This window comes from Nocardioides cavernae, assembly GCF_013410035.1.
In the GTDB taxonomy this organism is placed as follows: Bacteria; Actinomycetota; Actinomycetes; order Propionibacteriales; family Nocardioidaceae; genus Nocardioides; species Nocardioides cavernae_A.
The window spans coordinates 55,643-111,835 of the sequence record NZ_JACCBW010000003.1 but is presented as its reverse complement, the minus strand read 5'-3'; the positions used below and the strand labels follow the sequence as shown (position 1 = coordinate 111,835).

The following is a 56,193-nucleotide window of genomic DNA, read 5'->3' as shown; positions in this document are numbered from 1 at the left end:
GCAGGCAGCACCTCGTCCCCGACGACGAGGTCGTAGTAGGCGGCCTGTCCCTTCCACTCGCACCAGGACGCACCCTGGCCCGGGCGCAGCACGCCGGCGGCGAACGACGACGCGGGCAGGTAGTAGGTCGGCGGGTGACTGGTCTCCAGCACCCGGAGGCTCGCGGTGGTGTCGGCGAGGACCACACCGGCGTGGGTGACCACGACGTGCTCGGTGCTCGGGTCGACGCGCGGAGGGCGGGGGTAGTCCCACACGGACTCGGTCATGCCGCCAATCTACGGACCGGTCCCTACGACGGCGGATCCTGCAGACGGCGCTGCGACTTCTCGTGGCCCGGCGGGTACGGACGCCACTCTCCGGGCGTGCCCGGGTGCTCGCGGAGGCTCTCCCGCGCCGCACGCAGGTCGGTCTCCTCCAGCAGGCGCGAGGGGCTCTGGGGTGTCTGGCTCGGCTCGAGGTCGTACAGGTGGTGGACGAGGTACGGCGCCTGGTCCGCCTGGGCGAGGGCGAGGGCGCGCAGCAGGTGCTGGGCGGCGCCGTCGAAGGAGCCGTACGGGACCCTCACCAGGTCCTCCCACTCCCGCTCCGTCATCACGACCTCGACCCGCTGTCGGCCGATGCGCACGCGGATGCGTCCCGGCGTCGACGCGTCGACCTCCCCCACGGTCCCGAGCAGGGTGAGCAGGCGCTCCCACGGCCGGGCGTGGCGCGGCATCAGCCCAGCGCCGCCTCGGCCCGCGCCCTGAGCTCGCGCACCATCGCGTCCGGGTCGTCGGCGGAGTAGACGGCGCTCCCGGCGACGAAGACGTCCGCGCCCGCCTCGGCGCAGCGCTCGATGGTCTCGAGGGACACTCCCCCGTCGACCTGGATCCAGGTCTGGACGTCGTGCCTGCGCACCAGCTCGCGGGCCGTGCGGATCTTGGGCAGGCACAGGTCGAGGAACTTCTGCCCCCCGAAGCCCGGCTCGACCGTCATGATCAGCACCATGTCGAGCTCGGGCAGCAGCGCCTCGTAGGGCTCGATGGGGGTCGCCGGCTTGAGCGCCATGGACGCCCGGGCGCCCTGGGCGCGGATCTCCCGCGCGAGGCGTACGGGGGCCTTCGCCGCCTCGGCGTGGAACGTGACCGACCCGCAGCCCGCCTCGGCGTACGCCGGTGCCCACCTGTCGGCGTCCTCGATCATCAGGTGGGCGTCGATCGGCTGCGACACGTGTCCGCGGAGCGCCTCGATCATCGGCAGTCCGAGCGTGAGGTTGGGGACGAAGTGGTTGTCCATCACGTCGACGTGCACCCAGTCGGCGCTGGGGATGCGCGCGATCTCGTCGGCGAGGTGCGAGAGGTCGGCGTTGAGGATGCTCGGCGTGATCTGGATGCCCACGGCACGATCCTAGGGAGTCGGGGTGCCGTCCATCCGCGCGGCACGGCTCGTCGTCGGCACGACGACGTGCAGGGCGTTGCGGTCCACCTCGAACTTAGCGGTCGTCGTGGCCGCGATCTCGCCGTCCAGGTTGACCGGCAGGGGCTCGTCGGTGACGAGGCGCAGCCGGCGGGTGGTGACGTGGTGGACGCGCTCGTGCTCGACCAGGTGCCCGGTGCGCAGCAGGCGGGCGACCGACACGTGGTCGCGCAGGCGGCCCTGCTCGACGGCGTACACGTCGAGCAGGTGGTCGTCGATGGAGGCGTCCGGCGCGACGGTGAGCCCGCCGCCGTAGTGCCGGCCGTTGCCCACCGCGACCTGCATGAGGTCGCGCAGCTCGAGGACCCGGCCGTCGTCGAGCTCGAGCCGTGCTGCGAACGGCCGGTGCGAGCGGTACGCCGCGATCGTCGCGGCGGGGTAGGCGAAGCGCCCCAGCCGCCGCTTGAGGCCGGGGGTGAGGCGCTGCGTCACCGCCACCGAAAGCCCGACCGAGGCCACGTTGAGGTACGCCCGTCCGTCGACGCGGCCGAGGTCGACGTCCACGACCCTGCCGGTCGCGAGGGTGTCGACCGCAGCGACCAGGTTCGACGGGATCTCCAACGTCCGGGCGAAGTCGTTGGCGGTGCCGAGCGGCAGGACGCCCAGGGTCGTACGCGTGTGGGCCACCGTCGCGGCCGCGTACCCGATCGTGCCGTCGCCGCCACCGACGACGAGCAGGTCGGGCGCGTGGGCCATCACGTCGTCGAGCGCCCGCCGGAGCTCCGGTCCCCCGCTGACCGCGTGCACGCGCACCTCGTCCGCGACGCCCCGCAGCGCCTGCCCGACGAGCGGCAGGGCGTGGGCCCCGCGACGCGCGGCGGTGTTGACGACGACGGCCACGCGATCGGTGCGGGGGCGGCTGGCGATGTCCTCGGGCATGCCGTCGAGGCTACGAGCCCCACGTGAGAGGACGGTGAGGACGACCTGTGCGGGGGCTGTGCACCCGCGCCGGGCTCAGGCGGTCGCGCCGTCCTGCACCGCGCTGTTGCGGCGCGAGTAGCCCCAGAGGAGCCCCAGCGCCGCCGCCAAGGGTCCGAGGAGCGGCACGAAGTTCAGGATCAGGACCGCGATCGCTCCGAAGGTGCGCATCACGCCCCTCGAGACGAGGCGGAACGCCACCAGGGTGCACACCACTCCGAGCACCACGGTGAGGAGCAGCAGCCACTCGGCGGCGACCGGTAGGACGGGGCTTGCGGAGACGGCGGCAGGGTTCACCCGTCGATCCTAGGCGGACCCGGGCGGTGCGCGCAGCGTCGCGATGGTCCGCATCAGAATTCATGCTGAGGGCCGGGTCCAACCTGATTTTCGATGCGGACCACACCGGAAGCGGCGCCGGGCCGGGCGTGCGCCGCGGCAGTCAGTCCTCGTCCGGCTCGGGCGGGGTGTCGGCGCCTTCGGCCTCGTCGCGCGCGGCCCACTCGAGGAGGGGGGCGATGTCGAAGGGGTGGTCGTCGATGGCGGCGTGCAGGTCGCCGATCTCGGCGAAGCGGGCGGGCATCGTGGCGATCGTGAAGTCGTCCGGCTCGCAGTGGTCGACCTCGTCCCAGCGGATCGGGGCGGAGACGCGGGCGCGGGGGACGCCGCGGACGGAGTAGGCCGCCGCGATCGTGTGGTCGCGGGCGTTCTGGTTGTAGTCCACGAACAGCTGGTCCGGGTCGCGGTCCTTGCGCCACCACGCGGTGGTGACGTCTCCCCCGCTGCGACGCTCGACCTCGCGCGCGAACGCGAGCGCGCCGCGGCGTACGTCCTGGAACCCGTGGTCGGGCGGGATCCGGACGTAGACGTGCAGCCCGGAGCCACCGCTGGTCTTGGGGAAGCCGACGGCGCCCAGCTCGTCGAGGACCTCGTGCGCGACGTGCGCCACGCGCTGGACGGTGTCCCACCCGCAGTCCGGGCCGGGGTCGAGGTCGATGCGCCACTCGTCGGGCTTCTCGGTGTCGGCGCGGCGGCTGTTCCACGGGTGGAACTCCACCGTCGACATCTGGACGGCCCAGATCACGCTGGCGAGCTCGGTGACGCACAGCTCGTCGGCGGTGCGCTTCCAGCGCGGGAAGAACAGCTGGACCGTCTCGACCCACTCGGGAGCGCCGGCGGGGAGGCGCTTCTGGTGGACCTTGTCGCCGGCCAGGCCCTTGGGGAAGCGGTGCAGCATGCAGGGCCGCTCGCGGAGTGCGTTGACGATGCCGTCGCCGACGGCGAGGTAGTACTCGACCAGGTCGAGCTTGGTCGCCCCGGTCTCGGGGAAGTAGACCCGGTCGGGGTTGGTGACCTTGACGACGCGGTCGTCGACCTCGATCTCGATGAACGGCGACGCCATGCGCCGAGCCTAGCCGCGCGGGCTACTGCTGCGCCGGAGCCTCGGACTGGTCGGGCTGGCCGGACTGGCCGGACTGGTTGGACTGGTCGGGCTGGGCAGGCTGCGTGGCCGTCACGGTGACCGTCTGGGACCAGCCCTCGTCGGCGTACTGGCCCTCCGGGCGGTGCCAGCGGAACTCGGTGGTCTCCGCGACCGGCACGGACACCCGCGCGACACCGTCGCGACCGGCCAGGACGGGCCTGCCGACCGGGGACCACCCGGCGCCGGGCACCCGCTGCTCGAGGACGAGGGAGTCGCCGGTGAGGCGGCCGGCGCCGTCGGTGACCCGGCCGGTGATCTCGACCTCGTCGCCCACCGCGACCTGCTGCCTGCCGGCGGCGATCGTGCTGGTCAGGGTGACCCCCTCGAAGTCGAGCGTCGTCCCGGACGACCGCACCGCGTCGAGGTTGAAGGCCTTCCCGTCGCAGCCGAGGCCCGTGACCACGAAGCCGGCGCCGTCGCCGTGCTCGGCGGCGAACGCAGCCGGGGTGGCGGTGCCGGCGGCGTCGAGGGCGGCGCCGGTCGCGAGGTCGACCAGCGTCCAGGTGTAGGTCAGTTCGGACGCGGAGACCTGCTGCCACGACCCGGCCGGGACGGAGACGGTCGCACGGCCGCGCCAGGCCGTGCCGACGGGACTGGCCTGCGTGACCGCCAGGATCCAGGACACGCCCCGGCCGCCGCCGGTCGCGGCCACGGACACCGAGGCGTCGACGTCGGCCAGCGACTCGATGGTGGCGTACGGACCCGCGGCGCTGCCGCCCGCGGCCGGCACCAGGCCGAGCGAGCGGCGCCCGAGCGGGGCGGCGTACGGGCCGAGGTTGATCCGGGACTGCGGCGCCACGGCGCTGCCGAACAGGTCGTCGCAGCGGACGTAGGTGAGGTAGACGTCGTCGTCACCGGTGGCGGGCCCCGACACGGTCCGCGAGCCGGCAGCGCCGGCCGGGCCCGCCAGCAGGCCGAGCGACATCGTCGTGGCGGCCACGACCCCAAGAAGACTTCGCACGTGCATGTGTTCCCAGCTCCCCGTGACGCCGAGCACCCCTCCGGTGCGCGGCGCTGGACCCCATCATGCTCGGCCGTGCACGCGTTGGGAACAGCCGACGCGCACCGGACGCGGGGAGGTCGCCGGAGATTCACCTGTCTGGGTGACGGACCGACCCACCGGCGGCCCGTCGGTGCCGCTGGCTACGGTGTCGCCATGCCGTGGCGGGGTGAGGACATCACGCGACACCCCGTGCGTCGCGTCGAGGCGCGTCGTGGCCACGAGCTGGCTCCTCGGGGCTATCCCGCGTCCATCCCCGCGGTCGCCCAGGTCCTCGCCGAGGGCCTCGACCTCGGTCCCGGGGTGACCTTCCTGGTCGGGGAGAACGGCTCGGGCAAGTCGACCCTCGTCGAGGCGGTGGCGACCGCGTACGGCCTGTCCCCGGAGGGCGGGAGCACCCACAGCCGGCACTCCACCCGGGCCACCGAGTCGCCCCTCGGTGACGCGCTCCAGCTGGTGCGCGGTGCGGGGGCGAGCAGGTGGGGCTTCTTCCTGCGTGCCGAGACGATGCACGGGTGGTACTCCTACCTGGAGGACCACCCCGCCGGCCGCGACCCGGACCCGGCCTTCCACGAGATGAGCCACGGCGAGTCGTTCCTCGCGGTGCTGGAGTCGAGGTTCACCGGGCCGGGGTTCTTCTGCCTCGACGAGCCGGAGGCGGCGCTCTCGTTCTCCTCCACCCTGGGGCTCGTCGCCGCGCTGCAGCGCGTGGTCGCCCGCAGGGGGCAGGTGCTCTGCGCCACCCACTCCCCCGTCCTCGCCGCGATGCCCGGCGCCCGCATCCTCGAGGTCGGACCGTGGGGGCTGCGCGAGTCGGCGTGGGAGGACCTCGAGGTCGTCGACCACTGGCGCCGCTACCTCGCGGAGCCGTGGGCCTACCTGCGGCACCTCGAGGACGACTGAGCCCGGTCTCAGCCCTCGCGGCGGAGCGTCGCGGCGAACATCGCGTCGGTGCCGTCGCGGTGCGGCCACAGCTGCAGGCGGTCGACCTCGACGGTGTCTGCGCGCCTGGCGAGCACCGCCTGCACCACCTCGGTCGTCTCGGCGAGGAGCGGCGAGCACGTGGCGTAGACCACGACGCCGCCCGGACGTACGGACTCCAGGGCCACGTCGAGCAGCACCTGCTGGAGGGCGACGAGCTGGCCGAGGTCACCGGGAGCGCGGCGCCAGCGTGCCTCCGGACGGCGTCGCAGGGCGCCGAGACCGGTGCAGGCCGCGTCGACCAGGACGCGGTCGAAGACGCCGGGCACCCACGCCGGTCGCATCCCGTCACCGGCGAGGACGTGCGCGACGCCGGCGGGGACGGCCCGCAGCGCGGACGCGACGAGCGCGGCACGGTGGGGCTGGCGCTCGTTGGCCACGAGGGTGGCTCCTCGCTGGGCGGCGATCGCCGCGAGGAGGGCCGCCTTGCCGCCGGGGCCGGCGCAGAGGTCGAGCCACGTCTCGTCGCGTCCCTCGAGCACCGCATCGGCCAGGGCGAGCGCGACGAGCTGGGACCCCTCGTCCTGGACGCCGGCCCGTCCCTCGGCGACGGCGGGGACGCTCCCGGGGTCGCCACCGGTCAGCACGACGCCGTGGGGCGAGCGTGGCGTACGGCTGCCGCCGGCCGCCTCGAGCTCCGCGACGCTCGCGAGGCCGGGGCGGGCGACGAGGGTGACCCGGGGGGCGGCGTTGTCGGCCGCGAGGAGGTCCTCGAGCTCGTCGTCGGCCCCGAGTGCGTCGGCGAGAGCGTCGACGACCCACCGCGGGTGTGACTGTGCGACGGCGAGGTGCCCGTGGAGGTCGGACGCGCGACCAGGCGCGACGTCGTCGATCCAGTCCTGCACGCCACGTCGGCTGATGGCGCGGAGGACGGCGTTGACGAGCCCCGCCGGCCCCTGACCGACGCTGGCCCGGACGAGGTCGACGCTCGTCGAGATCGCCGCGTGGTCGGGCACCCGCATGGACAGCAGCTGGTGGGCGCCGAGGCGCAGGACGTCGCGCACCTCCGGCTGGAGCCGCGGCTTGGTGAGGCAGGCGTCGATCACGGGGTCGTAGAGGCCCTGCATCCTGATCGCGCCCGAGGCGAGCTCCGTGGCCAGGCCTGCGTCGCGGCCCTCGAGCCGGTGCTTGCGGAGGACCTGCGGGAGGACGAGGTTGGCGTACGCGCCGTCGGCGCGGACGGCGGTGAGGACGTCGAGCGCCGCACGCCGCGGCCGGTCGACCGGTCGGCGGCGCTCACTCACCGAGGTGCTCCCGGACCAGCTTCCTCGGTGCCTTGGTGGCCCACGCGTCGGTGATGACCTCGACGAGCTCCTGCCGGCTGATCTCGCCGAGCCGGGAGAGCCGCACCAGGACGGCGGCGTGGCCGTCGAAGTGGTCGATGGTGAAGAACGGGGTCGACCCGTCCTCGACCAGCGCGTGCTTCTCCACCTCGGTCGGGGTGGTGATGACCACCAGGTCGTCGTACATCTCCCCGGTGTCGGGATCGACCGCCGTCTTGTGCGGAGCGCGGTAGAGGACGAAGCCCTTGCCCTTGTCCCCGCGCGGCACCTTCCACGTGGGCCGGTCGCCCCACGACGTGCCGAGCTCGGTCTCCGGCAGGGAGCCGCAGATCTCGTCGACGTCCTCGGGGCGCGCGGGACGGGTGCCGGACCGGGAGGTGCTCACCGGACGAGACTAGTCGCCGACGCGGGCACCGGACTCGAGGCGTACGCCGCGGGCCCAGTCGGCGGCGGACATCTGCCTCTTGCCGAAGGCCTTGACGTCGCCGAGCCGGACGGGAGCCGTCGCGGTGCCGACGAGGACGGCGTTCTTGGTGACCTCGAGGACGCCGGGCGTGAGCGGCTCGCGGTCCACGACCTGCAGCGGGCCGAGCTTGACCCGCTCTCCACCGAAGGTCGTCCACGCACCGGGCGCCGGGTGGCAGGCCCGGACCTGGCGGTCGATGCCCACGGCCGGGCGGGTCCAGTCGACCCGGGCGTCGTCGACCAGGATCTTGGGGGCGAAGGACACGCCGTCCTCAGGCTGCTCGCGCGCCTGCAGGCTGCCGTCCTCGATGCCGTCGAGGGTCTGCACGAGGAGCCCGGCGCCGCCCTCGGCGAGACGCCCGAGCAGCGCGCCGGCGGTGTCGTCGGGTCGGACCCGTTCGGTCATCACGCCGAACACGGGTCCCGCGTCGAGCGCCTTGACGATGCGGAAGGTCGAGGCGCCGGTGAGCTCGTCGCCCGCCCACAGCGCGTGCTGGACCGGCGCGGCACCGCGCCAGGCGGGGAGGAGGGAGAAGTGCAGGTTGATCCACCCGTGGGGCACGAGGTCGAGCGCGGACTGCGGCAGCAGGGCCCCGTAGGCGACCACCGGGCAGGCGTCCGGGCGGAGGTCGGCGAGGGCAGCCTGGAAGTCGGGGTCGCGCGGGTGCTCGGGCGTGAGGACGGGTACGCCGAGCTCCTCGGCGCGCTGGGCGACGGGGCTCGCGACGAGCCTGCGTCCGCGACCGCTCGGCGCGTCAGGACGGGTGACGACACCGACGAGCTCGTGGCGGCTCGCGGCGACGGCGTCCAGCGCGGGGAGGGCGACCTCGGGGGTGCCGGCGAAGACGACGCGCATCAGAGGCCGAGACCGCGGGTCGCGTGCGGGCTGACCTTGATCGTCGGCTTCTCGAGGCCGAACCAGTCCGACTCGCGGATCTCCTTCATCGCCGCCTTGCGGGCGTCGGTGTCGAGCTTGTCGATGAAGAGGACGCCGTCGAGGTGGTCGGTCTCGTGCTGCATCGCGCGGGCCAGCAGCTCGGAGGCCTCGATGCGCTGGGGCTCGCCGTGCATGTCGAAGCCGGTGGCCACCACCGACAGCGCCCGCAGGCAGTCGTAGGTCAGCTCCGGCAGCGACAGGCACCCCTCGGCGCCGTCCTGCGTCTCGTCGGAGAGCTGCAGGGACGGGTTCACGAGGTGGCCGACCTCGCCGTGGACGTTCCAGGTGAAGACCCGCAGGCCGACCCCGATCTGCGGCGCGGCGAGACCGGCGCCCGGGGCGGCGAGCATCGTGTCGGTGAGGTCCGTGACGAGCTGGCGGACCTCCTTGTCGAAGGCGTCGACCTCGACGGCGCGCTGCCGGAGCACGGGGTCGCCGAAGAGGCGGATGGGCTGGACGGCCACGGATCTCCTTGGTCACGGTGGTCACGGTGCGGGGCTCGAGTCTAGGGACGGCACCCGGCGGCGGCCGCACCGGCGCCGACCGGCCACGCGCGGGCTAGAGGGTGGGCGGGTCGACCTGGATCCGCACGGGGTCGAGCTTGCGGGCCGACCGGATGCGCTGGAGGTCGCCCAGGGCCTGCGACAGCTCCTGCCCGGCAGCCCGCGGCACGCGCAGGAGCACCCGGTGCTCGACGGCACCGGCCGGCGCGGCCGGCGCGGAGGGGGGCGGCGCGTCGACGGCTACCGGACCCAGCACCTCGGCCCCGTCGGGCAGGTCGAGCAGGTGCAGCACGTCGTCGAGGGCACCGAGGTCACCGGTGACCGTCGCGATCCGGGCGGCGGGCGGGAGGTGCGCCTGGGAGCGCTCGTCGGTCTCGCGTCGCGCGAAGCCGGCGGGGTCCCACCGCACCAGCGCCTGCAGCGCGGGGTGGGCGGGGTCACCGACGGCGACGACGTGACCGCCCGGGCGCACGAGCGCCGCCGCGTTGAGCCAGCGCCGCAGCGCCTCCTCGGCGGCCCGGAGGTCGTCGCGGGCGAGGGTCAACCAGGTGTCGAGGACGACGACCGCGGCGTAGCCGTCGTCCGCCACGGGCTCGGCGCCGACGGTCGCGACGACGAGGTCCCCCGTGGGGCCGACCCGGTCGAGCACCCGGTCGCCGCTCGAGCTGCGGACGGTGGTGCCGGGGAACATCCGCCCCAGCTCCTCGGCGGTGCGCGCCTCCCCCCGGACCGGGGCCCGCAGGCCACGTCCACCGCAGGTCGGGCACGCCCACGCCGACTCGACGTGCCCGCACCACCGGCAGTGCGGCGGGACGGTCGGTCCGGCGACGGCGAGCGGGCCGGTGCACACCGTGCACCGCGCAGGCGCGCGGCAGGTGTCGCAGGCGAGGGAGGCGGCGTAGCCGGCGCGCGGCGTCTGGACCAGGACCGGACCGACGTCGAGCCCGCGGCGGACGGCGTCGTAGGCGGCGCGCGGGATGCGGGTGCCGACGGACCGGTCCTCGGCGGGGACCGCCTCGACGCGCACGCGGCGACGCAGCACCTCGCGCGGGACGGCGAGCTCGTGGGCCCATCCCGTCGTCAGCAGCTGCTGCGTCTCGGCGGTCCGCGCGATCGCGCCGAACAGGGCCGCGGTCCCCTGCTGCTCCGCGCGCAGCACCAGGACCTCGCGGGTGTGGGGGTAGGGCGCGCGGGGCTCGGCGTGGAGGTCGTCGCCGTCGTCCCAGAGCACGACGAGCCCCAGGTCGTGGACGGGCGCGAACGCGGCGGACCGCGTCCCGACCACGATGCGTCGGGCCCCGCGCGCGACGGCGAGGAAGTCGCGGTAGCGAGCCGCCGGGCCGCCGTCCGCGGTGAGGCAGACGTGGTGCCCGTCCCCGAGCAGCGCCGTCAGCGCGGCGTCGACGCGCGCGACGTCGCGCCCGTCGGGGACGCAGACCAGCACGCCGCGGCCCGTGGCGTACGTCGTGGCGACCGCCTCGGCGACCATCGCGGGCCAGTCGTCGGCAGGCGCGGCGGACCACACGGCGCGGGGCGGGTCACCGGCGGCGAGCCGGCGCAGGAAGGCGTCGGCGTGCGCGACCTCGGCCCAGCGGGTCGGTGCGGGCGCCGCCGCCTCGGGGGCGGGGGCGGATGGCGCCTTCTCCGCGGCGGCGTGCCGCGGGGGGACGGCGAGGCGCAGCACGTCGGACCGGGCCCCGGCGTAGCGACGGGCGAGGGTCTCGCTGAGACGGACGATCTCGGGCGCCAGGACGGGCTCGGGGCTGACCACGCGGCGCAGGGGCTGCAGGTGGCCGGTGTGGTCGGTCTGGCTCGCGCGCTCGACCAGGAACCCGTCGACGTCCTGGCCCGCGAAGCGCACCTTGACCCGCGCGCCGGGCACCGCGGTGTCGGCCATGCCCACCGGCACGGCGTAGTCGAAGGGGCGGTCGAGGTGGGCCAGCGCGATGTCGACCAGCACCCGGGCCACCGGGTCGGTCTCGGCGGGCTCCCAGGACGCGGCCTTGCGGCGCCGGGTCGCCGCGGCCTTGGCCCGCGCGTCGTCCACCGCAGCACGAAGCCCCGGGAGCATCTCTGCCTCCGGGGCCTCGTGGGACGTCATGCGGGCGATTGTGTCAGCGCGGCCCGACAGCCGTCCGGGTGCCTGTGGACGGCTCGGGGATCAGACCCCGGCGGCCGCCTTGAGCTTGTCGGCGCGCTCGGTCGACTCCCAGGTGAACTCGGGGAGCTCGCGGCCGAAGTGGCCGTAGGCGCTCGTCTCCGCGTAGATCGGGCGGAGCAGGTCGAGGTCGCGGATGATCGCGGCCGGCCGCAGGTCGAAGACCTCCAGCACGGCCTGCTGGATCTTCTCGTCCGGGACCACCCCGGTGCCGAACGTCTGGATGAAGACGCCCACCGGCGCGGCCTTGCCGATGGCGTACGCGACCTGGGCCTCGCAGCGACGGGCCAGGCCCGCGGCGACGACGTTCTTCGCGACCCAGCGCATCGCGTAGGCGGCCGACCGGTCGACCTTCGACGGGTCCTTGCCGGAGAACGCGCCTCCGCCGTGGCGGGCCATGCCGCCGTAGGTGTCGACGATGATCTTGCGCCCGGTGAGGCCCGCGTCGCCCATCGGGCCGCCGATGACGAAGGTGCCGGTCGGGTTCACCAGCATGCGGTAGCCCTCGGACGGGATGTCGAAGGTCGCGAGCACCGGGTCGATCACGTGGTGCTTGATGTCGGCCTCGAGCGTGGCGTGCTCGACGTCGGGGTCGTGCTGGGTCGAGAGCACGACGGTGTCGATGCGCACCGGACGGTCGTCGGCGTCGTACTCGATGGTGACCTGCGTCTTGCCGTCGGGCCGCAGGTAGTCCAGCGTGCCGTCCTTGCGCACCTCGGTGAGGCGCTGGGCGAGGCGCTGGGCGATCGTGATCGGCAGCGGCATCAGCTCGGGGGTGTCGTCGCAGGCGTAGCCGAACATCAGGCCCTGGTCGCCGGCGCCGCGCTTGTCGAGCTCGTCGTCGGAGTCGCCCACGCGGGACTCGTGGCCAGCGTCGACGCCGGCGGCGATGTCGCTGGACTGGGCGCCGATGGCGACCTGGACGCCGCACGTCGTGCCGTCGAAGCCCTTCTCCGAGGAGTCGTAGCCGATGTCGAGGATGGCCTTGCGCACGATGTCGGCGACCGGGGCGTAGGCGCCGGTGCGGACCTCGCCGGCCACGACGACCAGGCCGGTCGTCAGGAGCGTCTCCACGGCCACGCGCAGGTTGGCGCGGTCGGGGTCCTCCGACATGAGGTGGTCGAGGACGGAGTCGCTGATCCTGTCGGCGATCTTGTCCGGGTGACCCTCGGTCACGGACTCGGAGGTGAAGAGGCGTCCAGCCACGTTGCTCTCTCGATTCTTCTGGAACGGTGGGGTCAAACGTATCGCCAGCCCAGCATCCGGGACCGACGTCTCACTCGGCGAATCGCCGGGCGACCTCGTCCCAGATGACGTGCGCCAGGGCGGTCTTGCTGCCGCGGGGCACGTCGACGGCCGCGCCGTCGGTGCCGAGGATGACCGCCTCGTTGTCGGCGCTGCCGAACACCGCTCCCCCGCTGACGTCGTTGACGACGAGCAGGTCGCAGCCCTTGCGGGCGAGCTTGGCCCGGCCGAGGTCGAGGACCGACCCGGTCGCGTCACCCGTCTCGGCCGCGAACCCGACGATGACGGCGCCCTCCCGGGCCCGGTCGTGGGAGATCTCGGCGAGGATGTCGGGGTTCTGGACCAGCTCGATGGCGGGCGCGGAGCCGTCGTCGGCCTTCTTGATCTTGGCGTCGCTGACCGCGGTGGGCCGGAAGTCCGCAGGCGCGGCGGCCATCACCACCGCATCGGCGCTCGCGGTCGCCGCGAGGACCGCACCGCGCAGTTGCTCGGTGGTCTCGACGTGCACGACGCTCACCCCGGCCGGGTCCGGCAGCACGACGTTGGCGCTCACGAGGGTCACCTGCGCCCCGCGGGCCGCCGCGGCGCGGGCCAGGGCGTACCCCTGGAGCCCGGACGAGCGGTTGCCGAGGAAGCGGACCGGGTCGAGGTACTCCCGGGTGCCTCCGGCGGACACCACGACCGTACGGCCGGCGAGGTCCTGGGCCGGGCCACGGGCCGCGCCGCGGCCCAGGACGCCGAGGACGAGCTCGAAGATCTCGGCCGGCTCGGGCAGGCGGCCCTTGCCGGTGTCGGCGCCGGTGAGCCTGCCCTCGGCGGGCTCGATGACGACGGCGCCGCGCGCGCGCAGCGTGGCGACGTTGGCCTGCGTCGCCGGGTGCTCCCACATCTCGGTGTGCATCGCCGGGGCGAACACGACCGGGCAGCGCGCCGTGAGGAGCGTGTTGGTGAGGAGGTCGTCGGCGAGGCCGTGCGCGGCCCTGGCGAGCACGTCGGCGGTCGCCGGGGCGACCACGACGACGTCGGCGCCCTTGCCGATCCGGACGTGCGGCACGGCATGGACGCCGGTCCACACGTCGGTCGCGACCGGCTTGCCCGACAGGGCGGCCCAGGTCGGCGCCCCCACGAACTCGAGGGCCGCGGCCGTGGGCACGACGGTGACGTCGTGCCCCGACTCGGTGAACCGGCGCAGCAGCTCGCAGGCCTTGTAGGCCGCGATGCCGCCCGACACCCCGAGGACGACGCTCGTCGTCATCGGGCGGTCGTCACTCCGTGGCGTCGCCGGCAGCGTCCTCGGCGGCGGCCTCGGCGGCGGGGTCGATGTCCTCGCAGGTCAGCAGGTCGTCGTTGATCTCGCGCAGCGCGATCGAGAGGGGCTTCTCCTGCACGTGGGTGTCGACCAGCGGGCCGACGTACTCGAGGAGGCCCTCGCCGAGCTGGGAGTAGTAGGCGTTGATCTGGCGGGCACGCTGGGCGCTGTAGAGCACCAGCTTGTACTTGCTGTCGGTCTTGCTGAGCAGGTCGTCGATCGAGGGGTTGGTCACGCCCTGAGCGTCGATGGTGGGAGAAGCCACGGTGTGGGTGCCTCGCTAGTCAGTTACGGATGGAGCAGGTCCAACTATCAAGGCTACCAACTCGTCCGCAGCAGCGTGAACTTCGTGGTTGACGATGGTGACGTCGAACTCGCTCTCGGCCTCCAGCTCCGCCCGGGCGGTCTCGAGACGTCGCTCGCGCTCGGCCTCGGTCTCGGTGCCGCGGCCGACGAGACGGCGTACGAGCTCGTCCCACGACGGTGGCTTGAGGAAGACGAACAGCGCCTCGGGCATCGTCTCGCGCACCTGCCGCGCGCCCTGCAGGTCGATCTCGAGCATCGCGGGGTGCCCGGATGCGAGCGCGAGGTCGACCGGGCCGCGCGGGGTGCCGTAGCGGGCCGCCTTGTGCACGACCGCCCACTCGAGGAGGTCGCCCTTGTCCACCATCGCGTCGAACTCGTCGTCGGAGACGAACCAGTAGTGGACGCCGTTCTCCTCGCCGGGTCGCGGGGCGCGGGTGGTGGCCGACACCGAGATCCAGACCTCGGGGTGCGTCTCGCGCACGGCCGCGGCGACGGTGCCCTTGCCGACGGCGGTCGGGCCGGCGAGGACGATCAGCCGCGAGCGGCCCGTCGGGTTGCCGGCTCCCTCGGCGGTGTGGTGACCGGACTCGATCACGACGCGTCGGGGCCGAATTCACGCTCGAGCGCGGCGACCTGCTTGACGCCCAGCCCGCGCACCCGACGGCTCTCGGCGATGCCGAGGCGCTCCATCACCTGGCGCGCACGCACCCGGCCGAGACCCGGCACGGACTGCAGGAGCTCGACCACGCGCATCTTGCCGATGACCTCGTTGGTCTGGCCCTCGTGCAGCACGTCGAGGATCGAGCCGCCCGAGTTCTTCAGGCGGTTCTTCACCTCGGCCCGCTCGCGTCGGGAGGCCGCAGCCTTGTCGAGGGCTGCCTGGCGCTGCTCGGGCGTCAGAGGGGGCAAGGCCACGGAGGCGATCCTTCGGGGTCGATGCGGGGTCGGATGGGGTGAGGTCCGGCTTCGGTCCGGGTCAATCTAGTCAGATCCCGTCGGGGCAGGCAATCGGGTCACCACCACCGCGCCGGGCACGTGACGTGGGCTACTCCCCGCCGCCGGCCGCACGCCGGTCCGCACGTCGGGCCGCACGTCGGGCGGCACGTCGGGCCGCGCGCGGCTCAGCGCGAGAGTGGCGTGCCGCACACGTCGAGCGAGTGCTGCTCGAGCGCCGCCATCGCCTGCACGGTCTGCTCGGAGCCGACGGTGCGCGCGGCCGCCTCGATCTCCTCCCGGGTGGCGCCGTCGAGGTCGACGGGCGGCTGCGCGGCCGCGTAGGTGGACGGGTCGATCCCGCTCTCGTCCAGCACGTCCTCGAGGGCGTGGAGCGGCTCGACGACGTCGGCCCAGTCGTCGGCGATGTCGCGCGGGGCCACGGCACGCAGGTCGTCGTAGTCGTCGAGCGCGTCGAAGAGGGCACCGGCGTCGTCGGAGGCAGCGACGTCGCTCAGCGCCACCTGGTGCTCCTCGACCTCGTCGCAGTAGGCGTCCTGCGGATCGCCGGAGCAGCCGCCGACGGCGAGGCACCCGGCCAGGGCGACGCCGGCCGCGAGGCGGCGGGTCGCTCCGGCTGGGATCACGCTCCCAAGCCTCGCACGGCGTCGTTGCCGCGCAGCGCGGCGTCGCGCAGGGCCGCCGGGTCCGGGCCGGCGCGCAGGACCTCGCGCGACGAGCTCGGCAGCGCCCAGCGGGCGGCGGCGCCGAGGATCCGCTCGAGGTCCTCGGCGGTGCCCCCCTGGGCGCCGTAGCCCGGCACCAGCAGCGGCCCGTTGACGTCGAGGTCCTCGTCGGTCCGACCGATCGTCGCGCCGACCACGGCGCCGAACGACCCGACCGGCGTGGCGTCGGCGTTGGCCCGGCGCAGGTGGGCCAGCACCGTGCCGGCGACGGTGCCGTGGGGCGTACGCGCGTGCTGCACCTCGGGCCCCTCCTCGTTGGAGGTGAGGGCCAGCACGAACAGCCCGCCCCCGTGGCGGCGGCACGCCTCGAGCATGGGGTCGAGCGAGCCGAAGCCGAGGTAGGGGCTCGCCGTCACGGCGTCGGAGGCGAGCGGCGACGTCGGGTCGAGGTAGGCGTCGGCGTACGCCTCGCTGGTGGAGCCGATGTCGCCGCGCTTGGCGTCCATCAGCACCAGCGCACCCGCGGCGCGGGACTCGGCGACGACCCGCTCGAGGACGGCGACGCCCCGGCTCCCGAAGCGCTCGTAGAACGCGCTCTGCGGCTTGACCACGCCGACCACGGGCGCGACCGCCTCCACCACCGTGAGGGCGAACCGCTCGAGGGAGGCCACGTCGTCGTCGAGGCCCCACTCGCGCAGGAGGGCGGCGTGGGGGTCGATGCCCACGCAGAACCGGCCGCGCTGCTCGATCGCGGTCGCGAGTCGGGCGCCGAAGGGGGTGCCGGCTGGGCTGGTCATGGGGTCTCCTCTGGTCCGGGCAGGTGGGCGGTCGTGCGCAGCGTGGCGCGCAGCCGGGCGACGGTGGTGGGGTCGTGGAGCAGGGCGGTGCCGACCTGGACGGCGCGCGCACCGGCGTCGAGGTAGGCGTTGGCCGAGGCGAGGTCGCGTACGCCGCCGCACCCGATCGTGGGCACGTCGGGGTGGGCGCGGCGCACCTCGGCGACGCACCGGAGCGCGATCGGTGCCACGGCCGGCCCGCTGAGCCCGCCGGCGCGCCCGTCGGGGAACGCGGCGGGGACGGCGTTGCCGATGACGACCGCGGTCGCGCCGGCCTCGTGGCAGGAGCGGGCGCCCTCGACGATGCGGGACACGTCGGGCCGCAGCTTGGCCAGGACGGGACGGTCGGAGGCGAACTCGCGGCGGACGGCGGCGATGACGCTGGCGGAGTGGAAGGGCTCGCGGACCTCGTAGAGACCGGCACCGACGTCGTCGGGCGCGCCGACGTTGACCTCGAGGCCGGCGACCCCGGGGGCACGGGCGAGGCGGCGCGCCAGGTCGGCGTACTCCCCCATCGTCGCGCCGGCGATCGACACCAGCACCCGGGCGCCGGCGCGCACCAGCCACGGGAGCTCGGTGGCGAGGAAGTGCTCGAGGCCGGGATTGGGCAGCCCGACGGCGTTCACCAGGCCGCCCGGCACCTCGACGACCCGCGGCCCCGGACCGCCGCTGCGGGCGTCGAGGGTGATCGAGCGGGTCACGACGTGCAGCCCGTCGAGTCCGTCGTCGCCGCAGAACGGCTCGAGCTCGCGGCCCGTGCCCCCGCAACCGGCGGCGACCATCACCGGGCCGGGCAGCGGCGCGCTCACGAGCCCGCCCCCAGCGCGTCCCACCGCACGCGGTCGCCGCGGACGACGGGGCCCTCGGTGCAGCCGCGCACCACACGGTCCACACCGTCCTCGCCGACGACGGGCAGGGCGCAGCCGTGGCAGAGGCCGGTGCCGCACGGGGTGGGCACCTCGACGGCCACCTGGCTCCACGACCCGGCGCGCTCGGCGGCCGCGGCGACGCTGGCGAGGACGGCGGTGGGTCCTGCGGCGTAGACGATGTCGGCGTCGCTGCGCGCGACGAGGTCGTCGACGACGTCGGGCACCCGGCCGCGCTGCCCCACCGATCCGTCGGCGGTGAGCACGGTGACCGAGCGCACCGAGCGGCGTGCCTCGAGCGCCGAGAGGAGGCCGGCCTCGTCGGGCGCGGAGACGACGAGCGAGACGCCGCACCCGCGCTCGCGGAGGCGTTCGGCGAGCGGGAACAGCGGTGCGGCGGCGTACCCCTCGCCGACGAGCAGGCACGCGACCGGGTCCTTCGGCAGGGCGAACGGGCGCCCGAGCGGGCCGGTGACGGCGACGCGGGTGCCGACGGGCTGGGCGGCGAGCCAGGCGGTGCCGCTCCCCCGCACCTGGACGACGACGTCGAGGGTCGGGCCGAACGCGCTGGAGGCACGCACGCGGTGGATCCACAGGGGGCGACGCGCGATGTGGCCGGCGACGCTGACAGCGACGAAGGTGCCGGCGCGGAAGCGTTCGGGCAGTCCGGGGGCGGTCAGCGTCAGGTGGCGGTAGCCGCCGACGCGCTTGGTGGCGACGACCTCGCCCTCCACGTGCACGGGGCCCGCGACGCGCCGCCGCTCGTCAGCCATCGGCAGCGAGCCCCCGGACGATCCGCCGCGGCCACAGCGGACCCTCGTAGACGAAGGCGGTGTAGGCCTGCAGCAGGTCGGCGCCCGCGGCCACCCTGCGGCGTGCGTCGTCGACGCTCGTGATGCCCCCGACGCCGACGAGCGTCAGGTCGGCGCCGACGCGTGCGCGCAGCATCCGTACGACGTCCTCCGAGCGACGGGTCAGGGGCCGGCCGCTGAGCCCGCCGGCCCCGACCTCGTCGAGGGTCGCGGCCGACGTCGCCAGGCCGTCGCGGCTGATCGTCGTGTTGGTGGCGATGACGCCGTCGAGCCCGCTGGCCAGCGCCAGGTCGGCGACCGCGACCACGTCGTCGTCGCTCAGGTCGGGCGCGATCTTCACCAGGAGCGGCACCCGGTGGTCGGGGCGCACCTCGTCGGCACGGCGGCGCACGGCCGCGAGGATGGGCTCGAGCTTCTCGACCGCCTGGAGGTTGCGCAGGCCCGGCGTGTTGGGCGAGGAGACGTTGACGACGAGGTAGTCGGCGTAGGGGGCCAGCAGGCCGGCGGACTTCTCGTAGTCGCGGGCCGCCTCGTCCTCCGGGACGACCTTCGACTTGCCGATGTTGACCCCGAGGATGGTGCTGCGCCCGGTCGCCCGCCACGCCGCGAGCCGCCGTGCCACGACCTCCGCGCCGTCGTTGTTGAACCCCATCCGGTTGACGATCGCCCGGTCGTCCTTGAGCCGGAACAGCCGCGGCGTCGGGTTGCCGGGCTGGGCCTCGCCCGTGACGGTCCCGACCTCGACGTGCCCGAAGCCGAGCGCCGCGAGACCGTCGATGCCGACGGCGTTCTTGTCGAAGCCGGCGGCGAGGCCGAGGCGGTGCGGGAACCTCAGCCCGAGCGCCTCCACCGGTGCCGCCGGCACGCGCACCGCGCGGCTCGTGAGGGGCCCGGCCGCCCGGATCGCCCGGAACGCGGCGTGGTGGATGCGCTCGGGGTCGACCCGGGTGAGGGCCTGCTCGAAGAGGAGGTCGTAGGGCCGCACCGTCAGGCGTTCCCGCCGGTCGAGGCCCGGCCCGACAGGGCCGCCCAGTCCTGCAGGGACCGGACGCCGATGTCACCGCGGCGCATCGCCTCCAGGCCCTGCACCGCCGCGCCCAGGCCCTGGATGGTGGTGATGCACGGGATGTCGGTGAGCACGGCGGCCGTGCGGATGTCGTAGCCGTCCGCGCGCGGCGAGCCGCCGCTGGTCGCACCGTGCGGGGTGTTGATCACCAGGTCGACCTCGCGGTTGCGGATCCGCCCGACGATCGTGGGCTCGCCGTCGGGGCCCTCGCCCTCGGACTGCTTGCGCACCACGGTGGCCGCCACGCCGTTGCGGCGCAGCACCTCGGCGGTGCCCGCGGTGGCGAGGATCTCGAAGCCCATGTCGGCGATCTGCTTGACCGGGAAGATCATGTGTCGCTTGTCGCGGTTGGCGACGGACACGAAGACCCGGCCCGACATCGGCAGCGAGCCGTAGGACGCGGCCTGCGCCTTGGCGAACGCGGTGCCGAAGAAGGCGTCGAAGCCCATCACCTCGCCGGTGGAGCGCATCTCGGGGCCGAGCAGCGCGTCGACCGTGCGGCCGTCGGCGGTCTTGAAGCGGTCGAAGGGCATGACCGCCTCCTTGACCGCGATCGGCGCGCCGTCGGCGAGGTGCCCGCCGTCGCCCTCGGCCGGGAGCACGCCGGCCGCACGCAGGTCGGCGATCGACTCGCCGAGCATGACCCGGGCCGCCGCCTTCGCGAGCGGCGTCGCGGTGGCCTTCGAGACGAACGGCACCGTCCGGGACGCCCGCGGGTTGGCCTCGAGGACGTAGAGGACGTCGGAGACCAGCGCGAACTGGATGTTGAGCAGCCCGCGGACCCCGAGGCCGCGCGCGATGGCCTCGGTCGAGCGGCGGATCCGGTCGATCTCCTCACGGCCCAGGGTGATCGGCGGCAGGGCGCAGGAGGAGTCGCCGGAGTGGATGCCGGCCTCCTCGATGTGCTCCATCACGCCACCGAGGAAGAGCTCGTCGCCGTCGAAGATCCCGTCGACGTCGATCTCCACCGCGTCGTCGAGGAACCGGTCGACGAGCACCGGCTGGCGCTCGTTGATCAGGCCGTTGGCGACGTACTTCTCGAGGTACGCCTCCAGCGCGGCGTCGTCGTAGACGATCTCCATGCCCCGCCCGCCGAGGACGTAGGACGGGCGGACCAGGACCGGGTAGCCGATCTCGTGGGCGATCCGCTGCGCCTGGGGGTACGACGTCGCGGTCCCGTGCTTGGGCGCCGGCAGGCCCGCGTCGGCGAGCACCCGGCCGAAGGCGCCGCGCTCCTCGGCGAGGTGGATCGCCTCGGGGGTGGTGCCGACGATCGGCACGCCTGCATCGGCGAGGCCCTGCGCGAGCCCGAGCGGGGTCTGGCCGCCGAGCTGGCACACGACGCCCGCGACCGGCCCGGCGAGCTGCTCGGCGTGGACGATCTCGAGCACGTCCTCCAGCGTGAGCGGCTCGAAGTAGAGCCGGTCGGAGGTGTCGTAGTCGGTGCTCACCGTCTCCGGGTTGCAGTTGACCATGATCGTCTCGTAGCCCGCCTCGGCGAGCGCCAGGGAGGCGTGCACGCACGAGTAGTCGAACTCGATGCCCTGGCCGATGCGGTTGGGCCCGGAGCCGAGGATGATCACGGCTTCCTTGCCCTCCGCCCGGGGCTGCACCTCGGTCTCCTCGTCGTAGGACGAGTAGTGGTAGGGCGTGCGAGCGGCGAACTCGGCGGCGCAGGTGTCGACGGTCTTGAAGACCGGCCGGATGCCCAGCGCGTGGCGTACGCCGCGGATCACGTCGGCCGACAGGCCGCGGATCTTGCCGACCTGCTCGTCGGAGAAGCCGTGGCGCTTGGCCAGGCGCAGCAGGTCGGGGGTGAGCTCGGTGGCGTCGATGAGCTGCACCGCGACCTCGTTGATCAGCGCGAGCTGGTCGAGGAACCACGGGTCGATCCTCGTGGCCTCGAAGACCTCCTCGGGCGTCGCGCCGGCGCGGATCGCGTCCATCACCTTCTTGAGCCGGCCGTCGTGCGGCGTCGCGACCTCGGCGAGCAGCGCGTCCTTGTCGAGCTCGACGAACTCCTTGTGCCAGTCGAACGGCGCGTGCGTGCTCTCCAGGGACCGGAGCGCCTTCTGCAGCGCCTCGGTGAAGTTGCGGCCGATGGCCATCGCCTCACCGACCGACTTCATGTGGGTGGTCAGCGTCGGGTCGGCCTCGGGGAACTTCTCGAAGGCGAAGCGAGGCACCTTCACCACGACGTAGTCGAGCGTGGGCTCGAAGGACGCCGGGGTCTCCTCGGTGATGTCGTTCTGGATCTCGTCGAGCGTGTAGCCGATTGCGACCTTCGCGGCGATCTTGGCGATCGGGAAGCCCGTCGCCTTGGACGCAAGCGCGCTCGAGCGGGACACGCGGGGGTTCATCTCGATGACGATGAGCCGGCCGTCGGCGGGGTTGACGGCGTACTGGATGTTGCAGCCGCCCGTGTCCACGCCCACCGCGCGGATGATGGCGATCGCGAGGTCGCGCATCTTCTGGTACTCGCGGTCGGTGAGGGTCAGGGCGGGCGCGACGGTGATCGAGTCGCCGGTGTGGACGCCCATCGGGTCGAGGTTCTCGATCGAGCAGACGATCACGCTGTTGTCCATGCGGTCGCGCATGACCTCGAGCTCGTACTCCTTCCAGCCGAGGATCGACTCCTCGAGGAGCACCTCGGTGGTGGGGCTGGCCGCGAGGCCGGCGCCGCCGATGCGGCGCAGGTCCGCCTCGTCGTACGCCATCCCGGAGCCGGTGCCGCCCATGGTGAAGGACGGCCGGACGACCATCGGGTAGCCGAGGTCGTCGGCCGCGGCGAGCAGGTCGTCCATCGAGTGGCAGATCACGCTGCGGGCGGACTCGCCGCCGAGCTCCTCCACGATCTTCTTGAACTGCTGGCGATTCTCGCCGCGCTCGATGGCCTCGATCGAGGCGCCGATGAGCTCGACCCCGTACTTCTCCAGGACCCCGGCCCTGTCGAGGGCCATCGCGCAGTTGAGCGCCGTCTGGCCGCCGAGGGTGGCGAGCAGCGCGTCGGGGCGCTCCTTGGCGATGACCTTCTTGACGTAGTCCGGGGTGATCGGCTCGACGTAGGTCGCGTCGGCGAACTCCGGGTCGGTCATGATCGTGGCCGGGTTGGAGTTGACCAGGATGACGCGCAGGCCCTCCTGCCGCAGCACGCGGCACGCCTGGGTGCCGGAGTAGTCGAACTCGCAGGCCTGGCCGATGATGATCGGCCCCGAGCCGATGACCAGGACGCTCTGGATGTCGGTGCGCTTCGGCATCTCAGGCCTTCCCTTCCATCAGCGCGGAGAAGCGGTCGAACAGGTACGCCGCGTCGTGCGGGCCGGCCGCCGCCTCGGGGTGGTACTGCACGGAGAACGACCGGAGGTTGCCGTCCGCGTCCCGGAGCTCGAGCCCCTCGACGACGTCGTCGTTGAGGCAGACGTGGCTGACCGTGGCCTCGCCGAACTCGGTGCTCGTGGCGCCCTCGAGCGGGGCGTCGACCGCGAAGCCGTGGTTGTGGGCGGTCACCTCGACCTTGCCGGTGGTGCGGTCCATCACCGGCTGGTTGATGCCGCGGTGGCCGTACTTCAGCTTGTAGGTGCCGAAGCCGAGCGCGCGGCCGAAGAGCTGGTTGCCGAAGCAGATCCCGAAGTAGGGGATGCCGGCGCGCAGGGCGCCCCGCAGCAGCTCGACCTGTCCGGTCGTGGCCGCCGGGTCGCCGGGGCCGTTGGAGAAGAACAATCCGTCGGGGGCGACCGCCTGCACCTCTTCGAGGCTCGCCGTCGCGGGGAGCACGTGCACCTCGATGCCGCGCTCGCTCATCATCCGCGGGGTGTTGGACTTGATGCCGAGGTCGACCGCCGCGACCGTGAAGCGCTTCTCGCCGACGCTTGGGACGACGTAGGCCTCCTGCGTGCTGACGGCCTCGCTGAGGTTGGCGCCGGACATCTCGCCCGACTGCAGGACGCGCTCCAGCAGCCGCTGGGGGTCGGTCTCCGTGGTCGAGATGCCCACCCGCATGGCACCGCGCTCGCGCAGGTGGCGGGTGAGCGCGCGGGTGTCGACGCCGCTGATGCCGACGACACCCTGCTCGCGCAGGTCGTCGTCGAGCGTGCGCACGCTGCGCCAGCTGCTGGGGACCCGGGCGGGGTCGCGCACGACGTATCCGGCGACCCAGATGCGCGAGGACTCCACGTCCTCGTCGTTCATCCCGGTGTTGCCGACGTGCGGGGCCGTCATGACGACGACCTGGCGGTGGTAGCTGGGGTCGGTCAGCGTCTCCTGGTAGCCGGACATGCCGGTCGAGAAGACGGCTTCGCCGAAGGTCTCGCCCTCGGCTCCGAAGGACTCACCGCGGAAGGTGCGCCCGTCCTCGAGGACCAGCAGTGCCGATCGGGGCCGGGCCGGGGTCAGATTCCTGGCAGGCAGAGCCATGCCGTACCTCCTTCTCCGCCTCACGGGACGGATCGTTAAAGGATGTTCGAGCCGTCGCCGACACTACCAGCGAGCGGGGGTCACGGTGTCATCGCGTCCACCCCGCGAGCCGCAGCACCGGCCCCTCCCAGCGCCGCCGCAACCACCGGTCGTGCGAGGCGAGCACGACGCCGCCCGGGGCGGTCGCCAGGGCCTCCTCGAGCTCCCCGGCCAGCGACAGCGAGACGTGGTTGGTCGGCTCGTCGAGCAGCAGCAGGTCCGGTGCCGCGGCGATCGCGACGGCCAGCCCGAGCCGACGGCGCTGGCCCACCGAGAGGCTGCCCACCGGCGTGCGGTGGTCGCGGGGGTGCAGGAGGCCGAGGTCGCGCAGCGCGGGCGGGTCGACGAGGCCGCGCACGGCACGGTCGTACGTCGCCAGCGCCGACCGTCCCGGGTCGGCGACGTCGGGGTCCTGGGTCAGCTCGCGGACCGTGCGTGCGCCCACGTCGACCGTCCCGGCGGTGGGGGTGAGGCGTCCCGACAGCACGCCGAGCAGGGTGGACTTGCCCGATCCGTTGGGGCCGGTCAGCAGGAGGTGCTCGCCCGCCGCGAGGTCGAGACGGTCGAGGCGCAAGCGCCCGTCCACCTCCACGTCGCGGGCCCGCACGAGCGGGCCGGTCGCGGGCGAGGTGAGGTCGGCGCGGAACGTGAGGGGCGCTGGCGGCTTGCGCACCTGCTCGCGCTCGGCGACCTCGAGCCGCCGCTGCGCGTCCCTCGTGCGCCGCGCGAGGGTCTGCTCGACGCGCGCGCCCTTGAAGGCGTGGATGAACTTGTCGCCGTCCGTCGGTCCCCGGCCGTGCGCGATCGCCCCGGTACCGATGCGGGTCGCGTCGCGCAGGCGCGCGAGCTCGTCCTGCTGCGCGGCGTAGGTCTCCTCCCACCGGCGCCGGGCGTCGGCGCGGGCCGCCTCGTAGGCGCTCCAGCCTCCGCCGAACCGGCGTCCGCCGCTGCCGTCGGTGCCGAGCTCGCCGGCGTCGAGGTCGACGAGGTCGGTGCAGACGTCGTCGAGCAGCACCCGGTCGTGGCTGGCCAGGACGACCACGCCCGGGAGCTCGCGCAGGAATCCCGTGAGCACGTCGACGGCGTCGTCGTCGAGGTGGTTGGTGGGCTCGTCGAGCAGCAGGCACGTCGGGCGGGTCGTCATGATGGTCGCGAGCGCGAGCCGGGTGCGCTGGCCGCCGGACAGCGTCGCCACCGCACGGTCCGGGTCGAGGTCCTCCAGGCCGAGCCGGGAGGCGGCGAGTGCCGCACGCCGGTCGGCGTGCCAGGCGTCGTGGGCGAGCGCGTCCTCGAGCGCCCGCGCGTACGCCGCGTCCCCGTCCGCGGTGCCCACCTGCGCGGCCAGCCGCTCGACGTCGGCGACCGCCGTGCGCAGCGGCGCGAGGGTCATGGCCAGCACCTGCCGGAGGGTCGCGGTGTCGCGGAATGGTGGCTCCTGCCCGAGGAGCACGAGGTCGTCGGGCGCGCTGACCGTGCCCGTCATCCGCGCCCGGGAGGGCAGGCGGCCGCCCACGGCTCGCAGCAGGGTCGACTTGCCGGCACCGTTCTCCCCCACCAGGCCGATGCGGCGTCCGGGCTGGGCCAGCAGGTCGACGCCGGAGAGGACCGTCCGGTCGGGGTAGGTCACCGACAACCCGGTGACGACGAGCGGTGCGAGCATGTGGGAGGTCCTTCGCGATCAGGAGAGGACTCGCCGGGCCAGATGGCGCACTGCTGCGCCGCCGCGGACGCGAGTCGGGTCAGTCCTGGATCCACATGATGAGGACCAGCCTACGACCTGCCGCGGCACCGCCCCACCGGTTTTCCGTGCCGGGTCGTTTCGCGCGGCGCTCGACGGGGCAGGAGCGGCGTCATGTTCTCCACGACGACCGTCCTGTCCCGGGCCGCCGCTGCGGCCGCCACCACGTTCGCCGCCTCGAGCGTGCTCCTCGCCATCGGCGCCCCGGCCCATGCCGCGCCCGTCGTGCAGGACTGCGCCGGCGGGCCGGTGACGATCGCCCCGACGATCGACGACGTGACCCTCACCGGCGTCTGCACCGACGTGCGCATCGAGGCCTCCAACATCACGGTCGTCCTCCCCGCCACGACGTCGCTCACCATCACGGGTGCCAACCTCGACGTCAGCGCCTCCGGACCCGTCGGGACGCTGGCCCAGGCCGGGGCCAACAACACCCTCACCGCCCCGAGCGCCGGGGACGTCGAGGTGAGCGGCGGCAACAACGAGGCGACCTTCGCCGGGGCCGTGGGCACGGCGTCCTTGATCGGCGGCAACAACACGCTCACGGTGGACGCGGCCTCCCGGCTGCTGGTCAAGGGCGGCAACCAGACCGTCCGCGCAGGCACCCTCGGCTCGACGACGATCAAGGGCAGCAACGCCACCCTCAAGGCCGCCAAGGCCCCGAAGGTCGTCGTCCGTGGCGCCAACAACGAGGTGAAGGTCACCAAGCTCCCCGTCCTCAAGATCGTCGGCAGCAACAACAAGGCCGTGGTGAAGAAGGGGAAGACCAAGGTCTCCGTGCGCGGGGCCAACAACGTGGTGCGGGTGAAGAAGCGAGCCTGACCACGCCGGTGCCGGGCTCCTCATCGGCCCGGGCGGGGCGTGCTGGCACGCTGTCGGCATGCACGTCGTCGACCTCGCCCGGGCCGCTGAGGCCGTACGCCAGCACTGCGGCGCGCTCGCCGGCGAGCCGCGGGTCGTGGTGAGCGGCAACTTCGCCTCGCCCGTCACCCTGCTCTCTGCCCTGCTGCCCGAGCTGGCGCACGTGCGGCTGCACGCGCTGAACGCCCAGCCCGGCCTCCCGCTGCACGACGGCGTGGTGCCGGAGACGGCGTTCGTCGGCCCCGGCTTCCGGCGGCACCCGCGGCTGTCGTACGTCCCCTGCCGGCTGTCGATGGTGCCGCGGCTCTTCCACGGTCCCCTCGCTCCCGACGTGGTCGTCGTCCACACCACGACGCCGCGCGACGGGCGGGTGTCCCTGGGCCTCGAGGTCAACGTGCTGCCGGCCGCGATCGAGGCGGCCCGCGCTCGGGGCGCGCTGGTCGTCGCCCAGCTCAACCCGCGGATGCCGTGGACCTTCGGAGACGCCGAGGTGTCGGTCGACGACCTCGACCTCGGCGTCGAGGTCGACGAGGCCCTGACCACCCACACCGCCCGGGTGCCGGGTGACGACGCCCGGCTCATCGGCTCGCGGGTCGCCGCCGAGATCGGCGACGGCGCCACCCTGCAGGCGGGCATCGGCGAGGTGCCCGACGCCACCATCGCCGGCGTGCTCGAGCGGCGCGGGCTCAGGGTGTGGACCGAGATGTTCAGCGACGGCGTCCTCACCCTGGAGCGCGCCGGTGCGCTGGACCGCGGCACGCCGGTGCGGACGTCGTTCGTCTTCGGCAGCCAGGAGCTCTACGACTGGGTCGACGACAACCCCCGGGTGCGGATGCTGCGCACGGAGACCACCAACTCCCCCGCCGAGATCGCGAAGCAGCCCGCCATGACGTCGATCAACACCGCACTGCAGGTCGACCTGTTCGACCAGGCCAACGCCTCGCGCATCGGAGCCCGCATCTACAGCGGCTTCGGGGGGCAGACCGACTTCACGGTCGGCGCGAGCCACTCGCCCGGCGGCCGCGCGTTCATGGCGCTGCGCAGCTGGCACCCCCGGGCGGACGTCTCGACGATCGTCCCGCTGGTCGACGAGCCGGTCACGTCCTTCCAGCACGGCGCGGTCGTCACCGAGCAGGGCGTCGCGTGGATGTGGGGGCGCGACGAGCGCCAGCAGGCCCACAACCTGATCGAGCACGCCGCCCACCCCAGCGTCCGCGACGACCTCCGCGAGGAGGCGCGGGCACTCGGCCTCGCCTAGCCCGACCCGGTCAGGCCACGAACACGCAGAAGACGTGGCCGGCCGGGCTGGCGTACGCCCTCAGCGGCTCGTCGGGGTCGTCGGCCCGGTCGTGGCGCAGCGCGCCGCCGAGCTCGAGGACGCGGTCGTGCACGGCGTCGAGCGCGGCCCGCGACGGCACCGTCGTGTCGAGGTGCGACACCGCGGGGTGGCCAGGCTCGGGCCACCTGCTCGGGGTCAGGTGCTCGACCTCCTGGACGGCGAGGCAGCGCCGGCCGTCGGGGTGGGTGAGCACCAGCCAGTCGGCGTCGTCAGCGCCGTCGGCCGGCACCTCGTCGCCCTCGCGGTAGGCGAGCCCCAGCAGGTCGCGCCAGAACTCCGCCTCGCCACGCACGTCGACGGCGTCGAGGACGGTGTGCAGGAGCTGCGGGACCACGGGCGGGAAGTCGCTCATCGCTCGACCCTACGACCTGTCAGGATCGGGCCATGGACGCGCGCCCCGGCTGGATCCAGCTCTTCCTCGACACACCGGCCACGGACCTCGATCGGGCCGCCGCCTTCTGGTCGGCCGCGACGGGGTGGCGGCCGTCACCGCGTCGGGGCGAGTCCGACCAGTTCCTGACGCTGCTCCCGAGCGCCGGCGCGGCCTGGGTGAAGCTGCAGGCGGTGGACGGACCCGGCGGCGTGCACCTCGACCTCGACAGCACCGACCGCGACGCGGCGCTGGCGCGCTCGCGCGAGCTGGGTGCGTCCGACGCCTGGGTCTACGAGGGCGTCCCGGTCATGCGCTCCCCCGGCGGCCTCACGTTCTGCCACACGCTCCTGGCCGACGACGGGGACGACGACGGGGCCGACGGCGGCGACGGCCCGGCGCTCGCCCGCGACGGCGGCACCGTGCTCGACCAGGTCTGCCTCGACGTCCCGTGGGCGCTGTGGGACGTCGAGGTCGACTTCTGGAGCCGGATGACGGGTCGCGAGCTGCAGCAGGGGTCCTCGCCCGAGTTCGCGCGGCTGCTGGCGCCCGGCGCTCCGCGCATCCTCCTCCAGCGCCTCGGGGAGCGGGACGGAGCCGTACGCGCGCACCCCGACCTCGCGACCGCCGACCGGGCGGGCGACCTCCAGCTCCACCTCGGCCTCGGCGCCCGGCACGAGGACGAGCGCGACCACTGGAGCGTGCTGACGGCGCCCGGTGGGCAGGTCTACTGCCTCACCGACCGCGACCCCGCGACGGGCTCCGCGGGCTGAACCGCCCGACGCCCCGTGTCAGGCGAGGGCGCCGTCGCGCACGGTCACCCGGCCGGCGTACACCGTGTGCACGACCCGCGACGTCAGCTCGCGGCCGTGCCACGGGTTGTTGCGCGACAGCGACGCCGAGGCGTCACGGTCCACCGTGACCGAGGCATCCGGGTCGACGAGCACGAGGTGGGCCGGGTGGCCCGGGGCCAGCGGGCGGCCCTGGTCGGCGAGGCCCGCGATGCGGGCCGGGGTGACGGACATGACGCGGGCGACGTCGGACCACGACAGGTCGGGCAGGGCCGTACGCACGACGCCGAGGGCGGTCTCGATGCCGAGCATGCCGAAGGCGGCGTCGACGAAGGCGTGCTCCTTGTCGTGGCGCGCGTGCGGCGCGTGGTCGGTCGCGACGGCGTCGATGGTGCCGTCGGCGAGCGCGGCGCGCAGGGCCTCGACGTCCTCCTGCGGTCGGAGCGGCGGGTTGACCTTGAAGGTCGGGTCGTAGCCGGCGAGCAGGTCGGTCGTCAGCAGCAGGTGGTGGGGGGTGACCTCGGCGGTGACGTCGATGCCCTGCCCCTTGGCCCAGCGGAGCACCTCCACGGAGCCGGCCGTCGACACATGGGCCACGTGCACGCGCGAGCCGGTGTGCCGGGCCAGCATGACGTCGCGGGCGACGATGACCTCCTCGGCGATCCCGGGCCAGCCGGGCAGGCCGAGGCGGCCGGACAGCTCGCCCTCGTGGCAGCACGCGGCCGGACCGGCCAGGGTCGGGTCCTGCGAGTGCTGGGACACGACGCCGCCGAACGCCTTGACGTACTCCAGCGCGCGGCGCATGACGCGCGCGTCGTGGACGCACCTGCCGTCGTCGGAGAAGACGTTGACCCCGGCGCGCGAGCGGTGCATGAGACCCAACTCGGCGAGCTCCTCCCCCGCGAGCCCGCGGGTGACCGCGCCGACCGGCTGGACGTGCACCAGCCCGGCCTCGCGACCGAGCTCCCACACCCGGGTCGCGGCCTCGGCGGTGTCGGTGACGGGGGTGGTGTTGGCCATCGCGAGGACCGCGGTGTAGCCGCCCAGCGCGGCGGCCCGTGAGCCGGTGAGGATGGTCTCGGCGTCCTCGCGGCCGGGCTCGCGCAGGTGGGTGTGCAGGTCGACGAGGCCGGGCAGCGCGACGAGGCCGTCCGCGTCGATCGTCTCGGCGCCGTCGGGCGCGGCGTCGACGAACGTCCCCGCGTCGTCGACGTACAGGTCGGTGGTCTCCTCGCCGAGCAGCGAGGCACCCTTGATCACGAGCGCCATCAGGCGGTCCCTCCCTGGAGGTCTCCGGCGAGCAGGTGGTAGAGCACGGCCATCCGGATCGCGAGGCCGCTGGAGACCTGCTCCAGCACGACCGACTGGGCCGCGTCGGCCGCGTCGGCGGCGATCTCGAGGCCGCGGTTCATCGGGCCGGGGTGGCAGATCGGCACGTCGGGCGCGAGGAGCGAGAGCCGGTCGCGGGTCAGGCCGTAGCCGACGGTGTACTCCCGCGGGCTCGGGAAGAACGCACCCGACATCCGCTCCCGCTGGACCCGCAGCATCATCACGGCGTCCACGTCGTCGTGGGTGCCCGCACCGCGCAGGACCTCGTCGAGGTCGTACGACGTCTCGAAGCCGGCCGCGGCCGACCAGGGGCCGATGCCACTCGGCATCAGCGTCGGCGGCGCGACCACGGTGACCCGGGCGCCGAGGCGCGTGAGGCACTGGACGTTGGAGCGGAAGACCCGGCTGTGGGTGAGGTCGCCGATGATCGCGACGTGGCGGCCGTCGAGGCTGCCGAGGTGGCGCTGCAGGGTGTACGCGTCGAGCAGCGCCTGCGTCGGGTGCTCGTGCATCCCGTCCCCGGCGTTGACGACGGACGCGTCGACCCACTGGCTGACCTGCAGCGCGGCCCCGCTGGCCGGGTGGCGGATCACCAGCCCGTCGACGCCCATCGCGCAGACGGTGAGCACGGTGTCGCGCAGGCTCTCGCCCTTGGAGGTGCTGGATCCCTTGGCACTGACGTTGATCACGTCGGCCGAGAGCCACTTGCCGGCGATCTCGAAGGAGGACCGGGTGCGGGTGGAGTCCTCGAAGAACATGTTGACGACCGTGCGGCCGCGCAGGGCGGGCAGCTTCTTGACCTCGCGGCTCTGGACGTCGTGCATGTCGGCGGCGGTCTCGAACAGGCCGAGGATCTCCTCGGTCGCGAGGTCGTCGACGGAGAGCAGGTGCTTCACGAGATCGTCACCTCGTCCGAGCCGTCGACCTCGGCCAGGCGGACGCTGACCCGCTCGGCAAGGGCGCTGGGGAGGTTCTTGCCGACGTGGTCGGCGCGGATCGGGAGCTCGCGGTGACCGCGGTCGACCAGCACGGCGAGGCGCACGGCGCTCGGCCGGCCGAGGTCGGCGAGCGCGTCGAGGGCGGCGCGGATCGTACGCCCGGAGAACAGCACGTCGTCCACGAGCACCACCACCTTGCGGTCGATGCCGCCCGGGGGCAGCGCGGTCTTGTGCGCGCGGCGGGTGGGCTGGGACCGCAGGTCGTCGCGGTACATCGTCACGTCGAGCTCGCCGACCGCGACCGGGGCGCCCTCGACGGCGGCGATCTTGTCCGCGATCCGCTTCGCGAGCGGCACGCCGCGGGTGTGCAGGCCGAGCAGCACGAGGTCGGTGGCGCCCTTGTTGCGCTCGAGGAGCTCGTGCGAGATCCGCGTGAGCGCCCGGGAGATGTCACGGGCGTCGAGGACGGTGCGGTCGCCCCGCTCGGGGCCGGTCTGTTCGGTGGCAGGCATCTGCGCGCCGGACCTCCTTCTCCGCCTCACGGGACGGCTCGTTAAAGGATGTCGATCGGGGCGACCCTACCGTCAGCGCTCCAGGATCGCGACGACGCCCTGCCCGCCGGCGGCGCAGATCGAGATCAGCGCGCGGCCCCGGCCCCGCTGCGCGAGGAGCTTGGCGGCGACGGGCAGGATCCGCCCGCCGGTCGCGGCGAACGGGTGCGCGGCCGCCAGGGACGACCCCGTGACATTGAGCTTCTCGCGGTCGATCGATCCCAGCGGGGTGTCGAGCCCGAGGCGCTGCTGGCAGAACACCGGGTCCTCCCAGGCGGCCAGCGTCGCGAGGACCTGCGAGGCGAACGCCTCGTGGATCTCGTAGTAGTCGAAGTCCTGGAGGGTGAGGCCGTTGCGTGCGAGCATCCGCGGCACGGCGTACGCCGGGGCCATCAGCAGCCCCTCGTGGCCGTTGACGTAGTCGACCGCGGCCGTCTCGGCGTCGACGAGGTGCGCGAGCACCGGCAGGCCACGCTCCTCGGCCCACGCGTCGCTCGACAGCAGGACGGCCGAGGCGCCGTCGGAGAGCGGCGTGCTGTTGCCGGCGGTCATCGTCGCCGCGGCGCCCTTGCCGAAGACCGGCTTGAGGGTGGCGAGCTTCTCGACCGACGAGTCCGGGCGCAGGTTGTTGTCGCGCTCGACCCCGCGGAAGGGCGTGATGAGGTCGTCCTGGAAGCCCTCGTCGTAGGACCGGGCCAGGTTGTGGTGCGAGCGGGCGGCCAGCTCGTCCTGCGCCTCACGCGTGATCCGCCACTCCAGCGCGGTGAGCGCGGCGTGCTCGCCCATCGACAGCCTGGTCCGCGGCTCGCCGTTCTGCGGGATGTCGAGCCCGATGTCGCCGGGGCGGATGGCGCCCAGCGCCTTGAGCCGGCTCGCGGTGTCCTTCGCGGCGTTGACCTTCATCAGCTTGCGGCGCAGCCGGTCGCTGATGGCGACGGGGGCGTCGGAGGTGGTGTCGGTGCCGCCGGCGATCCCGGCGTCGACCACGCCGAGCGCGATCTTGTTCGCGACCTGGATCGCCGCCTGCAGACCGGTCCCGCAGGCCTGCTGGATGTCGGTGGCGGGCGTCTCGGGCGCCAGCCTGGAACCGAGGACGGACTCGCGGGTGAGGTTGAAGTCGCGCGAGTGCTTGAGCACGGCCCCGGCGACGACCTCGCCGAGCCGCTCGTCCTGCAGGTCGAACCGCTCGACCAGGCCGTCGATCACCGCGGTGAGCATCTCCTGGTTGGAGACCCCGGCGTAGACCGTGTTGGACCGTGCGAAGGGGATGCGGTTGCCGCCGACGACGGCGACGGGGCGGGTGGTGGGCTGCATGTTCCTATCCTTGCCGGTGGGGTCCTGCCCGCCAACGGTATGAGGGGCAGGTCACCAAGTGTGGACTCCGAGTTGCACACACAGTTACATAGGCTCGTCCGCCGTACCACCGGAAAGGCTCCGCCACGTCATGAGCGACCGCTACCAGGGCTTCGCGTCCACCCCGATCGGCCGACTTCTGGTCAAGAACCTCGGCCTGCCGAACCCCACCGCGCTCGAGCGCTGGAGCGAGGGCTCGCCGCTGGTCGACGGCGTGGTCGTGCTGGGCGGCGAGGGACGCCTCGCCGAGGTGCTGCCCACGACGCTCGACGGCCTCGGGATCGCCTCGACCACCGCCCTCGCCGACGACGTACGCGCCAAGGCCCTGGTCCTCGACGCGACCGGGATCACCGACACCACCGGGCTCGTCGCCCTGCAGGAGTTCTTCACCCCGCTCATGCGGCGTCTGGACACCTGCCCGCGCGTCGTCGTGCTGGGCACCCCGCCGGAGACGCTGACCGGCGGCGAGCGGGTCGCCCAGCGGGCCCTCGAGGGCTTCACGCGCTCGATGGGCAAGGAGATCGGCCGCGGCGGCACCGTCCAGCTGGTCTACGTCGCCCCGGCGGCCGACGGCGCCATCGCCTCCACCCTGGCGTTCCTGCTGTCCCCCAAGTCCGCCTACGTGTCGGGCCAGGTGGTGCGCATCGGCGCCCACGGCGCGACCACCACGGACCCGGTCGCCGACTGGACCCGTCCGCTCGCCGGCAAGGTCGCGCTGGTCACCGGCGCCAGCCGCGGCATCGGCGAGGAGATCGCGCGGGTCCTGCACCGCGACGGCGCCACCGTCGTCGGGGTCGACGTGCCCCAGGCGGCCAGCGAGCTGCAGACCCTGATGGGCGAGCTCGACGGTGACCACCTCGTCCTCGACATCACCGCCAAGGACGCGCCGCAGCGGATCGCGCACCACCTGAGGGAGCACCACGGCGGGGTGGACGTCGTCGTGCACAACGCCGGCATCACGCGGGACAGGAGGCTCGCCAACATGGCCGCCGACCGCTGGAGCAGCGTGGTCGCGGTCAACCTCACCGCACCCGAGCTGATCACCCGCGAGCTGCTCGACGCCGGCGTCGTCCACGCGGGCGGCCGGATCATCGGCGTCGCCTCGATCGCCGGCATCGCGGGCAATGTCGGCCAGACCAACTACGCCACCTCCAAGGCCGGCGTCATCGGTCTCGTGGACAGCCTGCGCGACGAGCTGGGCGACGGCATCACGGTCAACGCGGTGGCGCCCGGCTTCATCATCACCCAGATGACCGCGGCCGTCCCGTTCGCCACCCGCGAGGTCGGCCAGCGCCTCAACGCGATGGCCCAGGGCGGGCTGCCGGTCGACGTCGCCGAGACCATCGCCTGGTTCGCCAGTGCCGGCTCGGGCGCCGTCAACGGCAACGTCGTGCGGGTCTGCGGCCAGATGATGCTGGGCGCCTGATGGCGGCCACGGCGCCGAAGACGCTCAGCGGCGAGCCGGGACGGCTCGGCACGCTGCTCCGGGCCGCGCTGCCGGCCGTGCCCGTCGTGAACCGGCTGCCCGGCGTGCGCAAGGGTGCGGCGGACGACTTCGGAGGGCTGACGTACGTCCGGGCGGGGGTCGTCGCCGACCGTGCCCGCGTCGACGCGTACGCCGCGGTCTGCGGCTTCCCGCGCAAGGACGTCGTGCCGCTGACCTATCCCCACGTGCTGGCGTTCCCGCTGCACATGGCGGTCATGTCCGACCCGACGTTCCCCTACGCGGCGATGGGCATGGTGCACGTGGAGAACACCATCACCGCGCACCGCGCCATCGACGTCGGCGAGTCGCTCGAGGTGGCGACGTCGGTCGGCGCCCCGCGCCCGCACGCTCGCGGCGTGCTCCTCGATTTCGCCACGAAGGTGACCTCCGGCGGTGAGGTCGCCTGGGAGTCGACCTCGACCTACCTGCGGCGTGGACGCCCCGTCGACGGCGAACCGGCGCCAGGCCTCGAGGTGCCGGACCCGCCGTCCGGGGGCATCCGGTGGCGGCTGCCCGCGGACCTCGGCCGGACGTACGCCGCGGTGTCGGGCGACGCGAACCCGATCCACCTCTACCCGCTGACGGCCCGGGCCCTCGGCTTCCCGCGCCAGATCGCGCACGGCATGTGGACCACGGCGCGCTCGGTGGCCGCGATCGAGAACCGGCTCCCGGCCGCCGTCACGGTGGAGGTCGCCTTCAAGAAGCCGGTCCTCCTGCCGGCCACCGTGGCGTACGCCGCGCGGCGCGACCGGGCCGGCTGGACGTTCGCCCTGACCCGCCCGGGGGACGGCGCTCCGCACCTGCTGGGGCGTACCTCGTCCCCCTGACGCTTCACCATGGGATGCAGACGAACCTGCACTCCCCCGTGTCAGCGAACCTCGGGAACTGCAGGTCCACCGACATCCCATGGTGGAGCGTCAGGAAGCACGCCCGTCGTGCAGCCGGATCAGGCCCTCCTGGGCCACCGTCGCGACGAGCTCGCCGGACTGGGTGAAGACCCGCGCGACGGCCAGCCCGCGGCCACCGCCCGCAAACGGCGAGAACTGGTCGTAGAGCCACCACTCGTCGGCGCGGAAGGGGCGGTGGAACCAGATCGTGTGGTCGAGCGAGGCCGGCTGCAGCTTCGGCGACCCGATCGTGATGCCGTGCGGGACCAGCGCCGCGCCGAGCAGCGTGAGGTCGCTGGCGTAGGTGAAGGCCGCGGTCTGCTGGGTCGGGTCGTCGGACAGGTCGCCCGCGACCCGGAGCCAGATCCTCGCCTGCGCGGGGTGCGCGGGGTCCTCGGGGATGCCCATCCCGCTGATGCCGACGTGGCGCACGTCGAGCGCCGCCCACTCGCGCACCCAGTCGGCCTCGGCGTCGGCGCCCTGGCGGCGTACGAGCTCGCGCAGGGGGATGCCGTCCTCGGGCGCCGGCACGTCGGGCATCCCGTCCTGGTGCTCGAGGCCGCCCTCGGGCACCTGGAAGTTGGCCGTCATGTAGTAGATCGGACGCCCGTGCTGCCGGGCCGAGACGCGGCGGGTGACGAAGGAGCGGCCGTCTCGGATGCGCTCGACGTCGTAGACGATCGGGACGGTGGTGTCGCCCGGGCGCAGGAAGTAGGAGTGCAGCGAGTGCAGCGCGAAGTCGCCGTCCACGCTGCGGGTCGCGGCGACCACGGCCTGCGCCGCGACCTGACCACCGAAGACGCGCTGTCGCTCGGTGCGCGCCTGCGCGCCGCGGTAGAGGTCGACCTCGAGCCGCTCGAGGTCCAGGAGCGCGGTCAGCTCCTCCGCACTGCCGGCCATCAGCGCTCCTCCCAGCCCTGGTCGTCGTCGCCGGCGTCACCCTTGGGCCGGTCGTCGAGGTCGGCGAGGAACGCCTCGAAGGCGCTGCCGATCTCCTCGCCGGTCGGCAGCGGCTCGTCGCCGGCGAGCAGCGAGGACCCCCGGGCCTCGGCCTCGCGGAAGGAGTCGTACTGCTGCTCGAGCCCGCGGACGACCTCGCCGACCTCGTCGTTGGCCGAGAGGTAGCGGTCGACCTCGGTCTCGGTGATCTGCGCGGCCTCGCGGAGGTCGCTGAGGTCGATGGTCAGCCGGCCGCCGATCTCCAGGTGCTCGAGCAGCACGAGGGCGGCCTGGGGGTACTCCATCTGCGCGAGGTAGTGCGGGATGTGGGCGACGAAGCCGAGCGCGTCGACGCCCCACTCCCCGAGCCGGATCTCCAGCAGCGCCTGGGCGCTGGCCGGGACGCGCAGCTCGCCCTGCCAGGGGCTCTCGCCGGGGACGAGCTCGGGGCGGTTGGCGTGCGGGGTGATGGCGATGGGCCGGGTGTGCGGCACCGCCATCGGGACCGCACCCATGCTCACCACGCGGGAGACGCCGAAGTGGTCGACGACCTCGCGCACGGCGCGGGCGAAGGCCTCCCACCGGATGTCGGGCTCCGGACCGGCGAGCAGGAGGAAGGGCGTACCGCCGGTGTCGCGCAGGGTGCGCACGACCAGGCGCGGCGCCTCGTAGTCGGCGTAGTGGTCGCGTACGAAGGTCAGCGGCGGACGGCGGGCGCGGTAGTCGTGCAGCGCGTCGACGTCGAAGGTCGCCACGACCTTGCCGTCCGACCTGCCGCCGGCGGGGTCGGCGAGGTCGGCGAGGTGGCGCGCCGCGAGCTCGGCCGCCTTCCCCGCGTCGAGGAACCCGGTGAGCACGACCACCATCGTGAGGTCGCCGGCGTCTGCCAGCACCTCGGCGTCGTCGACGATGTGCACGAGACGTTCGGCCATGGCTGAAGCCTAGTGACATCGACCGAGTGACCTGACACACACCCGTCCCGGGGGGCGGCCGTTGTTACCGAGGGGTAACCTGAGGGCACCTGTCCACTCAGCACCACAGGAGCAGCCCGTGTCCCGTCCCCAGCGTGAGGTCGTCTTCGTCGACGGCGTGCGCACCCCGTTCGGCAAGGCCAAGGGCCAGTACGCCGAGACGCGCGCCGACGACCTCGTCATCAAGTCCATCCGCGAGCTGATGCGCCGCAACCCGTCGCTGCCCCCCGAGCGGGTCGACGAGGTCGCCATCGCCGCCACGACGCAGATCGGCGACCAGGGCCTCACGCTCGGGCGTACGGCCGCACTGCTCGCCGGGCTGCCCCAGAGTGTCCCGGGCTACTCCATCGACCGCATGTGCGCGGGCGCGATGACCGCGGTCACCAGCACGGCGTCCGGCATCGCGTTCGGCGCCTACGACGTCGCGATCGCCGGCGGCGTCGAGCACATGGGCCGCCACCCGATGGGCGAGGGCGTGGACCCCAACCCGCGCATCCTCTCGGAGCGGATCGTCAACCCGGACGCGCTCGTGATGGGCAAGACGGCCGAGAACCTGCACGACCGCTACCCCACGATCACCAAGGAGCGCGTCGACGCCTACGCCGTGCGCAGCCAGCAGAAGACCAAGGCGGCCTACGACGCGGGCGTGATCCAGCCCGACCTGGTGCCCGTCGCGACCCGGTCCGCCGAGGCGGGCTGGGGCCTGGCGACCTCCGACGAGCCGATGCGCCCCGAGACGACCATGGAGTCGCTCGCCGGCCTCAAGACCCCCTTCCGCTCGCACGGCAACGTCACGGCGGGCAACGCCGCGGGCATCAACGACGGTGCCACCGCGGCCCTCCTCGCCGACGAGGACACCGCGCGCGAGCTCGGCCTGCCCGTGAAGATGCGCCTGGTCACCTACGCCTTCGTCGGCGTGGAGCCCGAGGTGATGGGCGCCGGTCCCATCCCCGCCACCGAGAAGGCGCTGCGCCTCGCCGGGCTCACGATCGACGACATCGAGGCCTTCGAGGTCAACGAGGCGTTCGCGGTGCAGGTGCTCGCGTTCCTCGAGCACTACGGCATCGCGGACGACGACGCCCGGGTGAACCCCTACGGCGGTGCGATCGCGATGGGCCACCCGCTCGCCTCGTCGGGCGTACGCCTGATGAACCAGCTCGCCCGCCAGTTCGAGGAGCGCCCCGAGGTCCGCTACGGCCTCACCACCATGTGCATCGGCATCGGCATGGGCGGCACCGTCATCTGGGAGAACCCGCACTGGAACGGCAACGCCACGGACGAGGGAGAGACCAAGTGAGCACCACGATCTTCGATCGCGCGCGGGGGATCGTCTCCGACGCCGAGCGCGTGACGCAGGCCCACCTGCGCACGGTCGCCCTGCCCGGCGCGACCATCGGCCTGATCACGCTGGACAACGGCGAGGACCACACCAAGCCCAACACGTTCGGCCCGGCGTCGCTGCTCGCGCTCGACACCGCCATCGACGCGGCGCTGGCGGACGACGCGATCGACGCGATCGCCGTCACCGGCAAGCCGTTCATCCTCGCGGCGGGCGCCGACCTCACCTCCATCCAGGGCGGCGGCCCCGACGCGGTGCGCATCGTCGCCGAGCTCGGCCACGCGGTCTTCCGCAAGCTCGGCGAGGGCGGCAAGCCCTCGTTCGGGTTCGTCAACGGCCTCGCCCTCGGCGGCGGCCTCGAGGTGGCGCTGCACTGCACCTACCGCACGGTCATGGACTCGGCGCCCGCACTGGGCCTCCCCGAGGTCATGCTCGGCCTCGTCCCCGGCTGGGGCGGCGCGTGGCTCGTGCCCAACCTCCTCGGCGCCGACAAGGCGGTGACGCTGATCCTCGAGAACCCGCTCAACCAGGGCAAGACCCTCGGCGGCCAGGCGGCGTACGACCTCGGCCTGGCCGACGCGGTCTTCAACGGCGCGGACTTCCTCGAGCAGTCGCTGCTGTGGGCGGCCTCGGTGCTGCGTGGCGAGACGACCGTCTCGCGGCCCGACGTCGACCGCGGCGAGGCGTGGGACGCCGCCGTCGAGCGCGCGAAGGGCATCGTGGCGGCGAAGACCGGTGGGGCCTCCCCCGCCGCGGCCAAGGCCGTCGAGCTCATCGCCGCCGCCCGTGACACCGACCGGGACACCGGCTTCGCGGCCGAGGACGACGCACTGCACGCGCTGTCGCAGACGCCTGAGCTGCTCGCGTCGCTCTACTCCTTCGACCTCGTGCAGAAGCGGGCGAAGCGGCCCGCCGGTGCGCCCGACAGGTCGCTGGCGCGTCCGGTGACGAAGGTCGGCATCGTGGGCGCCGGACTCATGGCGAGCCAGCTCGCGCTGCTGTTCGTACGCCGCCTCGAGGTCCCGGTCGTGCTGACCGACCTCGACCAGGAGCGGGCCGACAAGGGGGTGGCCTACGTCCACGCCGAGATCGACAAGCTCCTGGCCAAGGGCCGGATCAACCAGGACAAGGCGAACCGGCACAAGGCGCTCGTCTCCGGCGCGACCGACAAGCAGGTCGCCTTCGGCGACGCCGACTTCGTCATCGAGGCCGTCTTCGAGGAGATGTCGGTCAAGAAGACCGTCTTCGCGGACGTGGAGAAGGTCGTCTCGCCCGAGTGCGTCCTGGCCACCAACACCTCGTCGCTGTCGATCACCGAGATGGCCGCCGACCTCGAGCACCCCGAGCGCGTGGTCGGCTTCCACTTCTTCAACCCCGTCGCGGTGATGCCGCTGCTGGAGATCGTGCGTGGCGAGGCCACCGACGACGCGACCCTCGCCACGGCGTTCGCCACCGGCAAGGCGCTGAAGAAGACGAGCATCCTGGTGAAGGACAGCCCGTCGTTCATCGTCAACCGGCTGCTCGGGCGCTTCATGAGCGAGGTCGGCCGGATCGTCGACGAGGGCACCCCGGTGCAGGTCGCCGACGGCGCCTTCGCCGGCATCGCGCCGATGCCGCCGTTCGTGCTGCTGTCGCTCGTCGGCCCGGCGATCGCGCTGCACAACAACGAGACGCTCGCGGGCGCCTTCCCCGACCGCTTCTACGTCTCCCCGGCGCTGGAGCGGATCGTGGCGGCGCGCAAGCCCGCCTACTACGGCGCCGACGGCGCGCTCGACCCCGAGGTCGAGGCGATGCTGGAGAAGCCGGCCTCGCCGGTGGTCCTCACCGCCGACGAGGTCCGCGAGAAGACGCTCGCCGGGCTCGCCGAGGAGGCGCGCCTGATGCTCGACGAGGGCGTCGTCGCCGCGCCGCAGGACATCGACCTGGCCATGATCACCGGCGCCGGGTTCTCGTTCTGGAACGGCGGGCTGACGTTCATGCTCGACGTCGCCGGCATCTCGGAGAAGGTGACCGGCCGACGGTTCCACTGATCGCCCGACCCAGGCCGTACGCCGTCGGGGGGCGGTGCGTCAGCCACATTCCGCAGACCAGGAATGTGGCTGGGGCACCGCCCCTCGGCGTGTCGCAGGCGTACGCGCCGGCGAGCGGTGCGTGAGCCACGTTTCCCACGCCGGGAATGTGGCTCACTCACCGCTCGATCAGCGACTGTCTGTCAGCGGGCGGAGTAGTCCTCCGCGGGGATGCCCTCGCCGCGACCGACCCGGCTGTGGCGGTAGCCGTACCCGAAGTAGATCGCGAAGCCGAGCGCCATCCAGACGAGGAACCGCAGCCACGTCTCGGCGGTGAGGTTGAGCATCAGGAACACGCAGATCGCGGCGGAGAGCCAGGGCAGGAACGGGGAGAACGGCACCCGGAAGGACCGCTCCAGGTCGGGGCGGTTCTTGCGCAGGATGGGCACCGCGATCGACACGAGCGCGAAGGCCGACAGCGTGCCGATGTTGACCATCTCCTCGAGCTTGCCGATCGGCGTGAGTGAGGCGACGAACGCGACCACGAGGCCGATGGCGAGCGTGATCCGTACGGGCGTGCCGGTGCGCGGGTTGACGTGGGCCAGCGCCGTCGGCATGAGGCCGTCGCGGCTCATCGCGAAGAACACCCGCACCGCGCCGATCAGCAGGGTCATCACGACGGTGGTGAGGCCCGCCACGGCACCGGCCGAGATCAAGGTGGCGTAGCCGTCCTTGCCCTGCGCGATGAACGCGTTCGCTAGCGCCGCGTCCGGGTTGATCTGGTCGTACTTGACCATGCCGGTGATGACGAGCGCGACGGCCATGTAGAGGATCGTGCAGACGACCAGCGAGCCGATGATGCCGCGCGGCAGGTCCTTCTGGGGGTTGCGCGCCTCCTCGGCGGTGGTGGCGACGACGTCGAAGCCGATGTAGGCGAAGAAGACGAGCGACGCCGCGAAGAGGATCCCGGCGACGCCGTAGACACCCGGGGCGCCGAAGACCGTCTGGATGAGCGGCGTGTGCAGCCATCCCTCCCCCGTGGTGCCGGGAGCGCTGTCGGGGACGAACGGCTGGTAGTTGTCGGTGTCGATGAACTGGATGCCGGCGACGATCACGAACAGCACGATGAAGAGCTTGAGGGCGACGAGCACGAGGTTGACCCGCAGCGACTCCTTGATGCCGAAGGCGACGAGTGCCGTGAGCACCGCGACCAGCAGGAACGCCGGCAGGTCGAAGGTGTCGCCGTAGCCGAGGTGGGCGGGCCAGGTGATCCCGATCTCGCCGAGGAACGTCTCGAAGTAGGACGACCAGCCCTGCGCCACGACCGACGCCCCGAGCATCAGCTCCAGGATCAGGTCCCAGCCGATGATCCACGCGATCATCTCGCCGAGGGTCGCGTAGGAGAACGTGTACGCCGACCCGGAGACCGGCACCGTCGAGGCGAACTCGGCGTAGCAGAGGGCGGCGAGCCCGCAGCAGATCGCGGCGATGGCGAAGGAGAACACCACGCCCGGCCCGGCGTACGCCTGCGCGACACGTCCGGTGAGCGTGAAGATGCCGGCACCGATGATGACGCCGATGCCGAAGACGGTCAGGTCCAGGGCGGTGAGGCTCTTCTTGAGCTTGAACTCGGGGTCCTCGGTGTCCGCCATGGAGTGCTCGACGGACTTCGTGCGCCAGATGCTCATCCCTGCAAACTAGACCTCCCGCACCGCGCTCGCGAGCACCGTCCAGCACGTGTCCCGACGGCGTGTCCCGGCGGCGTGTCGGGAGCGGTGCGGGAGCGGGTCAGGCGGTGTGGTCGACCTCGACGAGCGTCGGGCCCTGGTCGAGGGCGGTGACGGACTCGACGACGTCGCGCGCGATGGTCTGCGCGTCGAGGCCGATCCGGGCGAGGATCGCGTCGCGCTTGGCGTGGTCGAGGAACTCCTGAGGGATGCCGTGCAGCCGGAAGGGCGTACGCACGCCCGCGTCGTTGAGGGCCTGGAGCAGCGTCGCGCCGCACCCGCCGACGCGGCCGTTGTCCTCCACGCTGACGACGAGGCGGTGCTGGCGGGCGAGCTCGATGATCGCGGGGTCGACGGGCTTGACCCAGCGCGGGTCGACGACGGTGACGCCGATGCCCTGAGCGGTGAGGCGCGCGGCCACGTCGACCGCGGTGGTGCACATCGAGCCGACGGCGACGACGAGGACGTCCTGCTCGCCCTCGCGCACGAGGACGTCGGCGCCGCCGACGCGGTCGACGGCCGGCACGTCCTCGGGCGGCGGTCCCTTGGGGAAGCGCACGACGGTCGGGGCGTCGTCGACCTGCACGGCCTCGTCGAGGAGCTCGCGGAGCCGGGTGACGTCGCGCGGGGCGGCGAGGCGGAGTCCGGGGACGACCTGGAGGACCGACATGTCCCACATGCCGTTGTGGCTGGCGCCGTCGTCGCCCGTGACGCCGGAGCGGTCGAGCACGAACGTGACGCCGCAGCGGTGCAGGGCCACGTCCATCAGGACCTGGTCGAAGGCCCGGTTGAGGAAGGTCGCGTAGACCGCGAAGACCGGGTGCAGGCCGCCCATCGCGAGGCCGGCCGCCGAGGTGACGGCGTGCTGCTCGGCGATGCCGACGTCGAAGGTGCGCTCGGGGAACCTCGAGGCGAACACGTCGAGGCCGACCGGGTGCATCATCGCCGCGGTGAGGGCGACGACGTCCTCCCGGCGGGCGCCGAGGTCGACGATCGCCTCGGAGAAGTGGTCGGTCCAGATCTTGCCCTTGGGCTTCTCCGCGCCGGTCTGGACGTCGAACGGCCCGGGCGCGTGGAACTGGTCGGCCTCGTGCCGCAGCGCCGGGTCGTAGCCCTGACCCTTGCGGGTGATGGCGTGCACGATGACGGGGCCGTTGAAGCGCTTGGCGTTGGCCAGCACCTGCTCCATCGCGGCGCGGTCGTGGCCGTCGACGGGGCCGACGTACTTCAGCCCGAGGTCCTCGAAGAGTCCCTGCGGCGCGAGGGCGTCCTTCATGCCCTTCTTGACCGCGTGCAGCGCGTCGTACGCCGCGTGCCCGACGCCGGGCACCGCGTTGAGGCGCTTCTTCACCAGGTCGAGGACCTGCTCGTAGCGCGGGTTGGTGCGCAGCGAGGTGAGTGCGGTCGCCAGTCCGCCGATCGTCGGCGTGTAGGACCGCTCGTTGTCGTTGACGACGATGACGAGGCGGCTGTCCTTGGCGATCGCGATGTTGTTGAGCGCCTCCCATGCCATGCCGCCGGTCAGCGCACCGTCGCCGATGACGGCGACGACGTGGCGGTCCTCCCCGCGGATGGCGTACGCCTTGGCGAGCCCGTCGGCGTAGGACAGGGAGGTGGAGGCGTGGGAGTTCTCCACGATGTCGTGCTCGGACTCCGACTGGCTGGGGTAGCCGCTGACGCCGCCCTCCTTGCGCAGGGTGGCGAAGTCGGCGTGCCGGCCGGTGACGAGCTTGTGGACGTAGGACTGGTGCCCGGTGTCGAAGACGACGCGGTCGTGCGGGGAGTCGAAGACGCGGTGGATCGCGAGCGTCAGCTCGACGACGCCGAGGTTGGGACCGAGGTGCCCGGAGTTCGTCGCGACCGTGCGGATCATCAGGTCGCGGACCTCGGCGGCCAGCTCGTCCAGCTGCTCCGGCGAGAGTCCGCGGAGGTCGCGCGGGGAGCCGATCGAGTCGAGGAGTGCCATGTCGGCCGAGTCTATTTCATGGCCGGTCGAGGACGGCCACCGACGGCTCGTGGAGGCTGCCGAGCCACACCTTCCCGTCGTGCTCGCGGACCCCGGTCACCATGTGGAACCCCGGCCCCGAACCGGGCTGGGCGAGGTCGAGGTCGTGCACGAGCCCGCCGGTGTCGTCGTAGGCCTGCACCCGGATGGTCTGCTTCGGCCGGGGCTGCAGCGCCTCCGGGATCCGGGTCACCAGCCGGCGCAGCGCCAGCGGCGCGGACCCGAGGCCCTCGACGACCGGGTCGGTCGGGCTGGCCAGGGTGACCCAGATGAGCCCGTCGCTGCCGCGGCTGATGTTGTCGGGGTAGCCCGGGAGGTCCCTCACGAGGTGGTCGCGCTCCCCCGCCCGCGGACCGGCGAGCCAGAGGCGTACGACCGCGCGTCCGCGGCACTCCGCGACCGCAACGTAGGACTCGTCGGCCGCCAGCGCGACCCCGTTGGAGAACCGGAGGCCGTCGAGGACCACCGCGACGGTCCCGTCCGGGTCGCGTCGCAGCAGCCGGCCCGTGCGGGTGTCCTGGACGAAGTCGTCCTTCCACCGGTCGACGCCGAAGTGCCGCGAGGAGTCGCTGAACCAGATCGTCCCGTCCGCCGCGACCGCCGCGTTGTTGCAGAACCGCATCGGCTCGCCGTCGACCTCCGCGACGAGCACCTCGACGGCGCCCGTGCGCGGGTCGACGCGCAGCACGCCGCGCACGGCGTCGCACACGACGAGGTCGTCGTCGAGGAGCTCGATGCCGAGCGGGCGGCCACCGGTGTCGGCGACGCGACGGGTGCTGCCCGTCGCGGGGTCGAGCGCCCAGACGGCCCCGTCCTCGGTGCCGGTGAAGACCGTGCCGTCCGCGCCGACGACGACGTCCTCGGCGCCCATGGAGGGGACGGGGTGCACGGTCAGGCTCCGGGAGTGGGTCATGGCGCCATGCTGGCGTAGAGATCGCTGCGGAGGAAGGCCGGGACGATGCCCTCCGCACCCCTGGTCAGGCGGAGGCCGGGCACGGTGGCCGGGTCGACGAACACGATCTGTCGGCCCTCCCGACAGTCGATGTCGTCGTCGGTGAGGTCGACGGCTGCGGCGTAGACCCACATCCGGTCCCACGTGCCGTAGGACTCGCGGTGGTCGTTGGCGAAGACACCCAGCTCGTGCACGTCGGTGGCGGCGAGGCGTACGCCCGTCTCCTCCTCGAGCTCGCGCAGCGCGCCGTCGCGGGGCTGCTCCCCCGGCTCGAGGTGGCCGCCGGACAGGCCCCAGCAGTCCGGGTCGATGAGGGGGTGCTCGTCGCGCTCCTGCAGCAGGATCCATCCGCGACGGTCGACCAGCACCACGCCGGCGAAGGCACGGGCGTCCGGTCCGGGCGCGGGGGTGTGGTCGGCGGCCCAGGTGCGCAGGGCGTGCAGCACCCGTCGCGTCGAGTCCACCAACGGGAGGTCGTCGACCACGGCGGGGTCGACGAACACGATCTGGCGCCCCTCCTGGCAGTCGACGTCGCGGTCACCGAGCTCGGTCGGTGCGGCGAACGCGTGGTAGCGGAACCGGCCGTGCGGCGAGGCCACCTCGAACTCCCCGAGGTCGTGCGCCTCACCCGGCGCCGGCTCGATCCCCGTCTCCTCGGCCAGCTCGCGCAGGGCGCCGTCGCGGGGGGACTCGCCGGGCTCCAGGCCGCCGCCGGGGAAGCACCAGGTGTCGGGCCAGACGGGCGCGTGCTCGTCGCGCTCCTGCATGAGGAACCAGCCGCGCGGGTCGACCAGGGTGAGGCACACGTAGTCGGTGCGCACGGGCTGCTCGGGCATCGTCCGACCCTAGCCACGCGCTACATCCGGACCCGGTAGCGACGCCCCCGCAGCGCCTCCTCGACCAGGCCCACCTCGCGGCGCACCCCCATCAGGCGCGCGTCCTCGAGCTGGAAGGTCTGCACGGCGGCCAGCACGACGGCCTCGTCGGCGACGTCCTTGAGGTCGCCCCGGATCTCGCTGAGGCCCCGTCGGGTCGCGAGCTGCTGCGCCTCGACGTGCAGGACCGCGAACCGGGCCAGCACGACCACGTGGCGCCGCAGCCCCGGGAACCTGCGGTAGTCCGGCGGGCAGAGGTCGAGCAGCCAGCTCGCGGCCGTCGTCTCCCAGTCGGGCGCGTCGGGCGGGCGTACCTGCCGGGGCCATCCGGGCGGCGCCACGCCGCGGTGACCCTCGGGCGGGGTGGGCCGCTGACGGGGCTGCGGGGGCGGGAACACGGGTGCAGCATATCGAACGCGTGTTCGATCGATCCGCGGGTCAGCCGCCCTCGAGCGCCGCCTCGATCGCCGCCAGGTCGGGGTCGCGCAGCCCGACGAGGTCCAGCCGCCACCACACGTCGGGGTAGACCAGGCGCCCCGTCATCCACGACTCGTGAGCAGCCAGCACCCGCACCTGGCAGGCCGGGTCGGGGATCCGGTGCGAGGGACGCTCGAGGCCGTGGGCGGACGCGCGGTCCCAGCCGCGTGTGCCGTAGTAGCCCGGGTCGCCCTCGAGGAAGACCAGCGGCGCGCCGAGTCGCTCGGCGACCGCGGGCACCGCCTCGAGCAGCGCGCTCCCGATGCCGGACCGCTGGTGCTCGGGCGCGACGGCGAGCGGGCTCAGCACGAGGACGTCGACCAGCCGCTCACGTGCGTCCAGCCAGGCCCGGGACAGGGCGACGCAGCCCACGACCTGCTCCTCGTGGCCCTCACCGGTCACGGCGACCAGCTCGGCCGCCAGGTCCTCGACCGATCGCAGGCGCGCGATGACGTCGTTGACAGCCGCGCCGTGGTCGCCGAAGGCCGCCTCGACGACGGCCTCGACCGCCGGGGTGTCGACGTCTCCCGCCTCGCGGATCCGCACCACGGCTCAGCCCTCCGGGGAGGTGGGGCCGGAGGAGAGGAAGGACCAGCGCACCTCGCGCTCGACGTTGTCGACGTTGAGGTCGACGAGGCAGATGCTCTGCCACGTGCCGAGCGCGAGGCGCCCGTCGAGCACGGGCACCGTGGCGTGGGGCGGGACGATGGCCGGCATCACGTGCGAGCGTCCGTGCCCCGGTGACCCGTGCCGGTGTCGCCACCGGTCGTCGGCCGGGATCAGGTCGCCGAGGGCGGCCAGCAGGTCGTCGTCGGACCCGGCTCCGGTCTCGATGATCGCGATCCCGGCGGTCGCGTGCGGCACGAAGACGTGGAGCAGGCCGTCGCCGCGCCCGCTCACGACGTCCGCCGCGTCGCGGGTCAGGTCGAGCACGACCTCGTCGCGCCCGGTCTCGTAGGTGCGGACCTCGCTGTGCACCTCAGCCCTCCCCCAGCGCCTGCTCGATGCGTTCCACCTTGGCGGTGAGCTGGCCGTCGTAGCCGGGCCTGATGTCGGCCTTGAGGACGAGCCCGACGCGTGGCGAGGCCGCGGCCACCACGTCGACCGCCTGCTTCACCACGGCCATCACCTCGTCCCACTCGCCCTCGATGTTGGTGAACATCGCGTTGGTCTCGTGCGGGAGGCCGGACTCGCGGACGACGCGGACCGCGGCGGCGACCGCCTCGGTCACCGAACCCGAGGGGTCGCTGGAGGTGGGTGAGAGGGAGAAGGCGACGATCATGCGTCCACGCTAGCCACCCCGGTCGACTCAGGCGTTCGCGCCCTCGCCCAGGAGCGCGCCCTGCGGGTCGGGCGTACCTCCCCGGCAGCTGACGCCGAACTCGGGGGCGGTGTGGCCGTCGCCGTACTCCTCGAGGAAGAGGCCGAGCCGGCGGTCGTCGGCGCCGTCGAGCCGCAGCTGCGCCCCCCACACCGTGACGACGACGGGCGACGGCAGTCCGTCGCGCGGCGACATGATCCCGTTGTCGGGGAGCTGCCCGGCCAGCGTCTCGAGGTCCGCCGCCGGGAGGTCGGGGTCGTGGGTGATCCAGATGGTGCCGTGCTCGAGGTCGTGGACGGCGTTCTCCTCGCGCACCGGCTCGTCGTAGACACCACACGCGAGCCAGACCGGCGCGTGCGCGCCTCCGGCGGGCGGGTCCTGCGGGTAGTCCACGTCGTCCATGGTGTGCGCGCGGTCGGTGATGTCCCACGTCTCGACCAGGGTCAGGTCGAGGGCGCGCTGCGCCTCCTCCTCGCCGCGGATGGCCCGGTCGACCAGGGGCGCGACCAGGGCGGCGCCCAGGACGACGAGCGCGGAGACGGTGGCGAGCACCAGCGGGAGCCGGCTGGGCCGGACCTCCTCGACGACCGGAGCGGGTGCGAGGCCCTCCTCGTGGAGGTCGACCTCCGGCGCGGGGGTGTCGGCGTCACTCACCGCGTCAGGCTACCGGCGCGGTCCTCGGGCCAAGGCAGCGCGTACGGCCTCGGCGCGGGCGTCGAGCTCGTCCTGCGGGGTGTCCGGGAGCATGTCGGCCCAGACGGGGAGGTTGGACCCGCGGAGCTGGAGGACGCCACGCGGACGCGCCATGACGTTCATGGAGAAGTGTCCGGCGCCGTTCTCCCACTTGGTGATGTGCACGTTGCCGACACCGTCGAGGGCCTGCACCGCGGCGTAGGTCCGCGCGACCAGGCGCCCGAGCTCCACGTGGCCAGCGTCGTCGAGGTCGTCGAGCAGGACGTGCTCGCGGGTGACGACGTTGGCGACGAACGGCAGGCTCGTCGCACCCGGTCGGACGACCGCGAGACGGCCGCCGGTGTGCAGCACCTGCGGCGCCGTGTCCAGGGCCTGGCAGGTGCGGCAGTCGGCGGGTGCCTTGCGTCGGTCGGGCTCGGGGTCGGCGAGCTCCGTGAGCGGACGTGCCTGCAGCCCGTCGCGCTCGAAGGGGAACACGTCCCAGTCCGGCATGGCACCGAGCGGGAGGCGGCCGTCGTCGCCGACGGCCGCCTCCGCGCGGTCGAGGAAGTCCCCCACCGATCAGCCGCGCAGCAGGTTGCGCAGGACGTACTGCATGATCCCGCCGTTGCGGTAGTAGTTCGCCTCGCCCGGGGTGTCGATGCGCACGACGGCCTCGAACTCGCTGGTCTCGCCGTGGGCCTGGTCGGTGCCCGGGGCGGGCTCCACCTTGACGGTGACCGTCTTGGGCGTGGTGCCGTCGTTGAGCTCGGTGATGCCGGAGATCGAGATGATCTCGGCACCCGTGAGGCCCAGGTCGTCGGCGGTCTTGCCCGCGGGGAACTGCAGCGGGATGACACCCATGCCGATGAGGTTGGAGCGGTGGATCCGCTCGTAGGACTCGGCGATGACGGCCTTGACGCCCAGCAGCGCGGTGCCCTTGGCGGCCCAGTCGCGCGACGAGCCGGAGCCGTACTCCTTGCCCGCCAGGACGACCAGCGGGGTGCCGGCGGCCTGGTAGTTCTCGCTCGCCTCGAAGACGCTGGTGACCTCGCCGTCACGGGTGAAGTCCTTGGTGACGCCGCCCTCGGTGCCCGGCGCGATCTGGTTGCGCAGGCGGATGTTGGCGAACGTTCCTCGGATCATGACCTCGTGGTTGCCGCGGCGCGAGCCGTAGGAGTTGAAGTCACGCTGCTCGACGCCGTGCTCGGCGAGGTAGCGACCCGCCGGGCTGTCCTTCTTGATCGCTCCGGCCGGGCTGATGTGGTCGGTCGTGACCGAGTCACCCAGCTTGAGCAGCACGCGGGCGCCGACGATGTCGGTGACCGGCTCGGGCTCGTCGGGCATGCCGTCGAAGTAGGGAGGACGGCGGACGTAGGTGGACTCGGGGTCCCACGCGAAGGTGTTGCCCTCCGGGGTGGGCAGCGACTGCCAGCGCTCGTCACCCTTGAACACGTCGGCGTAGGACGAGCCGAACATGTCGGCGGTGATCGCGCGGGCGATCGTCTCCTCGACCTCCTGCGGGCTCGGCCAGATGTCCTTGAGGAACACGTCGTTGCCGTCGGTGTCCTGGCCGAGCGGGTCGCCGAACAGGTCGACGTCCATCGAGCCGGCGAGCGCGTAGGCGACGACGAGCGGCGGGGACGCGAGGTAGTTCATCTTCACGTCCGGGTTGATCCGGCCCTCGAAGTTGCGGTTGCCCGACAGGACCGAGACGACCGCCAGGTCGGCCTCGTTGACGGCCGCGGAGACCTCCGGGATCAGCGGACCGGAGTTGCCGATGCAGGTGGTGCAGCCGTAGCCGACGAGGTTGAAGCCGAGCTTGTCGAGGTACGGCGTCAGGCCGGCACGCTCGTAGTAGTCGGAGACGACCTTGGAGCCGGGGGCGAGCGAGGTCTTGACCCACGGCTTGCGCGACAGGCCCTTCTCGACGGCGTTCTTGGCGAGCAGGGCCGCACCGATCATCACGCTCGGGTTGGAGGTGTTGGTGCACGAGGTGATCGCGGCGATCACCACGGCGCCGTGGTCGATCTCGACGTCCTGGCCGTCGAGCGACACGGTGGTCGGCTTCGACGCGCGTCCGGCGCCGGCAGGGGCGTCGGCGTGCACGGGCTTGCCGTTGCCGCCCTCGTGGCTCGGGGCGTCGGAGGCCGGGAAGGACTCCTCGAGCGCCTCGTCGTAGCCGGTGGCAGCGGCGGCGTCGTCCGGGTCGGAGTCGCCCTCGTCGACGTAGTCGACCAGCGCGGCGCGGAACGAGTCCTTGGCGGCGGACACCTCGACGCGGTCCTGCGGGCGCTTCGGACCCGCGAGCGACGGGACGACCGTGGAGACGTCGAGCTCGAGCTGCTCGCTGTAGCGCGGCTCGGCGCTCGGGTCGTGCCAGAGGCCCTGCTCCTTGGCGTACGCCTCGACGAGCGCGAGCTGCTCGTCGGTGCGGCCGGTGAGGCGCAGGTAGTCGATGGTCTGCTCGTCGATCGGGAAGACGGCGATGGTCGAGCCGAACTCCGGGCTCATGTTGCCGATGGTGGCGCGGTTGGCCAGGGGCAGCGCGGAGACGCCCTCGCCGTAGAACTCGACGAACTTCCCGACGACGCCGTGCTCGCGGAGCATCTCGGTGATCGTCAGGACGAGGTCGGTGGCGGTGGAGCCCTCGGGGAGCTCGCCGGAGAGCTTGAAGCCCACGACGCGCGGGATGAGCATGGAGACCGGCTGGCCGAGCATCGCGGCCTCGGCCTCGATGCCGCCGACGCCCCAGCCGACCACGCCGATGCCGTTGACCATCGTGGTGTGGGAGTCGGTGCCGACGCAGGTGTCGGGGTAGGCCACGCCGTCGCGCACCATGACCACGCGCGCGAGGTGCTCGATGTTGACCTGGTGCACGATGCCGGTGCCGGGCGGGACGACCTTGAAGTCGTCGAAGGCACCCTGGCCCCAGCGCAGGAACTGGTAGCGCTCGCGGTTGCGCTCGTACTCGATCTCGACGTTCTTCTCGAACGCCGCCGGGGTGCCGAAGACGTCGGCGATGACCGAGTGGTCGATGACCATCTCGGCAGGCGCCAGCGGGTTGATCTTCGTCGCGTCGCCGCCGAGCTCGGCCATCGCCTCGCGCATGGTGGCGAGGTCGACGACGCAGGGGACGCCGGTGAAGTCCTGCATGATCACGCGGGCGGGCGTGAACTGGATCTCCTGGTCGGGCGCCGCGCTGGCGTCCCACCCGGCGATCGCCTTGATGTGGTCGGCCGTGATGTCGGCGCCGTCCTCGGTGCGGAGCAGGTTCTCCAGCAGCACCTTGAGCGAGAAGGGCAGGCTCTCGACGTCGAGGCCCTCTCCCTTGACCGCGTCGAGGCGGTAGATCTCGTAGGACTGTCCGTCCACGTCCAAGGTGCCCTTGGCACCGAAGCTGTCCTGACTGGCCATCAGCCAACATCTCCTCGGGAGTTCGCGGGTTCACGCCCATCTTGCCGTCGCGCCGGTGAGCGCGGGAAGACAGGCGACCCTAAGTACTGACGTCGCTTTATCTTGACGTCAAGATACCACAGTCGTCCGGGTCGCTCGACCAGCCTCCCCGGCGTGCCGACCCTCCTCCACCTCAACGGACCCTCCGGCGTCGGCAAGTCGACGCTCGCCCGCGCCCACGCGGCGAGCCACCCGGGCACGCTCGTGTGCGACATCGTCCTGCCGCAGCTCATCGTGACCCCGTCGCGGGCCGAGAGGTTCGTGGCCGCGGTCGTCTCGCGCATCATCGAGGAGCGCGGCGGGGACCCGCTCGTGCTGGAGGGGCGTCGGCAGCTGCTCGACCTCGCACCGGCCCACGGGTGGCAGGTGGTGGACGCGACCGACCGGGACCGCGCGCTGGCCCGCCTGGCCGCGCTGGTGTGAGCTACTCGATCCCGGCCATCTGGTCGAGGCGCTGCAGCAGGTCGTGGGCTGCCAGCTCGACGGCCTTGTGCCGCCACTCCGCAGCGCGGTAGACGCAGGCGATCAGCCCGCTGCGGTGCACTCGGCGCAGGTCGCCGTACACGAAGGCGTGGCGCGCCTTGGTGTCCTCGTTGGCACCCTCGGTGAGGCCGAGGTGCCACGCGGCGTAGTCGGCCCACGTGTGCTTCTCGAGGTAGGCGTTCTGGGCCTCTGCACCCGGCTGCACCTCGCCCCAGTCGCTGTCGAGGACGTACTGCCGCGCGTCGATCAGCCGACGGGCGTGCGCGACCGCTGCGGGGTTGACCGTGTAGGTGGCCATGGCGACCACGATGCCATGCTCAGAACCCGAGCACCTTGCCCAGCGCGGAGAAGAGGGCGTCGAAGGCGCGGGCGACCGGGTTCCGGACGCCGTCGGAGCTGGCCTTCTGCCAGAACAGCGGCTCGGAACCGGTGAACTCGTCGTCCACGAGGGGCGTCCGCCCCCACAGGTAGGGCCAGAACACCTCGGTGCGGTCGACCCCGACCTCCAGCCGGGAGTCGAAGCCCATCACGAGGTGCTGCTCCATCCGCGTGGTCCCGCCCCGGGGACTCGTCGCGACGACGTCGCCGTGCCCCTGGACGATCAGGCTGCCGGTGCCGGCGAACAGGATGTAGCGCACCTGCCAGGTGGCGAAGGACTGGATCCCCCACCGCCAGCGCGTCTCCAGCCGGGGCGTGCCGATCACACCGACGACGTGCCGGGGGCGCATGACCACCCCCGGGTGGTCGGCGAAGTCGATGCGCATCAGGTAGGAGTCGGGGTCGTCCGGTGTCGAGAGGGTCGCTGCGGTGACCCTCTCGTCGCCGGTGACCCGGCTGAGGCCGAACAGCCCTGCCGCGAAGCTGATGAAGGGTGCGGACCAGTCGTACAGCAGGTGGCTGCGGACGCGGCCCTGCACCGGGCGTACGTGCTCCGAGCGCGCGGAGAGCACCTCACCCGGGCCGAGGTCCACGGTGAGGGTGCGGTGCGCCGTTGAGGTCACGAGCTCGCCGCCGGCGCCCGCCTGCCCGGCGAGGCGGATCGGCCGGTGGACGCGGTGGACCAGCGGCATGAGGACGAAGTACGCGACGGTCCTCACCACCGGCGGGAGGAGCAGCACGAGCAGGGCGATGGCCGCCAGCCAGCGCCACGACCGCGCCCACTGGTCGACGACCCAGCCCACGCCCGTGCCCTGGGTCGCCTCGAGACTGCGTTCCTCGGCCTGCCTCTGTTCCAGCGAGGCCTCGGTGCCGTCGATCTCGTCCTCGGCCGCGGTCGCTCCGGTGTCCGTGGTGAGCCGGTCGAGCTTCTCCTGCGGGCTCAGCGTGGGGTCGCGTAGCACCGCCGCGTCCGCCTCGGCACCGGCAAGGCCCGCCTCGAGCCTGTCGAGGGCGTCCTCGGCCGCCTCGGCGGCTCGCTCCTTCAGCTCGCAGCTGTCCGGCACCACAGGCAGGCTCTCGAACAGCCTCCGCAGCCGGCTGCACTCGTCGCTGTCCTCGCGTGCCTGCTCGGCCTCCGCCCGCTGGTCCGCCACCTGGTCGCCGAGGCCGTCGACGGCCTCGTCGATCGCGCGGAGCCGGGACGCCACCGCGTCGTCGCGGAGGGACGCGAGGTCCCGCTCGAGCGCGGCGCGTTCCACGCGGACCTGCTGGAGGCGCTCCCGGTCGGTGACGGCCTCCTTCACGGCGGGGAAGGCGGCCTGGACGAGGAGGTAACCCACGAAGAGGGCGAGGACGATGACGAGGAGCCCGCCGGCCTTCTTCAGCACGAAGCCGAGGACGGCCGAGACGAGACGCACCCGCGGGACTCTAGTGGCGCCCGACCGGGCGGCGGCTCACCCCGTGCGGGGACCGGTCCGCGTCAGCAGCGCCACGCACTCGACGTGGTGCGTCATGGGGAACAGGTCGAAGGCGCGGACGGCGGTCAGCTCGTAGCCGTGCTCGGCGAAGATCGCGACGTCCCTGCCCAGGGCCGCGGGGTCGCAGGCGACGTACGCCACGGCGCGCGGGCGCCGGTCGACCACCTGCTCCACGACCGCGCGCTTGGCACCCTCGCGCGGCGGGTCGAGGACGACGAGGTCGAACGGCTCGTCGTAGCCGTCGCGGAGGACCTTGTCGGTGGGCCCGCACTCGACCACGGCCGCCTCGAGCGCCGCGAGGTTGCCGCGCGCGTGCTGGCAGGCCGTGCGGTCGGCCTCGACCGCGACGACCCGGGCGCCGGTGGCCCGGCCGACGAAGCGTGCGAACAGCCCGACGCCGGCGTAGAGGTCGAGCGCCCGCTCGCCCGGCCGTGGCCCCAGGAGCTCGAGCACGGTGTCGACGAGCACGCGGGTGGCCTCGGGGTGGACCTGCCAGAAGCCGTCACCGGCGACGACGAAGTCGTGGCGCTCCCCCGCCGCGTCGACGGCGTGGGTGACGGGGTCCCGCGAGGGCGGCGCGACGTCGGCGGGCCGAGCGCCGTCGGCCGCGATCAGGCAGTCGTCCAGCGGCACGAGGTCGTGCGAGCGGTGCGCCCGCATCGCGGGACGTCCGTCGGGGAGCGCGGCGTAGCGCTGACGCGTACGCCAGCGCAGCCCGTCGTCCGCTCGCCCCGGCACGGGCACTGCCTCGACGTGCAGCCCGGTCACGACGGCCGAGTCGGCCGGGAGGCGGCCGAGGCGTACGAGCTGCTCGCGCACCACCGCGGTCTTGAGGTCGCGCTGGGCCGGCAGGGCGACGTGCTGGAAGTCGCAGCCGCCGCAGAGGCCGGGCCCGGCCACCGGGCACGGGGGCGTCACGCGGTCGGCAGACGGGTCGAGCACCTCGACGGCGTCGCCGCGCCAGAAGCGGTCACCGTCCGTGCCCTCGGTGATCTCGACGACGACCCGCTCCCCCGGCAGCGTGTGGCGCACGAACACCACGCGGGACTCCGGCTCGGGCAGCCGGGCGACGCAGTGCCCGCCGTGGGCGACGGGTCCGACCTCGACCTCGAAGCGCTCACCCACCCGAGAGCGGCCGCGGGGCTTGCGGGCGCGGTTCGTACGGCTCACGCGTCGTCTACCGTCCGGGAGGGTCCGCGCGACGTCACGCGTCCGCGCCGCAGGTCTCCGGCGTGGACGCGGGTCTCGTCGCGGCGTCCGCGCTCCTGCGCGAGCTGGGAGGACCGCAGCTGGTAGGGCACCGAGATCACCATGACGCCCGGCGTGAACAGCAGGCGGCCCTTGAGGCGCAGCGCGGTCTGGTTGTGCAGCAGCTGCTCCCACCAGCGACCGACGACGTACTCCGGGATGTAGACCGCCACCACGCCTCGCGGGCTCGCCCGGCGGATCTCCTGGGTGTACTCGACGATCGGCCGCACGACCTCGCGGTAGGGCGAGTGCAGCACCTTGAGCGGGATGTCGAGGTGGCGGTCGTCCCACTCCTCGAGGAGGCGGCTGGTCGCCTTCGCGTCGACGCTGACGTAGATCGCCTCGAGCACGTTGGGCCGGGTGGCGCGGGCGAAGGCGAGGGCGCGCAGCGTCGGCTTGTGCAGCTTGGAGGCGAGGACGATCGCGTGGACCCGGGTCGGCATGACCTTGTCCTGCTCGTCGGCGGCCAGCTCGAGCTCGACGCGGGCGTAGTGGCGACCGATCGCCTGCATGACGAGGAAGAAGAAGC

The 56,193-nt window shown here is 73.2% G+C and carries 56 protein-coding genes (2 of these 56 only partly in view); 9 read left to right on the top strand and 47 right to left on the bottom strand.

The features are described from left to right. The 7 genes from F4692_RS15540 to F4692_RS15510 form a co-directional block, all read right to left on the bottom strand. Positions 1–266, bottom strand: partial view of a DUF427 domain-containing protein gene (locus F4692_RS15540; protein WP_179620626.1) — the 5' portion only. The gene continues 199 nt to the left of window position 1, outside the view; 266 of the gene's 465 nt are visible here — the first part of the coding sequence; it begins with the start codon at positions 264–266; the stop codon falls past the left edge of the window. Between the two features lie 23 nt (positions 267–289). Beyond that, positions 290–715: a hypothetical protein gene (locus F4692_RS15535; RefSeq protein ID WP_179620625.1), complete on the bottom strand. Its 426-nt coding sequence runs from the start codon at positions 713–715 to the stop codon at positions 290–292. Continuing rightward, complete coding sequence (rpe, locus tag F4692_RS15530) at positions 715–1,377, bottom strand: ribulose-phosphate 3-epimerase (protein ID WP_179620624.1); 663 nt, start codon at positions 1,375–1,377, stop codon at positions 715–717. Before rpe ends, F4692_RS15535 begins: the two co-directional genes overlap by 1 nt. A gap of 9 nt (positions 1,378–1,386) precedes the next feature. Then, positions 1,387–2,334, bottom strand: coding sequence for a lipid kinase (locus F4692_RS15525; RefSeq protein WP_179620623.1), 948 nt, complete (start codon positions 2,332–2,334; stop codon positions 1,387–1,389). A gap of 75 nt (positions 2,335–2,409) precedes the next feature. After that, complete coding sequence (locus tag F4692_RS15520; protein WP_179620622.1) at positions 2,410–2,670, bottom strand: hypothetical protein; 261 nt, start codon at positions 2,668–2,670, stop codon at positions 2,410–2,412. 142 nt (positions 2,671–2,812) lie between these two features. Beyond that, entirely contained in the window at positions 2,813–3,772 is a 960-nt protein-coding gene (ligD, locus tag F4692_RS15515) for a non-homologous end-joining DNA ligase (protein ID WP_179620621.1), read from the bottom strand. A gap of 22 nt (positions 3,773–3,794) precedes the next feature. Further along, positions 3,795–4,793, bottom strand: a complete 999-nt coding sequence (locus F4692_RS15510; protein WP_179620620.1) for a hypothetical protein — start codon at positions 4,791–4,793, stop codon at positions 3,795–3,797. A gap of 216 nt (positions 4,794–5,009) precedes the next feature. Between F4692_RS15510 and F4692_RS15505 the strand changes: the two genes are divergently transcribed. Continuing rightward, on the top strand, positions 5,010–5,756 hold the full coding sequence (locus F4692_RS15505; protein ID WP_179620619.1) for an AAA family ATPase: 747 nt from the start codon (positions 5,010–5,012) through the stop codon (positions 5,754–5,756). 8 nt (positions 5,757–5,764) lie between these two features. Here the strand turns inward: F4692_RS15505 and F4692_RS21855 are convergent, their stop codons facing one another. The 18 genes from F4692_RS21855 to F4692_RS15420 all read right to left on the bottom strand — a co-directional run bounded on the left by F4692_RS21855 (position 5,765) and on the right by F4692_RS15420 (position 25,351). Beyond that, positions 5,765–7,078 carry an RsmB/NOP family class I SAM-dependent RNA methyltransferase gene (locus F4692_RS21855; protein ID WP_308645338.1) on the bottom strand — a complete coding sequence of 438 codons (1,314 nt, stop codon included), beginning with the start codon at positions 7,076–7,078 and terminating at the stop codon, positions 5,765–5,767. Further along, on the bottom strand, positions 7,071–7,502 hold the full coding sequence (locus F4692_RS20715; RefSeq protein ID WP_308645337.1) for an MmcQ/YjbR family DNA-binding protein: 432 nt from the start codon (positions 7,500–7,502) through the stop codon (positions 7,071–7,073). Before F4692_RS20715 ends, F4692_RS21855 begins: the two co-directional genes overlap by 8 nt. 9 nt (positions 7,503–7,511) lie before the next feature. Next, the gene (gene fmt / locus F4692_RS15495) at positions 7,512–8,438 is read right to left on the bottom strand and encodes a methionyl-tRNA formyltransferase (RefSeq protein WP_179620618.1); all 927 of its coding nucleotides are present in this window, start codon (positions 8,436–8,438) and stop codon (positions 7,512–7,514) included. Next, the gene (gene def / locus F4692_RS15490) at positions 8,438–8,983 is read right to left on the bottom strand and encodes a peptide deformylase (RefSeq protein WP_179620617.1); all 546 of its coding nucleotides are present in this window, start codon (positions 8,981–8,983) and stop codon (positions 8,438–8,440) included. Before def ends, fmt begins: the two co-directional genes overlap by 1 nt. A 94-nt stretch (positions 8,984–9,077) precedes the next feature. Continuing rightward, positions 9,078–11,123, bottom strand: a complete 2,046-nt coding sequence (locus tag F4692_RS15485; RefSeq protein WP_179620616.1) for a primosomal protein N' — start codon at positions 11,121–11,123, stop codon at positions 9,078–9,080. A gap of 60 nt (positions 11,124–11,183) precedes the next feature. Further along, the gene (gene metK, locus F4692_RS15480) at positions 11,184–12,386 is read right to left on the bottom strand and encodes a methionine adenosyltransferase (RefSeq protein ID WP_179620615.1); all 1,203 of its coding nucleotides are present in this window, start codon (positions 12,384–12,386) and stop codon (positions 11,184–11,186) included. Between the two features lie 70 nt (positions 12,387–12,456). Continuing rightward, a complete protein-coding gene (coaBC, locus tag F4692_RS15475; RefSeq protein ID WP_179620614.1) occupies positions 12,457–13,680 on the bottom strand; it encodes a bifunctional phosphopantothenoylcysteine decarboxylase/phosphopantothenate--cysteine ligase CoaBC in 1,224 nt (407 codons plus the stop codon). Positions 13,681–13,690: 10 nt separating this feature from the next. Then, complete coding sequence (rpoZ, locus tag F4692_RS15470; RefSeq protein ID WP_179620613.1) at positions 13,691–13,999, bottom strand: DNA-directed RNA polymerase subunit omega; 309 nt, start codon at positions 13,997–13,999, stop codon at positions 13,691–13,693. A 15-nt stretch (positions 14,000–14,014) separates the two neighbouring features. Beyond that, positions 14,015–14,632, bottom strand: coding sequence for a guanylate kinase (gmk, locus tag F4692_RS15465; RefSeq protein ID WP_179620817.1), 618 nt, complete (start codon positions 14,630–14,632; stop codon positions 14,015–14,017). Beyond that, the gene (gene mihF, locus F4692_RS15460; protein ID WP_179620612.1) at positions 14,632–14,955 is read right to left on the bottom strand and encodes an integration host factor, actinobacterial type; all 324 of its coding nucleotides are present in this window, start codon (positions 14,953–14,955) and stop codon (positions 14,632–14,634) included. The genes gmk and mihF overlap by 1 nt, the downstream gene beginning before the upstream one ends. Positions 14,956–15,161: 206 nt before the next feature. Continuing rightward, positions 15,162–15,620: a hypothetical protein gene (locus F4692_RS15455; protein WP_179620611.1), complete on the bottom strand. Its 459-nt coding sequence runs from the start codon at positions 15,618–15,620 to the stop codon at positions 15,162–15,164. Further along, the gene (gene pyrF, locus F4692_RS15450; RefSeq protein WP_179620610.1) at positions 15,617–16,456 is read right to left on the bottom strand and encodes an orotidine-5'-phosphate decarboxylase; all 840 of its coding nucleotides are present in this window, start codon (positions 16,454–16,456) and stop codon (positions 15,617–15,619) included. The genes F4692_RS15455 and pyrF overlap by 4 nt, the downstream gene beginning before the upstream one ends. Next, entirely contained in the window at positions 16,453–17,304 is an 852-nt protein-coding gene (locus F4692_RS15445; RefSeq protein WP_179620609.1) for a tRNA-dihydrouridine synthase, read from the bottom strand. The genes pyrF and F4692_RS15445 overlap by 4 nt, the downstream gene beginning before the upstream one ends. Then, on the bottom strand, positions 17,301–18,134 hold the full coding sequence (locus F4692_RS15440; RefSeq protein ID WP_179620608.1) for an iron-sulfur cluster-binding protein: 834 nt from the start codon (positions 18,132–18,134) through the stop codon (positions 17,301–17,303). The genes F4692_RS15445 and F4692_RS15440 overlap by 4 nt, the downstream gene beginning before the upstream one ends. Beyond that, positions 18,127–19,158: a quinone-dependent dihydroorotate dehydrogenase gene (locus F4692_RS15435; protein ID WP_179620607.1), complete on the bottom strand. Its 1,032-nt coding sequence runs from the start codon at positions 19,156–19,158 to the stop codon at positions 18,127–18,129. Before F4692_RS15435 ends, F4692_RS15440 begins: the two co-directional genes overlap by 8 nt. Positions 19,159–19,160: 2 nt before the next feature. Further along, positions 19,161–22,496: a carbamoyl-phosphate synthase large subunit gene (gene carB, locus F4692_RS15430; RefSeq protein WP_179620606.1), complete on the bottom strand. Its 3,336-nt coding sequence runs from the start codon at positions 22,494–22,496 to the stop codon at positions 19,161–19,163. 1 nt (position 22,497) lies between these two features. After that, complete coding sequence (gene carA, locus F4692_RS15425) at positions 22,498–23,652, bottom strand: glutamine-hydrolyzing carbamoyl-phosphate synthase small subunit (protein ID WP_179620605.1); 1,155 nt, start codon at positions 23,650–23,652, stop codon at positions 22,498–22,500. Positions 23,653–23,740: 88 nt separating this feature from the next. Next, positions 23,741–25,351 carry an ABC-F family ATP-binding cassette domain-containing protein gene (locus F4692_RS15420; protein ID WP_179620604.1) on the bottom strand — a complete coding sequence of 537 codons (1,611 nt, stop codon included), beginning with the start codon at positions 25,349–25,351 and terminating at the stop codon, positions 23,741–23,743. Positions 25,352–25,543: 192 nt separating this feature from the next. On the opposite strand from F4692_RS15420, the gene F4692_RS15415 reads away from it, so the two are divergent. After that, complete coding sequence (locus F4692_RS15415; RefSeq protein ID WP_179620603.1) at positions 25,544–26,251, top strand: DUF3060 domain-containing protein; 708 nt, start codon at positions 25,544–25,546, stop codon at positions 26,249–26,251. A gap of 58 nt (positions 26,252–26,309) precedes the next feature. Beyond that, positions 26,310–27,548, top strand: a complete 1,239-nt coding sequence (locus F4692_RS15410) for an acetyl-CoA hydrolase/transferase family protein (RefSeq protein ID WP_179620602.1) — start codon at positions 26,310–26,312, stop codon at positions 27,546–27,548. A 10-nt stretch (positions 27,549–27,558) separates the two neighbouring features. Here F4692_RS15410 and F4692_RS15405 read toward each other — a convergent pair whose 3' ends face one another. Further along, positions 27,559–27,981, bottom strand: coding sequence for a VOC family protein (locus tag F4692_RS15405; RefSeq protein WP_179620601.1), 423 nt, complete (start codon positions 27,979–27,981; stop codon positions 27,559–27,561). A 32-nt stretch (positions 27,982–28,013) separates the two neighbouring features. Here F4692_RS15405 and F4692_RS15400 point away from each other — a divergent pair, with 32 nt between their 5' ends. Continuing rightward, a complete protein-coding gene (locus F4692_RS15400; protein WP_179620600.1) occupies positions 28,014–28,772 on the top strand; it encodes a VOC family protein in 759 nt (252 codons plus the stop codon). Between the two features lie 18 nt (positions 28,773–28,790). On the opposite strand, the gene F4692_RS15395 is transcribed toward F4692_RS15400, so the two are convergent. From F4692_RS15395 to F4692_RS15380, 4 genes are all read right to left on the bottom strand, one after another. After that, complete coding sequence (locus tag F4692_RS15395; protein WP_179620599.1) at positions 28,791–30,059, bottom strand: dihydroorotase; 1,269 nt, start codon at positions 30,057–30,059, stop codon at positions 28,791–28,793. Further along, positions 30,059–31,015: an aspartate carbamoyltransferase catalytic subunit gene (locus F4692_RS15390; protein ID WP_179620598.1), complete on the bottom strand. Its 957-nt coding sequence runs from the start codon at positions 31,013–31,015 to the stop codon at positions 30,059–30,061. The genes F4692_RS15395 and F4692_RS15390 overlap by 1 nt, the downstream gene beginning before the upstream one ends. Next, on the bottom strand, positions 31,012–31,569 hold the full coding sequence (pyrR, locus tag F4692_RS15385) for a bifunctional pyr operon transcriptional regulator/uracil phosphoribosyltransferase PyrR (RefSeq protein ID WP_179620597.1): 558 nt from the start codon (positions 31,567–31,569) through the stop codon (positions 31,012–31,014). Before pyrR ends, F4692_RS15390 begins: the two co-directional genes overlap by 4 nt. Positions 31,570–31,641: 72 nt before the next feature. Continuing rightward, a complete protein-coding gene (locus F4692_RS15380; protein WP_179620596.1) occupies positions 31,642–32,922 on the bottom strand; it encodes an acetyl-CoA C-acetyltransferase in 1,281 nt (426 codons plus the stop codon). Positions 32,923–33,052: 130 nt separating this feature from the next. Between F4692_RS15380 and F4692_RS15375 the strand changes: the two genes are divergently transcribed. Together F4692_RS15375 and F4692_RS15370 are read left to right on the top strand one after the other, a co-directional pair. Next, a complete protein-coding gene (locus tag F4692_RS15375; RefSeq protein WP_179620595.1) occupies positions 33,053–34,387 on the top strand; it encodes a 3-oxoacyl-ACP reductase in 1,335 nt (444 codons plus the stop codon). After that, complete coding sequence (locus F4692_RS15370; RefSeq protein ID WP_179620594.1) at positions 34,387–35,274, top strand: MaoC/PaaZ C-terminal domain-containing protein; 888 nt, start codon at positions 34,387–34,389, stop codon at positions 35,272–35,274. The genes F4692_RS15375 and F4692_RS15370 overlap by 1 nt, the downstream gene beginning before the upstream one ends. A gap of 90 nt (positions 35,275–35,364) precedes the next feature. On the opposite strand, the gene F4692_RS15365 is transcribed toward F4692_RS15370, so the two are convergent. Then, a complete protein-coding gene (locus tag F4692_RS15365) occupies positions 35,365–36,234 on the bottom strand; it encodes an acyl-CoA thioesterase (protein WP_179620593.1) in 870 nt (289 codons plus the stop codon). Continuing rightward, on the bottom strand, positions 36,234–37,205 hold the full coding sequence (locus F4692_RS15360; RefSeq protein WP_179620592.1) for a proteasome assembly chaperone family protein: 972 nt from the start codon (positions 37,203–37,205) through the stop codon (positions 36,234–36,236). The genes F4692_RS15365 and F4692_RS15360 overlap by 1 nt, the downstream gene beginning before the upstream one ends. Positions 37,206–37,323: 118 nt before the next feature. Between F4692_RS15360 and F4692_RS15355 the strand changes: the two genes are divergently transcribed. Continuing rightward, positions 37,324–38,541 (top strand): thiolase family protein, encoded by a 1,218-nt coding sequence (locus tag F4692_RS15355; RefSeq protein WP_179620591.1) that lies wholly within the window; start codon positions 37,324–37,326, stop codon positions 38,539–38,541. Next, the gene (locus tag F4692_RS15350) at positions 38,538–40,613 is read left to right on the top strand and encodes a 3-hydroxyacyl-CoA dehydrogenase NAD-binding domain-containing protein (RefSeq protein WP_179620590.1); all 2,076 of its coding nucleotides are present in this window, start codon (positions 38,538–38,540) and stop codon (positions 40,611–40,613) included. Before F4692_RS15355 ends, F4692_RS15350 begins: the two co-directional genes overlap by 4 nt. Before the next feature lie 182 nt (positions 40,614–40,795). On the opposite strand, the gene F4692_RS15345 is transcribed toward F4692_RS15350, so the two are convergent. The 11 genes from F4692_RS15345 to F4692_RS15290 all read right to left on the bottom strand — a co-directional run bounded on the left by F4692_RS15345 (position 40,796) and on the right by F4692_RS15290 (position 52,038). Next, positions 40,796–42,280, bottom strand: a complete 1,485-nt coding sequence (locus tag F4692_RS15345) for an amino acid permease (RefSeq protein WP_179620589.1) — start codon at positions 42,278–42,280, stop codon at positions 40,796–40,798. A 100-nt stretch (positions 42,281–42,380) separates the two neighbouring features. After that, entirely contained in the window at positions 42,381–44,285 is a 1,905-nt protein-coding gene (dxs, locus tag F4692_RS15340) for a 1-deoxy-D-xylulose-5-phosphate synthase (protein WP_179620588.1), read from the bottom strand. A 16-nt stretch (positions 44,286–44,301) separates the two neighbouring features. Continuing rightward, positions 44,302–45,237: an SMP-30/gluconolactonase/LRE family protein gene (locus F4692_RS15335; protein ID WP_179620587.1), complete on the bottom strand. Its 936-nt coding sequence runs from the start codon at positions 45,235–45,237 to the stop codon at positions 44,302–44,304. Beyond that, positions 45,234–46,112: an NUDIX domain-containing protein gene (locus F4692_RS21300; protein WP_257029953.1), complete on the bottom strand. Its 879-nt coding sequence runs from the start codon at positions 46,110–46,112 to the stop codon at positions 45,234–45,236. The genes F4692_RS15335 and F4692_RS21300 overlap by 4 nt, the downstream gene beginning before the upstream one ends. Before the next feature lie 20 nt (positions 46,113–46,132). Beyond that, the gene (locus F4692_RS15320) at positions 46,133–46,549 is read right to left on the bottom strand and encodes a hypothetical protein (protein WP_218858640.1); all 417 of its coding nucleotides are present in this window, start codon (positions 46,547–46,549) and stop codon (positions 46,133–46,135) included. Between the two features lie 40 nt (positions 46,550–46,589). Continuing rightward, a complete protein-coding gene (locus tag F4692_RS15315) occupies positions 46,590–47,177 on the bottom strand; it encodes a GNAT family N-acetyltransferase (RefSeq protein WP_218858639.1) in 588 nt (195 codons plus the stop codon). Between the two features lie 3 nt (positions 47,178–47,180). Further along, positions 47,181–47,606, bottom strand: coding sequence for a YjbQ family protein (locus F4692_RS15310; protein WP_179620586.1), 426 nt, complete (start codon positions 47,604–47,606; stop codon positions 47,181–47,183). Position 47,607: 1 nt separating this feature from the next. After that, complete coding sequence (locus F4692_RS15305) at positions 47,608–47,910, bottom strand: thiamine-binding protein (RefSeq protein WP_179620585.1); 303 nt, start codon at positions 47,908–47,910, stop codon at positions 47,608–47,610. 27 nt (positions 47,911–47,937) lie between these two features. Then, positions 47,938–48,603, bottom strand: a complete 666-nt coding sequence (locus F4692_RS21850; protein ID WP_179620584.1) for a DUF3105 domain-containing protein — start codon at positions 48,601–48,603, stop codon at positions 47,938–47,940. Between the two features lie 9 nt (positions 48,604–48,612). Continuing rightward, positions 48,613–49,200, bottom strand: a complete 588-nt coding sequence (locus F4692_RS15295; RefSeq protein WP_179620583.1) for a hypothetical protein — start codon at positions 49,198–49,200, stop codon at positions 48,613–48,615. A 3-nt stretch (positions 49,201–49,203) separates the two neighbouring features. After that, entirely contained in the window at positions 49,204–52,038 is a 2,835-nt protein-coding gene (locus tag F4692_RS15290; protein ID WP_179620582.1) for an aconitate hydratase, read from the bottom strand. A gap of 153 nt (positions 52,039–52,191) precedes the next feature. On the opposite strand from F4692_RS15290, the gene F4692_RS15285 reads away from it, so the two are divergent. Further along, positions 52,192–52,500 (top strand): ATP-binding protein, encoded by a 309-nt coding sequence (locus tag F4692_RS15285; RefSeq protein ID WP_179620581.1) that lies wholly within the window; start codon positions 52,192–52,194, stop codon positions 52,498–52,500. A gap of 1 nt (position 52,501) precedes the next feature. On the opposite strand, the gene F4692_RS15280 is transcribed toward F4692_RS15285, so the two are convergent. The 4 genes in view from F4692_RS15280 to F4692_RS15265 are tightly spaced (at most 36 nt apart) and all read right to left on the bottom strand, a layout consistent with a single transcriptional unit that may run on beyond the window. Next, the gene (locus F4692_RS15280) at positions 52,502–52,858 is read right to left on the bottom strand and encodes a hypothetical protein (RefSeq protein WP_179620580.1); all 357 of its coding nucleotides are present in this window, start codon (positions 52,856–52,858) and stop codon (positions 52,502–52,504) included. A 19-nt stretch (positions 52,859–52,877) separates the two neighbouring features. Beyond that, positions 52,878–54,356, bottom strand: a complete 1,479-nt coding sequence (locus tag F4692_RS15275) for a hypothetical protein (protein WP_179620579.1) — start codon at positions 54,354–54,356, stop codon at positions 52,878–52,880. A 36-nt stretch (positions 54,357–54,392) separates the two neighbouring features. Next, positions 54,393–55,586 carry a class I SAM-dependent RNA methyltransferase gene (locus F4692_RS21845; RefSeq protein ID WP_179620578.1) on the bottom strand — a complete coding sequence of 398 codons (1,194 nt, stop codon included), beginning with the start codon at positions 55,584–55,586 and terminating at the stop codon, positions 54,393–54,395. Beyond that, a protein-coding gene (locus tag F4692_RS15265; RefSeq protein WP_179620577.1) for an APC family permease crosses the window boundary here: on the bottom strand, positions 55,583–56,193 show its 3' end. Its footprint extends 1,438 nt past the window's final position; 611 of the gene's 2,049 nt are visible here — the last part of the coding sequence; the start codon falls outside the window, past its right edge; it ends in the stop codon at positions 55,583–55,585. The genes F4692_RS21845 and F4692_RS15265 overlap by 4 nt, the downstream gene beginning before the upstream one ends.

Coding starts and splice junctions, on each gene's coding strand:
- pyrF (WP_179620610.1), bottom strand. CDS start 16,456: ATGACCAGCCCAGCCGGCACCCCCTTCGGCGCCCGACTCGCGACCGCG.
- F4692_RS21300 (WP_257029953.1), bottom strand. CDS start 46,112: ATGCCCGAGCAGCCCGTGCGCACCGACTACGTGTGCCTCACCCTGGTC.
- F4692_RS15380 (WP_179620596.1), bottom strand. CDS start 32,922: ATGCAGCCCACCACCCGCCCCGTCGCCGTCGTCGGCGGCAACCGCATC.
- pyrR (WP_179620597.1), bottom strand. CDS start 31,569: ATGCCTGCCACCGAACAGACCGGCCCCGAGCGGGGCGACCGCACCGTC.
- F4692_RS15290 (WP_179620582.1), bottom strand. CDS start 52,038: ATGGCCAGTCAGGACAGCTTCGGTGCCAAGGGCACCTTGGACGTGGAC.
- carA (WP_179620605.1), bottom strand. CDS start 23,652: ATGGCTCTGCCTGCCAGGAATCTGACCCCGGCCCGGCCCCGATCGGCA.
- F4692_RS15405 (WP_179620601.1), bottom strand. CDS start 27,981: ATGAGCGACTTCCCGCCCGTGGTCCCGCAGCTCCTGCACACCGTCCTC.
- F4692_RS15505 (WP_179620619.1), top strand. CDS start 5,010: ATGCCGTGGCGGGGTGAGGACATCACGCGACACCCCGTGCGTCGCGTC.
- F4692_RS15415 (WP_179620603.1), top strand. CDS start 25,544: ATGTTCTCCACGACGACCGTCCTGTCCCGGGCCGCCGCTGCGGCCGCC.
- F4692_RS15305 (WP_179620585.1), bottom strand. CDS start 47,910: ATGATCGTCGCCTTCTCCCTCTCACCCACCTCCAGCGACCCCTCGGGT.
- coaBC (WP_179620614.1), bottom strand. CDS start 13,680: ATGACGACGAGCGTCGTCCTCGGGGTGTCGGGCGGCATCGCGGCCTAC.
- F4692_RS15535 (WP_179620625.1), bottom strand. CDS start 715: ATGCCGCGCCACGCCCGGCCGTGGGAGCGCCTGCTCACCCTGCTCGGG.
- F4692_RS15485 (WP_179620616.1), bottom strand. CDS start 11,123: ATGACGTCCCACGAGGCCCCGGAGGCAGAGATGCTCCCGGGGCTTCGT.
- F4692_RS15365 (WP_179620593.1), bottom strand. CDS start 36,234: ATGGCCGGCAGTGCGGAGGAGCTGACCGCGCTCCTGGACCTCGAGCGG.
- fmt (WP_179620618.1), bottom strand. CDS start 8,438: ATGCGCGTCGTCTTCGCCGGCACCCCCGAGGTCGCCCTCCCCGCGCTG.
- F4692_RS15360 (WP_179620592.1), bottom strand. CDS start 37,205: ATGGCCGAACGTCTCGTGCACATCGTCGACGACGCCGAGGTGCTGGCA.
- F4692_RS15335 (WP_179620587.1), bottom strand. CDS start 45,237: ATGACCCACTCCCGGAGCCTGACCGTGCACCCCGTCCCCTCCATGGGC.
- F4692_RS15395 (WP_179620599.1), bottom strand. CDS start 30,059: ATGGCGCTCGTGATCAAGGGTGCCTCGCTGCTCGGCGAGGAGACCACC.
- F4692_RS15400 (WP_179620600.1), top strand. CDS start 28,014: ATGGACGCGCGCCCCGGCTGGATCCAGCTCTTCCTCGACACACCGGCC.
- F4692_RS15345 (WP_179620589.1), bottom strand. CDS start 42,280: ATGAGCATCTGGCGCACGAAGTCCGTCGAGCACTCCATGGCGGACACC.
- ligD (WP_179620621.1), bottom strand. CDS start 3,772: ATGGCGTCGCCGTTCATCGAGATCGAGGTCGACGACCGCGTCGTCAAG.
- F4692_RS15525 (WP_179620623.1), bottom strand. CDS start 2,334: ATGCCCGAGGACATCGCCAGCCGCCCCCGCACCGATCGCGTGGCCGTC.
- F4692_RS15440 (WP_179620608.1), bottom strand. CDS start 18,134: ATGGCTGACGAGCGGCGGCGCGTCGCGGGCCCCGTGCACGTGGAGGGC.
- F4692_RS15375 (WP_179620595.1), top strand. CDS start 33,053: ATGAGCGACCGCTACCAGGGCTTCGCGTCCACCCCGATCGGCCGACTT.
- carB (WP_179620606.1), bottom strand. CDS start 22,496: ATGCCGAAGCGCACCGACATCCAGAGCGTCCTGGTCATCGGCTCGGGG.
- F4692_RS15280 (WP_179620580.1), bottom strand. CDS start 52,858: ATGGCCACCTACACGGTCAACCCCGCAGCGGTCGCGCACGCCCGTCGG.
- F4692_RS15420 (WP_179620604.1), bottom strand. CDS start 25,351: ATGCTCGCACCGCTCGTCGTCACCGGGTTGTCGGTGACCTACCCCGAC.
- F4692_RS15370 (WP_179620594.1), top strand. CDS start 34,387: ATGGCGGCCACGGCGCCGAAGACGCTCAGCGGCGAGCCGGGACGGCTC.
- F4692_RS15410 (WP_179620602.1), top strand. CDS start 26,310: ATGCACGTCGTCGACCTCGCCCGGGCCGCTGAGGCCGTACGCCAGCAC.
- dxs (WP_179620588.1), bottom strand. CDS start 44,285: ATGGCACTCCTCGACTCGATCGGCTCCCCGCGCGACCTCCGCGGACTC.